This window comes from Macrococcus epidermidis (assembly GCF_003259695.1).
GTDB classification, from domain to species: Bacteria; Bacillota; Bacilli; order Staphylococcales; family Staphylococcaceae; genus Macrococcoides; species Macrococcoides epidermidis.
The window spans coordinates 1-52,037 of the sequence record NZ_PZJH01000010.1; the positions used below are offsets into that span (position 1 = coordinate 1).

At 35.2% G+C, this 52,037-nt stretch carries 60 protein-coding genes; 38 read left to right on the forward strand and 22 right to left on the reverse strand.

The window, feature by feature from the left end; translation table 11 throughout:
- Nucleotides 1-188: 188 nt before the first annotated feature.
- A complete protein-coding gene (locus BHU61_RS12350; RefSeq protein ID WP_111717296.1) occupies nt 189-728 on the reverse strand; it encodes a hypothetical protein in 540 nt (179 codons plus the stop codon).
- Between the two features lie 278 nt (nt 729-1,006).
- Between BHU61_RS12350 and ppdK the strand changes: the two genes are divergently transcribed.
- The 3 genes from ppdK to BHU61_RS12365 all read left to right on the forward strand — a co-directional run bounded on the left by ppdK (nt 1,007) and on the right by BHU61_RS12365 (nt 5,912).
- Nucleotides 1,007-3,625 (forward strand): pyruvate, phosphate dikinase, encoded by a 2,619-nt coding sequence (ppdK, locus tag BHU61_RS12355; RefSeq protein ID WP_111717298.1) that lies wholly within the window; start codon nt 1,007-1,009, stop codon nt 3,623-3,625.
- Nucleotides 3,626-3,638: 13 nt separating this feature from the next.
- Nucleotides 3,639-4,463: a pyruvate, water dikinase regulatory protein gene (locus BHU61_RS12360; protein WP_111717300.1), complete on the forward strand. Its 825-nt coding sequence runs from the start codon at nt 3,639-3,641 to the stop codon at nt 4,461-4,463.
- Nucleotides 4,464-4,601: 138 nt separating this feature from the next.
- Nucleotides 4,602-5,912, forward strand: a complete 1,311-nt coding sequence (locus BHU61_RS12365) for an APC family permease (protein WP_111717302.1) — start codon at nt 4,602-4,604, stop codon at nt 5,910-5,912.
- A 42-nt stretch (nt 5,913-5,954) separates the two neighbouring features.
- Here BHU61_RS12365 and BHU61_RS12370 read toward each other — a convergent pair whose 3' ends face one another.
- On the reverse strand, nt 5,955-7,025 hold the full coding sequence (locus tag BHU61_RS12370; RefSeq protein WP_111717304.1) for an NAD(P)H-dependent flavin oxidoreductase: 1,071 nt from the start codon (nt 7,023-7,025) through the stop codon (nt 5,955-5,957).
- Between the two features lie 128 nt (nt 7,026-7,153).
- On the opposite strand from BHU61_RS12370, the gene BHU61_RS12375 reads away from it, so the two are divergent.
- The 5 genes from BHU61_RS12375 (at nt 7,154) to BHU61_RS13715 (ending at nt 10,780) form a co-directional block, all read left to right on the forward strand.
- Nucleotides 7,154-8,383, forward strand: coding sequence for a YncE family protein (locus BHU61_RS12375; protein WP_199798237.1), 1,230 nt, complete (start codon nt 7,154-7,156; stop codon nt 8,381-8,383).
- Nucleotides 8,384-8,455: 72 nt separating this feature from the next.
- Nucleotides 8,456-8,884, forward strand: coding sequence for a VOC family protein (locus BHU61_RS12380; protein ID WP_111717305.1), 429 nt, complete (start codon nt 8,456-8,458; stop codon nt 8,882-8,884).
- A gap of 86 nt (nt 8,885-8,970) precedes the next feature.
- Nucleotides 8,971-9,924: a magnesium/cobalt transporter CorA gene (corA, locus tag BHU61_RS12385; protein ID WP_111717307.1), complete on the forward strand. Its 954-nt coding sequence runs from the start codon at nt 8,971-8,973 to the stop codon at nt 9,922-9,924.
- Nucleotide 9,925: 1 nt separating this feature from the next.
- Entirely contained in the window at nt 9,926-10,534 is a 609-nt protein-coding gene (locus BHU61_RS12390; protein WP_111717309.1) for a hypothetical protein, read from the forward strand.
- A 111-nt stretch (nt 10,535-10,645) separates the two neighbouring features.
- Entirely contained in the window at nt 10,646-10,780 is a 135-nt protein-coding gene (locus tag BHU61_RS13715) for a hypothetical protein (protein ID WP_275542460.1), read from the forward strand.
- A gap of 75 nt (nt 10,781-10,855) precedes the next feature.
- On the opposite strand, the gene BHU61_RS12400 is transcribed toward BHU61_RS13715, so the two are convergent.
- The 6 genes from BHU61_RS12400 to BHU61_RS12425 all read right to left on the reverse strand — a co-directional run bounded on the left by BHU61_RS12400 (nt 10,856) and on the right by BHU61_RS12425 (nt 14,218).
- A complete protein-coding gene (locus BHU61_RS12400) occupies nt 10,856-11,056 on the reverse strand; it encodes a cold-shock protein (RefSeq protein WP_086041794.1) in 201 nt (66 codons plus the stop codon).
- A gap of 256 nt (nt 11,057-11,312) precedes the next feature.
- Complete coding sequence (locus BHU61_RS12405; RefSeq protein WP_111717313.1) at nt 11,313-11,636, reverse strand: hypothetical protein; 324 nt, start codon at nt 11,634-11,636, stop codon at nt 11,313-11,315.
- Nucleotides 11,637-11,745: 109 nt separating this feature from the next.
- Entirely contained in the window at nt 11,746-11,946 is a 201-nt protein-coding gene (locus BHU61_RS12410; RefSeq protein ID WP_099578802.1) for a cold-shock protein, read from the reverse strand.
- Between the two features lie 354 nt (nt 11,947-12,300).
- On the reverse strand, nt 12,301-12,501 hold the full coding sequence (locus BHU61_RS12415; protein ID WP_096077387.1) for a cold-shock protein: 201 nt from the start codon (nt 12,499-12,501) through the stop codon (nt 12,301-12,303).
- A gap of 271 nt (nt 12,502-12,772) precedes the next feature.
- Entirely contained in the window at nt 12,773-13,171 is a 399-nt protein-coding gene (locus tag BHU61_RS12420) for a hypothetical protein (protein ID WP_111717315.1), read from the reverse strand.
- A gap of 105 nt (nt 13,172-13,276) precedes the next feature.
- Complete coding sequence (locus BHU61_RS12425) at nt 13,277-14,218, reverse strand: DMT family transporter (RefSeq protein WP_111717317.1); 942 nt, start codon at nt 14,216-14,218, stop codon at nt 13,277-13,279.
- A 163-nt stretch (nt 14,219-14,381) separates the two neighbouring features.
- On the opposite strand from BHU61_RS12425, the gene BHU61_RS12430 reads away from it, so the two are divergent.
- Nucleotides 14,382-14,945: a winged helix-turn-helix domain-containing protein gene (locus BHU61_RS12430; protein WP_111717318.1), complete on the forward strand. Its 564-nt coding sequence runs from the start codon at nt 14,382-14,384 to the stop codon at nt 14,943-14,945.
- 117 nt (nt 14,946-15,062) lie between these two features.
- Nucleotides 15,063-16,247, forward strand: a complete 1,185-nt coding sequence (locus BHU61_RS12435; protein WP_111717320.1) for an MFS transporter — start codon at nt 15,063-15,065, stop codon at nt 16,245-16,247.
- A gap of 7 nt (nt 16,248-16,254) precedes the next feature.
- Here the strand turns inward: BHU61_RS12435 and BHU61_RS12440 are convergent, their stop codons facing one another.
- The 5 genes from BHU61_RS12440 to BHU61_RS12460 form a co-directional block, all read right to left on the reverse strand.
- Entirely contained in the window at nt 16,255-17,493 is a 1,239-nt protein-coding gene (locus BHU61_RS12440) for an acetylornithine deacetylase (RefSeq protein ID WP_111717323.1), read from the reverse strand.
- Nucleotides 17,494-17,580: 87 nt separating this feature from the next.
- Nucleotides 17,581-17,847 carry a zinc ribbon domain-containing protein gene (locus tag BHU61_RS12445; RefSeq protein ID WP_111717324.1) on the reverse strand — a complete coding sequence of 89 codons (267 nt, stop codon included), beginning with the start codon at nt 17,845-17,847 and terminating at the stop codon, nt 17,581-17,583.
- 11 nt (nt 17,848-17,858) lie between these two features.
- On the reverse strand, nt 17,859-18,230 hold the full coding sequence (locus BHU61_RS12450) for a VOC family protein (protein WP_111717326.1): 372 nt from the start codon (nt 18,228-18,230) through the stop codon (nt 17,859-17,861).
- A 13-nt stretch (nt 18,231-18,243) separates the two neighbouring features.
- Nucleotides 18,244-18,624, reverse strand: a complete 381-nt coding sequence (locus tag BHU61_RS12455; RefSeq protein ID WP_111717327.1) for a DUF1761 domain-containing protein — start codon at nt 18,622-18,624, stop codon at nt 18,244-18,246.
- Nucleotides 18,624-19,082, reverse strand: a complete 459-nt coding sequence (locus BHU61_RS12460) for an SRPBCC family protein (RefSeq protein ID WP_111717329.1) — start codon at nt 19,080-19,082, stop codon at nt 18,624-18,626. Before BHU61_RS12460 ends, BHU61_RS12455 begins: the two co-directional genes overlap by 1 nt.
- Before the next feature lie 157 nt (nt 19,083-19,239).
- Between BHU61_RS12460 and BHU61_RS12465 the strand changes: the two genes are divergently transcribed.
- From BHU61_RS12465 to BHU61_RS12545, 17 genes are all read left to right on the forward strand, one after another.
- A complete protein-coding gene (locus BHU61_RS12465; protein WP_170122559.1) occupies nt 19,240-19,842 on the forward strand; it encodes a Type 1 glutamine amidotransferase-like domain-containing protein in 603 nt (200 codons plus the stop codon).
- An 82-nt stretch (nt 19,843-19,924) separates the two neighbouring features.
- Nucleotides 19,925-20,362: a glyoxalase/bleomycin resistance/extradiol dioxygenase family protein gene (locus BHU61_RS12470; RefSeq protein WP_338066951.1), complete on the forward strand. Its 438-nt coding sequence runs from the start codon at nt 19,925-19,927 to the stop codon at nt 20,360-20,362.
- A gap of 376 nt (nt 20,363-20,738) precedes the next feature.
- Nucleotides 20,739-21,614: an ABC transporter ATP-binding protein gene (locus tag BHU61_RS12475; RefSeq protein ID WP_111717333.1), complete on the forward strand. Its 876-nt coding sequence runs from the start codon at nt 20,739-20,741 to the stop codon at nt 21,612-21,614.
- Nucleotides 21,601-22,338 carry an ABC transporter permease gene (locus BHU61_RS12480; RefSeq protein WP_111717335.1) on the forward strand — a complete coding sequence of 246 codons (738 nt, stop codon included), beginning with the start codon at nt 21,601-21,603 and terminating at the stop codon, nt 22,336-22,338. The genes BHU61_RS12475 and BHU61_RS12480 overlap by 14 nt, the downstream gene beginning before the upstream one ends.
- The gene (locus tag BHU61_RS12485; protein WP_111717337.1) at nt 22,339-23,409 is read left to right on the forward strand and encodes a sensor histidine kinase; all 1,071 of its coding nucleotides are present in this window, start codon (nt 22,339-22,341) and stop codon (nt 23,407-23,409) included.
- Nucleotides 23,406-24,002 (forward strand): response regulator transcription factor, encoded by a 597-nt coding sequence (locus BHU61_RS12490; protein WP_111717339.1) that lies wholly within the window; start codon nt 23,406-23,408, stop codon nt 24,000-24,002. The genes BHU61_RS12485 and BHU61_RS12490 overlap by 4 nt, the downstream gene beginning before the upstream one ends.
- 114 nt (nt 24,003-24,116) lie before the next feature.
- A complete protein-coding gene (locus BHU61_RS12495) occupies nt 24,117-24,425 on the forward strand; it encodes an ArsR/SmtB family transcription factor (protein ID WP_099578772.1) in 309 nt (102 codons plus the stop codon).
- Nucleotides 24,426-24,427: 2 nt separating this feature from the next.
- Nucleotides 24,428-24,775: an arsenite efflux transporter metallochaperone ArsD gene (gene arsD / locus BHU61_RS12500; RefSeq protein ID WP_111717341.1), complete on the forward strand. Its 348-nt coding sequence runs from the start codon at nt 24,428-24,430 to the stop codon at nt 24,773-24,775.
- 12 nt (nt 24,776-24,787) lie between these two features.
- On the forward strand, nt 24,788-26,506 hold the full coding sequence (gene arsA, locus BHU61_RS12505) for an arsenical pump-driving ATPase (protein ID WP_111717343.1): 1,719 nt from the start codon (nt 24,788-24,790) through the stop codon (nt 26,504-26,506).
- Nucleotides 26,506-27,798 carry an arsenic transporter gene (locus BHU61_RS12510; RefSeq protein ID WP_111717388.1) on the forward strand — a complete coding sequence of 431 codons (1,293 nt, stop codon included), beginning with the start codon at nt 26,506-26,508 and terminating at the stop codon, nt 27,796-27,798. The genes arsA and BHU61_RS12510 overlap by 1 nt, the downstream gene beginning before the upstream one ends.
- 13 nt (nt 27,799-27,811) lie before the next feature.
- Nucleotides 27,812-28,207, forward strand: a complete 396-nt coding sequence (arsC, locus tag BHU61_RS12515) for an arsenate reductase (thioredoxin) (RefSeq protein ID WP_379883834.1) — start codon at nt 27,812-27,814, stop codon at nt 28,205-28,207.
- A gap of 1 nt (nt 28,208) precedes the next feature.
- A complete protein-coding gene (locus BHU61_RS12520) occupies nt 28,209-28,394 on the forward strand; it encodes a helix-hairpin-helix domain-containing protein (RefSeq protein ID WP_199798239.1) in 186 nt (61 codons plus the stop codon).
- 395 nt (nt 28,395-28,789) lie between these two features.
- Nucleotides 28,790-30,145, forward strand: coding sequence for a dihydrolipoyl dehydrogenase (gene lpdA / locus BHU61_RS12525; RefSeq protein WP_111717346.1), 1,356 nt, complete (start codon nt 28,790-28,792; stop codon nt 30,143-30,145).
- Between the two features lie 18 nt (nt 30,146-30,163).
- Nucleotides 30,164-31,114 (forward strand): thiamine pyrophosphate-dependent dehydrogenase E1 component subunit alpha, encoded by a 951-nt coding sequence (locus tag BHU61_RS12530; protein ID WP_111717348.1) that lies wholly within the window; start codon nt 30,164-30,166, stop codon nt 31,112-31,114.
- Nucleotides 31,115-31,126: 12 nt separating this feature from the next.
- Complete coding sequence (locus BHU61_RS12535; protein ID WP_111717350.1) at nt 31,127-32,149, forward strand: alpha-ketoacid dehydrogenase subunit beta; 1,023 nt, start codon at nt 31,127-31,129, stop codon at nt 32,147-32,149.
- A 16-nt stretch (nt 32,150-32,165) separates the two neighbouring features.
- Nucleotides 32,166-33,470: a dihydrolipoamide acetyltransferase family protein gene (locus BHU61_RS12540; RefSeq protein WP_111717352.1), complete on the forward strand. Its 1,305-nt coding sequence runs from the start codon at nt 32,166-32,168 to the stop codon at nt 33,468-33,470.
- 168 nt (nt 33,471-33,638) lie between these two features.
- Nucleotides 33,639-35,081 carry a sucrose-specific PTS transporter subunit IIBC gene (locus BHU61_RS12545; protein ID WP_111717354.1) on the forward strand — a complete coding sequence of 481 codons (1,443 nt, stop codon included), beginning with the start codon at nt 33,639-33,641 and terminating at the stop codon, nt 35,079-35,081.
- A 70-nt stretch (nt 35,082-35,151) separates the two neighbouring features.
- Here the strand turns inward: BHU61_RS12545 and BHU61_RS12550 are convergent, their stop codons facing one another.
- Both BHU61_RS12550 and BHU61_RS12555 read right to left on the reverse strand, forming a co-directional pair.
- Nucleotides 35,152-35,676, reverse strand: coding sequence for a transcription repressor NadR (locus tag BHU61_RS12550; protein ID WP_099578762.1), 525 nt, complete (start codon nt 35,674-35,676; stop codon nt 35,152-35,154).
- 12 nt (nt 35,677-35,688) lie between these two features.
- Nucleotides 35,689-36,771: a cysteine desulfurase family protein gene (locus tag BHU61_RS12555; RefSeq protein WP_111717356.1), complete on the reverse strand. Its 1,083-nt coding sequence runs from the start codon at nt 36,769-36,771 to the stop codon at nt 35,689-35,691.
- 81 nt (nt 36,772-36,852) lie between these two features.
- Between BHU61_RS12555 and BHU61_RS12560 the strand changes: the two genes are divergently transcribed.
- The 4 genes from BHU61_RS12560 (at nt 36,853) to BHU61_RS12575 (ending at nt 40,652) form a co-directional block, all read left to right on the forward strand.
- Nucleotides 36,853-38,292 (forward strand): L-aspartate oxidase, encoded by a 1,440-nt coding sequence (locus BHU61_RS12560; protein ID WP_111717357.1) that lies wholly within the window; start codon nt 36,853-36,855, stop codon nt 38,290-38,292.
- Nucleotides 38,258-39,091, forward strand: coding sequence for a carboxylating nicotinate-nucleotide diphosphorylase (gene nadC, locus BHU61_RS12565; RefSeq protein WP_111717359.1), 834 nt, complete (start codon nt 38,258-38,260; stop codon nt 39,089-39,091). Before BHU61_RS12560 ends, nadC begins: the two co-directional genes overlap by 35 nt.
- Nucleotides 39,084-40,175 carry a quinolinate synthase NadA gene (gene nadA / locus BHU61_RS12570; RefSeq protein ID WP_379883833.1) on the forward strand — a complete coding sequence of 364 codons (1,092 nt, stop codon included), beginning with the start codon at nt 39,084-39,086 and terminating at the stop codon, nt 40,173-40,175. The genes nadC and nadA overlap by 8 nt, the downstream gene beginning before the upstream one ends.
- A 66-nt stretch (nt 40,176-40,241) precedes the next feature.
- Entirely contained in the window at nt 40,242-40,652 is a 411-nt protein-coding gene (locus tag BHU61_RS12575) for a hypothetical protein (RefSeq protein WP_111717361.1), read from the forward strand.
- A 32-nt stretch (nt 40,653-40,684) separates the two neighbouring features.
- Here BHU61_RS12575 and BHU61_RS12580 read toward each other — a convergent pair whose 3' ends face one another.
- Nucleotides 40,685-41,149, reverse strand: coding sequence for a GNAT family N-acetyltransferase (locus BHU61_RS12580; RefSeq protein ID WP_111717362.1), 465 nt, complete (start codon nt 41,147-41,149; stop codon nt 40,685-40,687).
- A gap of 86 nt (nt 41,150-41,235) precedes the next feature.
- On the opposite strand from BHU61_RS12580, the gene BHU61_RS12585 reads away from it, so the two are divergent.
- Nucleotides 41,236-41,955: an AAA family ATPase gene (locus BHU61_RS12585; RefSeq protein ID WP_099578748.1), complete on the forward strand. Its 720-nt coding sequence runs from the start codon at nt 41,236-41,238 to the stop codon at nt 41,953-41,955.
- A 14-nt stretch (nt 41,956-41,969) separates the two neighbouring features.
- On the opposite strand, the gene BHU61_RS12590 is transcribed toward BHU61_RS12585, so the two are convergent.
- Together BHU61_RS12590 and BHU61_RS12595 are read right to left on the reverse strand one after the other, a co-directional pair.
- On the reverse strand, nt 41,970-42,788 hold the full coding sequence (locus tag BHU61_RS12590) for an N-acyl homoserine lactonase family protein (RefSeq protein ID WP_170122560.1): 819 nt from the start codon (nt 42,786-42,788) through the stop codon (nt 41,970-41,972).
- 121 nt (nt 42,789-42,909) lie between these two features.
- Nucleotides 42,910-43,422: a DUF402 domain-containing protein gene (locus BHU61_RS12595; protein ID WP_170122561.1), complete on the reverse strand. Its 513-nt coding sequence runs from the start codon at nt 43,420-43,422 to the stop codon at nt 42,910-42,912.
- Nucleotides 43,423-43,640: 218 nt separating this feature from the next.
- On the opposite strand from BHU61_RS12595, the gene chrA reads away from it, so the two are divergent.
- The 3 genes from chrA (at nt 43,641) to BHU61_RS12610 (ending at nt 46,192) form a co-directional block, all read left to right on the forward strand.
- Complete coding sequence (chrA, locus tag BHU61_RS12600) at nt 43,641-44,795, forward strand: chromate efflux transporter (RefSeq protein WP_111717367.1); 1,155 nt, start codon at nt 43,641-43,643, stop codon at nt 44,793-44,795.
- Nucleotides 44,796-44,891: 96 nt separating this feature from the next.
- Nucleotides 44,892-45,422: a DNA-3-methyladenine glycosylase I gene (locus BHU61_RS12605; RefSeq protein WP_111717368.1), complete on the forward strand. Its 531-nt coding sequence runs from the start codon at nt 44,892-44,894 to the stop codon at nt 45,420-45,422.
- Nucleotides 45,423-45,433: 11 nt separating this feature from the next.
- The gene (locus BHU61_RS12610; protein ID WP_111717370.1) at nt 45,434-46,192 is read left to right on the forward strand and encodes a class I SAM-dependent methyltransferase; all 759 of its coding nucleotides are present in this window, start codon (nt 45,434-45,436) and stop codon (nt 46,190-46,192) included.
- A gap of 94 nt (nt 46,193-46,286) precedes the next feature.
- Here BHU61_RS12610 and BHU61_RS12615 read toward each other — a convergent pair whose 3' ends face one another.
- A complete protein-coding gene (locus tag BHU61_RS12615; protein WP_111717372.1) occupies nt 46,287-47,420 on the reverse strand; it encodes an MFS transporter in 1,134 nt (377 codons plus the stop codon).
- 213 nt (nt 47,421-47,633) lie between these two features.
- On the opposite strand from BHU61_RS12615, the gene BHU61_RS12620 reads away from it, so the two are divergent.
- From BHU61_RS12620 to BHU61_RS12630, 3 genes are all read left to right on the forward strand, one after another.
- Entirely contained in the window at nt 47,634-48,263 is a 630-nt protein-coding gene (locus BHU61_RS12620; RefSeq protein WP_170122562.1) for a tetratricopeptide repeat protein, read from the forward strand.
- Between the two features lie 80 nt (nt 48,264-48,343).
- Complete coding sequence (locus tag BHU61_RS12625; RefSeq protein ID WP_111717376.1) at nt 48,344-48,844, forward strand: GNAT family protein; 501 nt, start codon at nt 48,344-48,346, stop codon at nt 48,842-48,844.
- Nucleotides 48,845-49,002: 158 nt separating this feature from the next.
- Complete coding sequence (locus BHU61_RS12630) at nt 49,003-50,349, forward strand: YjiH family protein (protein ID WP_111717378.1); 1,347 nt, start codon at nt 49,003-49,005, stop codon at nt 50,347-50,349.
- A gap of 45 nt (nt 50,350-50,394) precedes the next feature.
- On the opposite strand, the gene BHU61_RS12635 is transcribed toward BHU61_RS12630, so the two are convergent.
- From BHU61_RS12635 to BHU61_RS12645, 3 genes are read right to left on the reverse strand one after another with little or no spacing between them, the layout of a single operon-like run.
- On the reverse strand, nt 50,395-50,694 hold the full coding sequence (locus BHU61_RS12635) for a hypothetical protein (protein ID WP_111717380.1): 300 nt from the start codon (nt 50,692-50,694) through the stop codon (nt 50,395-50,397).
- Nucleotides 50,691-51,017 (reverse strand): heme oxygenase, encoded by a 327-nt coding sequence (locus tag BHU61_RS12640; RefSeq protein ID WP_111717381.1) that lies wholly within the window; start codon nt 51,015-51,017, stop codon nt 50,691-50,693. Before BHU61_RS12640 ends, BHU61_RS12635 begins: the two co-directional genes overlap by 4 nt.
- Before the next feature lie 12 nt (nt 51,018-51,029).
- Entirely contained in the window at nt 51,030-51,746 is a 717-nt protein-coding gene (locus tag BHU61_RS12645) for an SDR family NAD(P)-dependent oxidoreductase (protein ID WP_111717383.1), read from the reverse strand.
- Between the last annotated feature and the right edge of the window lie 291 nt (nt 51,747-52,037).

Sequence of the window (52,037 nt, forward strand, 5' to 3'; positions counted from 1 at the left end):
CGTGCCAAACAAAGCAAAATGCCCGATTCCAAAGAAGAACCGTGCCAAACAAAGCGAAATGGCCCGATTCCAAGGAAGAACCGTGCCAAACAAAGCGAAATGGCCCGATTCCAAGGAAGAACCGTGCCAAACAAAGCGAAATGGCCCGATTCCACTAAAGAATCGGGCATTTTAACTATCTTAAATTTCTACTCAAACGTCTTCACAAAAGCTTCAATATTTTCAGCTTTTTCCCACGCATCCACGTTCATTGGATCGATATGAATAATCGGCCCACCTTCAGTCGTGATGTATTCACCTTGTTCAGTGCCTAATCCATCAACGAATACTGTCTTACCGTGCAATGTGTAGTAATCTTTCAATTCATCTTTCATCTTGTTACGTACAGCGATGTATTCTTCAACATCACTATTTTCGTACATGTAACCTTCGATTAAAGTGTAGCCTGGAACAATACCTTCATGGTCTTTAATTGTTGCAACGTATGACCAGTCAATAACGATAGTGTGATCACCAGAGAATGAGTGACGCGTTAACGGATAAACACTTCCACGCCATTCGATTTCTGCATAATCCGGAATATTCTTATATTCCATCGTATATTCTTTCTCAGATTCATACGCTGTAATGAATGGTACAACTGCTAACCATTCTTTAATCTCTTCAACTGTGTCGAACATTCCTACGATGTGATGTTTTTTACCATCAATAAACTCTAGTTGATACATATGAATCTCCCCTTAAAAAAGTTTTCTTAAAGATAAACTTTAAGTTACTTCGATTATAATAAAGCGTTTTCATTTCTGCTACTGAATGGTAAAACTTTTTCAACTTTTTTCTGACAAGTTCACAATACCTTCATATTTAAACAGATATTTCTAAAAAAATTTATTAAATTGTCTTTTTATGATTGTCATAAAAGTTTTAATGTGACATACTAATTAACATAATAGTATAACCTAATGGGTTAATTGGTATAACACAAAAAATGATGAGGTGACTAAATTTGAGTAAATTTGTATATGCATTTGAAGAAGGAAGTCAAAATATGAAAGACTTGTTAGGTGGTAAAGGCGCAAACCTTTCAGAAATGATGCGTCTAGGTTTACCTGTTCCTAACGGATTTACAATCACGACTGAAGCTTGTATCGAATATTTAGATCGTGGTGAACAATTATCAGACGAAGTACTTACACAATTAGATGAGAAGTTAAAAGAACTAGAAGATAAAACAAATAAAGCTTTCTCTTCAGATGAAAATTTACTATTAGTATCAGTACGTAGTGGTGCGAAAATCTCTATGCCAGGTATGATGGATACGATTTTAAATTTAGGATTAAATGATGAAAATGTTGAAAAATTAGCTGCAAAGACAGAAGATGCACGTTTTGCGTATGATTGTTATCGTCGTTTGCTACAAATGTTTGGTAGTGTTGTATACAATATTCCGATGCCAGCATTTGAAGAGTACTTTGAAGACTTCAAAAAAGTTAAAGGGCATGCAACTGATGCTGATGTGCCCGCTGAAGATTTGAAAGAGATTGTTGAACAATATAAAGAAATCTATATCGAAGAAGCACATAAACCGTTCCCGCAAGATCCAAAGAAACAGTTAACTGAAGCGATTGAAGCGGTATTTAAATCATGGAACAATGATCGTGCACGTATTTATCGTGATTTAAACGAAATTCCTCATGATATCGGAACAGCTGTAAATGTTCAGGAAATGGTATTTGGTAATAGTGGTGATCGTTCTGGTACAGGTGTTGCATTTACACGTAACCCTGCAACAGGTGAACATAAATTATATGGTGAATACTTATTGAATGCGCAAGGTGAAGACGTTGTAGCAGGTATTCGTACGCCGAAAGCAATCGAAACTTTAAATGAACAAATGCCGCATGCATATGAAGAGTTCGTGAATGTAACGAAGAAATTAGAAAGTCATTACAAAGATATGCAGGATATCGAGTTTACGATTGAAAATGAAAAGTTATTTATCTTACAAACGCGTAACGGGAAACGTACTGCAAAAGCTGCGATCAACATTGCTGTAGATATGGTAAATGAAGGTGTCATTTCGAAAGAAGATGCTGTTGCAATGGTAGATGTTAAATCAATTGATCAATTGTTACATCCTAACTTTAATGAAGAAGCATTAAAATCTGCTGAATTAGTATCAGACAAAGGTTTACCAGCTTCTCCAGGTGCTGCAACAGGTGTTATCGTCTTCTCAGCATTAGATGCAAAAGCGAAAGCTGAAGCAGGTGAAAAGGTTATATTAGTTCGTCCTGAAACTTCTCCAGAGGATATTGAAGGTATGATTGCTGCTGAAGCGATTGTAACGACACATGGTGGTATGACGAGTCATGCTGCGGTAGTAGCACGTGGTATGGGTAAATGTTGTGTGACGGGATGTTCTGATCTTGAAATTAATACGAAAGAAAAGTACGTAAAATATGCCGGTAAAACTTTATCTGAAGGTGATGTTATCTCTGTTAATGGTTCAACAGGTGCAGTATATATTGGTGAAATTGAAACGACGAAAGCGGAAGCAAGTGATGTCTTTGAAGAATTTATGGGCTGGGCAGAAGAAATCGCACGTTTATCTGTACGTATGAATGCGGAAACTGAAGGGGATATTAAATCAGGTTATTCATTTAACGCAAAAGGTATCGGTTTAGTACGTACTGAGCATATGTTCTTTGGTGAAGAACGATTAATTGAAATGAGACGTTTCATCTTAGCATCTACTTACGAAGAACGTGTAGAAGCATTAAATAAAATCAAAGTTTATCAAACAGAAGATTTCGAAGGTATCTTTAATTTATCTCAGGACCGTCCGTCAATCGTACGTTTATTAGATCCGCCATTACATGAATTCTTACCGAAAGGTGGAGAAGAAGTTAAAGCAGTGGCCGACCAGTTAGGCGTTACGACAGATTTCTTAGAAAAGCGTATCAGTGAATTACATGAATTTAACCCGATGCTTGGTCACCGAGGCTGTCGTTTAGCGATTACTTATCCTGAATTATATGAAATGCAGACTGAAGCAATCATTACAGCTGTGTTGAATTTAAAAGAAAAAGGTATTGAAACAAAGCCTGAAATTATGATTCCTTTAGTTTCAACTACACAAGAATTTATCATCTTAAAAGATGTTGTTAAGAAAAAAGCACAGGAAATCATGGATGCAAAAGGTGTACAAGTTGACTACCTAATTGGTACAATGATTGAAACACCACGTGCATGTCTAGTTGCAGGAGAACTTGCTCAGCACTCTGAATTCTTTAGTTTTGGTACAAACGATTTAGCTCAATTAACATATGGTTTCTCTCGTGATGATGCCGGTAAATTCATCAACGAATACATTAACCGTGAAATTCTTAATGTCGATCCGTTCCAAACATTAGACGTTGAAGGTATGGGACAACTTATTAAGATTGCAGTTGAAAGCGCAAAATCAGCAAACCCAGCCATTAAGATTGGTGTTTGCGGTGAGTTAGGTGGAGATCCTAAATCAATTCATTTCTTTAATGATTTAGCAATTGATTATGTCTCATGTTCACCATTCCGTGTACCAGGTGCTATTTTAGCGACTGCGCAAAGCCAGGTGAAAAAATAGTAGGAGGTACATTTTGAGTAAATATGAAACGAAAGATTTATTAATCTATATCATTTCAGATTCAATTGGTGAAACCGCTGATAGAATGCTTCATGCAACGTTATCTCAATTTCCGAAACTAACATCTGTAAGTGTGAAGAAATTTTCATTCATCAAAGATGAAGAAGAGTTTAAGAACATTTTAGAACTGGCAAAACAAAAAGAAGCAGTCGTAGTTACAACGCTTGTAAACCCTGAATTTAATCGTCTGGGGCAAGCATTTGCCAAAGAAACTGGACTTTCATATATCGATTACATGACAGGCTTGATCAGAGTCATACAAAATCATACTGATATGGAACCGGTCGGTGAAAGTGGCGCACTGAGAAAGATGGATGAAGAATACTTTAAGCGTATTGAAGCGATTGAGTACTCAGTGAAATATGACGATGGTAAAAACTTTCATAATTTAGCAGAAGCAGACGCTGTTATTGTTGGTGTTTCAAGAACTTCAAAGACACCGTTAAGTATGTATCTAGCAAATAAAGGGTTTAAAGTTGCGAACATTCCTTTAGTGCCTGAATCACCTATTCCTGAAGAAGTATATCAACAAAAGAACTTAAAGGTATTTGGACTGACTGCAAGTCCGAACTATATTATGAATATACGTACAGAACGTATTAAAGTTTTAGGACTTTCAGGACCAGGACAATATAATGATTTGAAACGTATTAAAGAAGAATTGAGCTATGCTGAAGAAGTATTCAATCGATTAAATGCTACTGTTATTAATACAGAGTATAAGTCGATAGAAGAGTCGGCATTCTATATTGAACAACATTTAAGGAAACGTAAATAATAATATCCAGGATTGAGACGGAATTTGTCTCAATCTTTTTTGTTTTAAAGTAAGATATATTGAAAATTAATTTATCAAAACACCATACGAGAATGACAGTTTTATGATATTATGGTTGAGGATTAAAAGGAGGTAATTATGGAAAAGGGAATGAACAAAGGTATAGGATTTTTTTCAGCTTTAGCACTTGTAATGGGGACTGTTATTGGTTCAGGTGTATTCTTTAAAATATCTAACATAACTGAAGTAACAGGAACACCAGGTATGACGTTGTTTGTATGGCTATTAGGTGGTTTGATCACGATATGTGCCGGACTGACAGTAGCAGAACTTGCAGCAGCAATTCCGAGAAATGGTGGACTGACGACATATATTGAATATACGTATGGTAAGTTTTTTGGATTTTTAGCAGGCTGGGCACAAAGTTTTATTTACTTTCCGGCAATGATTGCAGCACAATCGATTGTATTTTCACAGCAAATTGATAATTTATTTCATATTGGAAAGGGATGGCTATTTCCGGTAGCAGTTATCGCAATGGTTTCAATATTATTGATTAACTGTCTGGGCTCGAAGGCTGGTGGGATATTGCAATCAGTCACTTTAGTTGTAAAGCTTATTCCGATTATCGCTATCGTCGTGTTTGGTTTAATGCAGACTGGCGATGTTCAGGTATCATTAATACCTACGACAGGTGATACAGGCATTAATTTCTTTGTAGCCCTTGGTGCTGGATTGCTTGCGACAATGTTTGCTTATGATGGATGGATTCATGTCGGTAATATTGCCGGGGAAATGAAAAATCCGAAAAGAGATTTACCATTAGCAATCACATTAGGTTTAGGTCTAGTTACAATTATTTATTTACTGGTAAACGCAACATTTTTATTTACATCACCAATTGCTGAACTGAAAGGTAATTTAAACGCAGCAACTGATACAGCAGTAATCTTGTTTGGCCAGTCTGGTGGAAAATTAATTACCATCGGAATAATGGTATCAGTGTATGGTGCATTAAATGGTTATACGATGACAGGAATGCGTGTACCAGAAGCGATGGCGAAACAAAATTTATTACCGTTTAAAAATGTATTCACGAAACTTACAAAAAGTGGTGCGCCATGGATGAGTGGTTTGATTCAGGTCGTTATTGCGATTATTATGGTTTCTCTTGGTGCTTTCGATTCAATCACAAATATGCTTGTATTTGTAATCTGGGCATTTTACTGTATGGCATTTTATGCGGTATTTGTATTACGTAAGAAAGAAAAAGAACTCGTTCGTCCTTATAAAGTACCGTTGTATCCAATCATTCCTATGATTGCTTTACTGGCAGGACTGTTCGTTATGCTTAATACTCTATTTACGCAATTTGGGTTAGCATTAACAGGGACTATCATCACGCTTTTAGGAATACCCATCTATCTTTATCAGATGAAAAAAGAATAATATTAAAAAGCTCTCGAATGAGAGCTTTTTTTGTGCTGTATTTTATATATTATTCATTTTAAAATCCAGTATTAACTGATCGGTATGTGCCACGATTTCTCTAAATAAACCTTGTGCATTGACTTTCTTAGCAAGTGTAGGTGCCTGACCACACCACATATGAAGAATAGCAGTGTCACCGTTCTTAGCTGCGCTTTGACGAATACTCGTCGTTAAATCATTTTGAAGCGGATAAGGCAGTATATTTGTACCACTCGTTTCCAAATCATTAATAAAATTATTTTCTATACCACGCGCACTTTTACCGCTGAATATTTTTGTTACGGTTGTATCCTCAGGTTGTGCATGGATGATTGCTTCTTTATGCACGTTTGGTGCTTTACTTTCGTGCGTTGTTAAGAAAGTAGTCCCCATTTGCACACCGCTCGCGCCTAACATAAGTGATGCAAGCATACCGCGCGCATCCATTATTCCACCTGCTGCGATTACAGGTAGAGACACGCTATCTACAATTTGAGGAATCAATGCCATTGTGCCGATTGAACGCGTTTTTGTAAACGCGCCTTTATGTCCACCTGCTTCAAAGCCTTGTGCAACCACCATATCTAATCCACTTTGTTCAATCATTCTTGCTTCTTCAATTGAACTTGCTGTACCGATTGTTATAATACCTTTCTTTTTTAGCTGATTAATAATTTGTTGTGCCGGGATGCCAAATGTAAAACTTACAACTGGAACTTCCATATCCATTAACAACTGAATTTTATCAAGAAAAGTTTGTTCAGAGTGTATTTTAACATTTGCTGTCTTTAAATCATATTTATCATAATAAGGTTTAAGTTTCTCCTGCATCATTTGAATGGCACTATCATCGTATTGAATATCTTCAGGCACGAACAAATTGACAGCAAAAGGTTTATCGGTAAGCTTGCGTACAGCCTCAATTTCATCGCTTAACACATCAGTGGTCATATATCCAGCACCAATTGTTCCTAACCCCCCCTCATTACTGATTGCTGCAACAAGCTCTGGTGTTGTGCTTCCAGCCATGCCCGCCTGTACAATTGGATATGCAATGCTTAATTGATCTGTCAATCGTGTACTGTTCCACATATCGTTCACCTCTTTGTTATCATACTGTCACTATAACATATTAATAAATTGAAACTAAATTTTTCAATGTGACATTACTTAATTTATGCTATATTTAAATAAAAAATGGAAAAGAAGAGGAGAACATTATGCGTGCGATTCAATATTTAATGTTATCAGCAATGATACTCGTGGCTGGATGTGCAAACGAAGAACAGAAAACAACCGAGAAATCAACAAACACAGAACAAACGACTAAAGAAAACAAAGCAGAAAAAGTGACGACTGAATCAAAAGATTCGTCTGAAGAAGATGTCATCGCAGATCAAATTGATAAAGATAGACCAGCTTCGAATACAACAACGATGAAATTAATCGATACAATAAGTGAAGGACCGATTACTCCAAAATCAGTTGTCGCGAATAATAAAGGTCAGGTTATTGCAAACAATATGATGTACCAACATACAATTACAGTTTATGATGCGAAATCACGTAAACTCATTAAAAAGTTATCGGATACAGTAGACTTTAAAAAGTTCGGTATCGAAGGTTTTGATAAACCTGTAAGTGGTGCACCAGTTGAAGCAGTTTGGACAAAAGATGGGAAGTATGCGTATGTATCTCAATATCAATTAACAGACCATGGTGCAGAAGCAGAAGATATGTGTTCAGCAGGTAAAGCAATCGCAGAATCTGTCGTATATCGTTATAATGCTGAAAAGCAAGACTGGGATCAGGTCATTCAAGTTGGTCGTGTGCCAAAATATGTAGCACTTACGCAAGATAATTCAAAATTACTTGTTTCTAACTGGTGTGATAAATCATTATCAGTAGTAGATACTAAGACAGCTAAACAAACAGAACAAATCCCATTAAATGCAATGCCACGCGGTATTGTATCACTGCCAGATAATAAAACAGCTTACGTTACAGCGATGTTCTCGAATGAAATTTATAAAGTGAATTTAGAAACAGGGAAAAGTGAAATGATTCTGCAGACCGGACAAAGACCACGTCATTTAGTACTCGATAATCAAGGGAAGACAATCTACATTACGGTGGCGGGTGCTAATGAACTATTAAAATATGATGTTGCAACAGATAAAGTTATTGCGCGTGCTACTACAGGAAAAGAACCACGTTCAATGGCAATTTCACCAGACAGTACAGCAGTGTATATCGTTAATTATGATGAGAATACAGTATCAAAATTTGATACGAAGACGTTGAAAGAAATCACGCGTGTTGAAGCAGGATTTCATCCAATCGGTATCACTTATGAAAATACGACAGGTGATGTATGGGTAGCAAACTATGGTGGTACAATCTCTGTTTATGATGATAAAGTAGCAGCATCAACAGCTACATCAAAATAAGTTATCATTATGTAAATTAATTAAGTTGTGATATATTTAATTTGAATTACAATATACATTTGGAGGTCTATCATGACAGAATTAATTCCTTACTTAGCGTTTGAAAGTGCAAAAGAAGCGCTAGCATATTATGAAGAATTATTTGGAGCAACAGACGTTAACAGATTACCAGTAGGAAAAGAACAGGCAGGACAATTTGGTGTAGACCCGGAACAAGCTGAAGAGATGACAATGCATTCTGAATTTAAAGTAGCGGGACATAAATTATATGCAGCAGATAGATTTGGTAAAGCTGGAGATTTCAATAATAGCATGACATTATCTTTAAACTGGGACAAATCAAATGCTGAAGATACTGCAGCAATGACTGAACTATTCAATAAAGTAGCAGCACACAATGAGACGAAAGTGCATATGCCGATTGAAGAGCAATTCTGGGGCGGTGTGATGGGCGCATTAGATGATAAATACGGTGTACATTGGATGTTTAACGGTAACTAGAATAAAAAATTAATCAGGCCAAAGTTAAAATAGCTTTGGTCTTTTTATATGTTATTAAAGTATAATGATGTGTGAGGGGGGAGAGTATGGCATTAAGTATTTTGTATCATGATGATAATAAACTAAAACGTGTTAATACAATAGATGATTTACCAAAAGATGCAACCTTCATTTGGTTTGACTTTGAAGGGGCGAATGAAGAAGAGAGTGAACTTTTTAAACAACATTTTGATATTAATGGATTAACGATAGAAGATGTAATACACAGTAATTCAAGACCAAAATATAAATATTATAATGCATATGAGTATTTAGTATTCCAGAAGTTTGAACGCGATACAAATGAAGCAGAAACGATTAATGTGCTCCTGAAAGATAATGTTTTTATTACCTATCATGATGAAGATATTGAAGCAACAGATGAAATAGATGCTTTAGCGAAAGAATTAGAAGAAGAAGCACCAAGTAATTTGACACCAAAAGTAGCAGCAATGATGTTGCTTGATAAAATAGTAGATTTCTATACGGAAACTGTAGAATCGATAGAAGATAATGTGCTTAGTTTTGAAAAAAGACATTCTAAAGATAAGAAGCAACATTATGTAATGGATGATATCTTTGACTTAAGAGCAAAATTGATTCGTATCAAAGGGATTATCGTACCAATGAGTGAACTGGTAGATGAATTAGAACGTGATCAGCATATGATAGAAACAGAACACGATCATCATTATATTCACCATATTCAGGACCATATGATTAAGCAGAAGAATATTATAAAAAATTCGCAGGAACTCACGGATGAAATAAGAAATAACTATGAATCGTATAACAACTATAGAATGAACCGTGTAATGCAGATGTTAACCCTCGTATCCACTGTATTTCTACCATTGACATTGATTGCAGGAATTTACGGGATGAACTTTGAGTACATGCCGGAACTCAAATGGAAGTATGGATACTTTACAGTACTGATCGTAATGGCGTTATTATTATTTGTAAGTATGGTGTATTTTAAAAAGAAGAAGTGGTATTAACATGTTAGGATTATTTAAAAAGAAAAGACCAAAACCAGAAGTAGATGAATCTAGAATTGATTTAAATATTAGAAAAGAATTAGAGAAGACATTTATAAAAAGACACGTGATGAATGAAAAAGCTGTGAATGCAATCGTAAATATCTTTAGGAAATACCCACAAGAAATAATAATCGTTCATAGTTTTTCGAGTGAACCTAGATATAACAAAGAAAGTTTTAGGATTAAAATTGAAGAGATAATGAATTTGTCTTTTGCGGAGCAAATTGGGTATATAGACACTTTATTATTGATATATGACAGTGAATATCAACCATTAATTTATTGGAACATAATTAGTGGAAACTTATATATTCATCCTAAATTTGAAGATATCACAATTGTTGAAGATACTTTTAATCTTACTGAAAATTATTTATGGGAATCCTTCAATTCAGATGTTAAAGACACAATATATTTTGCTGATACTAAAATTAGAGGATATAAATCCATTGGATGGTCAGCTACATGGGATTCACTTGAGTTCTTTGAACTAGTAGAAGCGTTTAATATCACAGGAGCAATATTAAATGAAGGTTATGAAGAAACGAATGAAATTTTAGAACAATAGAAAGTTGAATATGAAAAATATGAAGGTTTCTTACTTATCAATGGAAATATTCATCCTGAATTTTTAATGAAGTATTATAACATTAATGGAAATCAGGGCACTATATGTGAAATGGCACTTTTTGTTGATATGAAAGAACCAATTTCTAAAGAAATGATTAAAGGGAAATATGTAGATATAAAAGACTATAAGGTTATATTACCTATAGATGATTATGATGATATTCTATGTTTCTTTAATTTTTAGTATTTCCTTAAGGATGTATTATTAATTTTATGCAAAAAATAAGCCCCTTGAGGGCTTATTTTTCAACATTAAATATTATAATTTAACGATGTTAGCAGCTTGAGGTCCACGTTGACCTTCTTCGATATTGAATTCAACTGCTTGACCTTCTTCTAAAGTTTTGTAACCGTCTCCTTCGATAGCACTGAAGTGAGCGAATACGTCGTCTCCACCTTCAACTTCGATGAATCCAAAACCTTTTTCTGCGTTAAACCATTTAACTGTACCTTGTGTCATAATAATGACCTCCAAATAATTATTAAATAATATCTAATGTTTTACATAAGAAAACTTCACATATTTCAAAAAGCAAACCCTTAACACGATTACTTTTTGTAATATGTGAAGTCCTTACGTTTCTTGCATATGTTCGATATATTTGTACTAAGTATATAACGCATATCAAGTTTTGTCAATGTATTTGTAACTTTAGTTTATTTTCACCTGGTAAGTGTGCCATAAATTGTTGAATAGAGTAGCATGAATCTACTTCTTACATAAAGCTTTTATTTTCTTTAATGTAACTATAAAGCAACACGATTAAAGTTGCGCCTAAGTAAACGAGTTCAGGCACGTCCTGAATGATATTTAATGGTTTGGAAGTATCAAGTGTTAATAATTTATAGAATGAAAAGAAGAACAGGATGCCGATAACATAATCGAACGCTTTTGCATAAGCAGAAGTTCCGATCATTCTTTTTTCTTTATCTACTGGGTGTTTTGTTTTAAACATCGTCGTTTGACCATATATTTTATATTTAAATAATTCGAACAAGATGAAAGTTAGAATAACGATACCAGCAAGTAATTCTCTCATGAAGACACTCCTTATGGTTTTTTATACCAATAATGTTAACATATGAATAAAGCGTTCTCAATAAACAAAAAAAATAAGCCCTTGAGGGCTTATTTCTTCACATTAAATATTATAATTTAACGATGTTAGCAGCTTGAGGTCCACGTTGACCTTCTTCGATATCGAATTCAACTGCTTGACCTTCTTCTAAAGATTTGTAACCTTCACCTTGAATAGCGCTGAAATGAGCGAATACGTCGTCTCCGCCTTCAACTTCGATGAATCCAAAACCTTTTTCTGCGTTAAACCATTTAACTGTACCTTGTGTCATAATAATGACCTCCAATAAATTATTAAATAATATCTAATGTTTCTCCTACAAAGAAAAATTCACATATTACAAAAAGTCTCGACTTAACACGATTACTTTTTGTAATATGTGAAGAAGCTTTGTTTGTTGCATATGTCCGATATATTTGACTTAAGTATATAACGGATCGTTTAATAAGTCAAACATGTGTTCTTGTGATTTGGTCTTAATATCTCGATAAAGTGCGTAGGTATCAGTCAAATTGAGTGAAATATTTATTTTTATATTGCCTAATTGGATCAATAATAGCTGTAAAAATGAAATTATAGATAAAAAAAATAAGCCCCTTGAGGGCTTATCTTTCAACATTAAATATTATAATTTAACGATGTTAGCAGCTTGAGGTCCACGTTGACCTTCTTCGATATCGAATTCAACTGCTTGTCCTTCTTCTAAAGTTTTGTAACCTTCACCTTGAATAGCGCTGAAGTGAGCGAATACGTCGTCTCCGCCTTCAACTTCGATGAATCCAAAACCTTTTTCTGCGTTAAACCATTTAACTGTACCTTGTGCCATAATATAATGACCTCCAATAAATTATTAAATAATATCTAATGTTTTACAAAGAAAACACTTCACATATTACAAAAAGTGTTGTCTTACATTATTACTCTTTGTAATGATGTGAAGAGCCTTAATTTCTTGCATATGTACGATAATATTTGAATTTATTATATAATGATTCATCACAATTGTCTAGTATTTATAGTCACTTTAATACAATATGAGTAAAATAAGAATTTATTTTACGTGTATTGAGGCATATATTAGGAGAATTGAAATAGTCTTATTGCACCACGTGGTGCTGTAAATATTCGATAAATTGAATGAAACCATGTTTCTCAACAGTCATATCGTATGCATTATCAGTGCGGTGAGAAGAATCATGATTTTCTAATAAAGCTTTTAAGTGAATCGTAATATCGATAGTCGTTTCATGAATATTCTTGATATCGATATATAATGATGGTTCTACAAAATGATATTTACCTGTGTTCAATGATTGAAGGTGACTGAGTATAATCAGATCTTCTTCATATAATATATGTTTAAATAGTAAGTTACGATGCCCATTAGTAAAAGAAATTTCAAATTTCACTACTTTTGGATCATGTTCAATACTGTATACTTTATAAATCATTGATGTACTATTGTTGATATCCATTAAAGGAAGCGTGTTATTCATCATGATCACCTCGATACAATTATAGCAAAATATGTAATATAAATGAAAATGATAAATAGTAATCACGACGTTAAATGAAATTTCCTAAATACAAAGAAGATATATTTAAAATAACCTGATCATCACTACAGCACATACTAACAATCCTAAGCCTAACATTTGAACACGTGTAATTGGGACTTTTTTGGCACCAATTAAACCGAACATATCAATGATAATGCTGCATAAAATTTGCCCGAATAAACAAATGACGACTACTAATCCAGTACCTATTATAGGGACGAGATATGCCATAAGTAAGACAAAGAAAGCACCGATAATCCCACCGCACCAGATCCATATAGGCTTATCTTTGCCAAATGCCAAATTAAAATTGCTTAAATTCTTATACACAAAAGTTACAACAATAAATAACATCAAAGTTCCTACTAAAAATGAAATAAACGCAGCGTGAACAGCTGAGTGGAGTAAGCTGCCTAAATGCCCATTAATTGCAGATTGACTGGCCATAAGCATCCCTCCAATAACGCCTAACAACTGAAAAGGTAATTTATTGCTGTTGCTACCTTGAATATGGATGGCCTGTCGTTTCTTTCTCAGGTAATCTGGTAATACGATTACACACAATACACCGAGTAATAAAATAACAATTCCGATGAATCGCAGAATGGTGAAACTTTTCTCGGGTGAATAAAATAATCCAAAATGATCAATAAGCATACTCATAATAATTTGCCCCATAATTGGAAGTACCACTGTTTGCACGCCGCCTAGTTTCGGAAAAAGTAAAATGTTTGTCGTAAGACCGATAAGACCGAAAATACCACCTAGCCAGATCCATAACGGATTGTTGAAGAAAATTGATGGTGCGATTAAAACACTATGTTTAGTCGCGAGTGTCATGATGAATAAAAAAATTGTTCCCACTAAAAAAGAAATAAATGATGCTACAAATGGTGATAAAACATATGTGCGTAACCTAGAATTAACTGCAGTTTGCACAGGAATCATCAGCCCAATAACAAAGGCAAGCAATATATATAACATAACAACACTCCTAAAATATAATAAAATAATCATACACGATTTGAGAGTGAATTTCATAAAATAGATACAAATATTTTGGCAATGTAGAATATAAGGTTGTTAAATATTATTTTTTATTTTTATGTTAAAATTATTTTAAACGATAAAAACTGTAGGTGAGGAAATGGGCAATGAATTACTGAAAATATTAATCGATGAAAAAGCAAATCAAATCATTCAGCTGACACGGGATAAAGCGATGACAACGAAAGAAATTGCAAAAGCTTTAGATGTAAAGACATCAAATCTGTATTATCCTATTAAGAAACTGATGGAAGTTGAAGCGTTAAAAATAGTTGAAGAAAGACAAATCAAGAATATGACGGAATATTATTATTCAAGTGAACACTTAAATAAATCACCAATTAATTTTGATTTTCCAGCAATAAAAGAAAACTTCGATACAATAATAGCGTTTTACACATTAGAAGTTCAGAAAGTATTTGACGCACTCAAACGAGATGCTGATAAATATGGTGAATTGTCTGAAGAGGAATTAAAGAAGAGTGAGACACCAAACAGTGCTCAAATGTCTAATTTAGAAGTGCAATTACCGTATGAACAATGGATGGAATTAATGAATGAAATGAGAGCTTTAAGTCAAAAGTATGAAGAAAAGTATAAAGATTTAGAACATAAAAATGTGTATCAAATTCAACTGTCATCATATAAAGATGAAACTGAGTAGAGTAGCAGAAGCTGCTCTATTTTTTTTGTATGGAAAAATTGTCTGATAATTTTTATTGACTTATTTATTTTTATCAGTAAAATATATTTTAACGATAAAAATAATAGGAGTGATAATATGTCGAACAAAAATTACCTTTTAACGGGAAGGCTCATTTCAGCGTTAGGTGATTCAATTTATTCAGTAGCAATTATGTGGTATATCTTTGATGTGACAAAAGATGCTTTTATTACGAGTGTCACTTCAGCAATTATCTTTACACCAGGTATTCTTTCTGCTTTTGCTGGCCCGGTAATTGATCACTTCAATCGCAAGAAGATGATGCTAATCGCACAAATCATGCAACTATTAATTATGATCTTTATTGCAGTGATGTTCTATTTGAATCTTATGCCTATAAGTGTATTATTATTTAGTCTGTTTATCTTAGGATTAATAGAAGTAGTAGAAGGTAATGCGGAAAGTGCATTGTCTCCTTTGGTGATGAAAGAAGATGAACTTATTGGATATAACAGTTTTGTAAGTACAGGTTCAACGATTATAGGTGTCATTGCCAAATTAATAACAGTTTGGCTAGTCATGAAAGCTGGTATAGAAAGTGTTTATTTTCTAAATGCAGCGACCTTCTTCCTAGCTGTGCTATTCTTCTCCAAGATAAAATACAGCCATATTGATAACGGCGTATTTAATACTGAAATTTACAGAACTTCTATAACTGATGGATGGAAATATTTCGTGGGTAATAAGTTGTTTTTATTTACCTTACCTGCTATGATCGCAAACTTTACAGGTAGTATGACCAATGCGATATTGCCGGCATTTACTTATAGTAGAGGTGGAGATTATGCATATGGCTATTATTTAACGGCGAGTGTTGTCTTCGCTTTGATAGGTTCTTTGATTACTCCTAAATTTAAAGATGTAGATATTAACAAGATATTAATGATTTCTCCATTGATATCTGGTGTATGTATGGTACTTACAGCTATCGTTCCAAATTATTATGCTTCAATTTTCTTTTATGGTCTAATAACTTTACCAATTATGGTGCTAAATATCAGTATGTTTACTTATATTCAGAAGATGGTTGATAACAAAGTGTTAGCACGTGTAGGTACTATAATGAGTGCGCTATGTATGGTAGCGATGCCTGTTGGATCATTGCTTGGAGGCGTTGTGGCAAAACAATTTGGTGTAGATGTGCCTATTTATATTTCAGGCATAGGATTTATGAGTTTAACAGCAGTGTTTCTGCTGCTACAGCGTAAAGGTGGAAAGATTGATATACAAAAAACCGTCTAAGTTATACTCAAACGGTCTTTGCTTTTGGTGACTGATACCATTCTTTAAGAAATGCATACAATACTTGAGAGAATTGTTCTAACTCTGTTGCACTGATCCTTTCGTCCACACTATGTGCTTCAGATAATTGTCCTGGTCCATAAAGGATCGTCGGTATACCGAAGTCTGCTAACCATCCACCATCTGTAACAGTTGAGCTCATTTCGTGTTTTAGAGGTGTATTGAATACTGATTGATGAGATGTCGCTAGCAGTTCGAACCCTGGATGGTTTATAGGTACTGTAAAACTTGGGAATATTTCACCTTTATCTTCAATCATTGAAGTGCCGCCCCACTGAAAAGAAAGTGGATTTTCTCTTAACCATATATCAGCATCGGCTACTTTATTTAAATAATCTTCTATTTCTTTCGTAATATCATGATAATTTTCTTCAGGTAAATAATGAACCGTAATCCAGAGTTTACATTCATCTGCAATAAAGGCTGGATGTCTGCCCCCTTCAATGACCGCCGGATTAATCGTATTTGCACCTGCAGGCATTCCAGGACTTGATTTCATTACTGCCCAGTGCTGTTCAAGTTCTCTTAAAGCGGTGATCACTTTCATCATTTTTTCGATTGCACTGGCCCCAAACAAACCACCGCCTGCATGGATGGTATTTCTTCTTGCTCCGTCGTGGATGGTATTATTGCTTTTAACAGTAATCCATCCTGTAATAACGCCACCTTGACCTTGTGCTACACAGTCACTTGTGTCTAATACCAGTGCTAAATCAGCTTTAGGAGAATGTTCGCAGGCAGTTTTTGTCCCGGCTTCTCCAACTTCTTCACCGACGACTGAATGAACAATAATATCTCCTTTAGGCTGAATGTTTTCGTGTGATAGTCTTTCCAATACATAAAATAATGCACTCATGCCACCTTTCATATCACTGACACCTCGCCCATATAACCAGTCATCAACTTGAGTGAGCTGAAATGGCGGATATGTCCATTCATCTTCGCTTACTTCAGCAACATCTACATGTCCGTTTAATATTAATTTTGGAGCATTTGCATCCGTACCTTTTAGTGTCGCTACGATTACAGAATCATTTTTATACAGTGGAATTCTTTCGATTTGAAAGTTAAGATTTTTTAGTAGCTGTTCAATTTCATTTTGTATTGGGTCTGTATTTCTTGCTGGAGGACTTTCAGTATTATAACTGATTAATAAATCGAGTATGTCGTAAAGTCGGTTGTTCAAATCAATCACTCCTTCATCATGTTGATTTAAGTATAACAACGAATAGGATGAATTTGGAAATGAAAAGGGGATGTCCGAAGACATCCCTTATTTCCATCGTTCTAATTTCTTCAATTGCATCGGATAGAAAGCTTTCATCATAAATTTAGCAACTGGATTCCCTTTGCCATTTGAAATACCTTGCTTACCGCGTTCAAGCATTTCTTCCATCGTAATATTAGGATCAATATACTTACCGTCTTTGTAACAATAATTACAATACTTAGAGCTTAAGCTCCCATCAACTTCTGTACCACGAACATCTTCACCGTGCAGATTAAGTGGCATACCACAACTTTGACAAAATTTCTCCATATGAATGCTCCTTATACATGTTGATCAAATAATAATGTATTACCGTCTAAATCTTTTACCATAAAATATCCTGGGCCAGATTCGTTCTCAGCTGTTAACGGTGTGATGAAATCATAACCTGCTGCCTCTAATTTAGCTGCGATTTCACGTACATCTGTACCAGCAATTTCCTGACCTTTCTCATTCCATTTCGGATTAAACGTCATCATAAACTCTTCAAACATTCCTTGAAATAATCCGATACGTGCTGCACCATTACTTAACACAACCCAGTTTTGCGTAATGTCGCCACTGACTTGTTCAAATCCTAATGTTTGATAAAACTTAAGTGATGCATGAATATCCTTTACCGGTAAACTTACTGAAAAATTGCCTAATTCCATCAATCTTCACTCCTTATCCAAAATAGTATGCTGCTAACGTCATGATCATAATACAAATCAGTTTGTAACTTTCATTAATTGCGATTAATTTAAAGGATTTCATTTCAAAGAAATAGTTTTTAAGAGCTGAAAAGATAGAAATAATTGCAATCGTAAATCCAGCACAGAAAATATTTAAATCTGTGTGCGACAATATGAAAAAGATGAGTAGTGATACAAGAATTTCTACTACAAAACCTGTAATCATTTGAGGTGTACCACTACCTGCTGCTTTGATTTGTTCATCTGAAATGCCGACTTCGCGTTGCCATAACTTACCGAATAATACGGTATACCAAAGTGCGCCTACCATAAAGGCTAATGCTCCGGCAATAATTGCTGCTAATATACTCATTAATTTTTCTCCTTCATTGCTTCTACTTTTACGCGCTGCATAAAATCATCAACAACTTTTTGATTTTGTTTTTTTGGCATTAATTTAAGCATCGCTTTTCCAGCAAAGTTGACTCCTTTATTCGAACCGCTGTAAATGAAGCGCGTTTCGTTCTCAGAAATCTTTTCCAATACATAATCAGCTTCAATATCAAACATCTTGGCAAGCTGAAATCCAGACTTATTATGCTTACGAGTAGGTGTATCCTCATGATCTAGATCAGTGACTATATACTTCATCACTTTGTTGCCTTCTTTGTATGATTGCTCATACGTCGAACCAACAACACCAGGTTTCTTTTCTAACACTTTCATTTCGACAACTTGAGGCATAATGCGTTGTATATTCTCTAAATCAAATAAAGACCAGACTTTTTCGATATTCACAGGTAATATCATTTCTTCTTTCCAAGTTAGCATAAGTAACCTCCAAAAGTTTATTCAATTTAATCTTAAACGATATTTTATAAATTAGCTAAAGTAAAGTGAGAAAATACACTGATAGGAATGATTACGGTTAGATTTGAATGGAAAAATTCAGAAGTATAAATTATATTTTAGAAAAGGAGATATGACCATGACTGTTTTAATATCAGGTGGGGGAACGAAAGAAAGTAATATTATTGTTAATCAATATTTTGCTGATTTAATTAATAATGGCTCTGTATTGTATTTCCCAAATGCAGGTGATGAAACAATCAGGACTCATCAAGAAAGCTATAAGTATGTTAAAGATATGTTTGAAAGTGTAGGGATTCACAACATCGATCTATGCGTTGATTTCAATCAAATCACAGAAGAAATATTGGACAAATATGATGCCGTATATATTAGCGGTGGATCCATATCTAAGTTAGTTGGTGAAATGAGAACAGCAGATATCGTAGATTTAATTACTAATTTTGAGAAAGAAAATGTGATTTACGGACAAAGTGCCGGAGGAATATCATTAGGTAAAGATGTATCTTATTTTGAAGAAGCAAAGGAAACTAAACCATTAGGATTAATTGACTATGCGATTACCTGTCATTATAAAGATGAATATTATGAGCGTGTATTTAAAGGAACTAAAATAAATACATATTGCATTCGTGATAATGAAGCAGTACTTTTTGATGGAGATGATGTTAAATTCATCAATGGAATTTCATTATATATAGAAAGAAATAATTTTGAATAAATTTTACTTAAATCATATATCCGATTATACTAAAAGCGTGAATTAAAATTGTACAAAATATAAAACTAAAGGGGATTACAACATGATTAAAGCGGTTCAGTATTTCAATTTCCACAATTCATTAGAAGTGTTAGGTTTTTACGAGAAGCATTTAGGTGCAAAGATTATTAATAAGACGATGGGCGATGATGAAATGTTTAGAGATATGCCTGAAGAGTACAAAATGCCTGAAGAAGTTGCAAAACAGTTTGTAATGAATGCTGAATTTGAGATTTTAGGACAGCGTTTTATGATTAGTGATTCTTGGGGACAACGTGAAGTGAACAATGAAGGTACATCAGTTTGTTTCACATTTGATGTTAACGATGAAGAAGATGTTAAGCAAGCGACAGATTTCTACCATAAAGCGATTGAAGCGGGTTGCAAAGAAGCGATGCCACTTGGTCAAACAGAATGGTCTAAATTATATGGTTACTTTAATGATCCATTCGGTGTAACTTGGATGATTAACGCTTGTTAAACATATGGAATGCTTTCTCCGTTTGGAGGAAGTATTTTTTTGTGAAGATTTATCGGCCAAGAAATCCAGAAAAATGGCCAAATCCCGAAATGATGGCCGATAAATCAAAAATATCGGCCAAGAAATCCAGAAAAATGGCCAAATCCCGAAATGATGGCCGATAAATCAAAAATATCGGCCATGAAATCTGGAAAAATGGCCAAATCCCAAAATGATGGCCGATAAATCGAAAATATCGGTCAAGAAATCCTCAACAATACAACGTTTTACATTCTCTTCATCATCTATATGACAAATGTCATCTCAATTTCATGACGTATGTGAATTATCATAGAATGCTCTTTCCTGTTTAATGTAGATAAGGAGGGAGATAACGATGATTACGATTCACAACCTAAGTAAAGATATCGATAAGAAACATATTTTAAAGCATATCAATCTAACGATTAATAAAGGCGATACAATCGCATTAGTTGGTCCGAATGGTGCGGGTAAATCAACGTTAATTGATTGTTTGTTAGGTAATAAGAAATTAACTTCAGGTGATATTGATGGACAGCACTTAATACTGGATCATACAAAAACAAGTGTTTTATATCAACAAACATACTTTACACCGAATATGAAGGTTTATCAGATCATAGAACTATTTCAGAATCTTTATCCGAATGCTTTGACCAAAGAAGAGATAAAAGCCATTACATTATTTGATGATGCATTATTAAACACGGAAGCAGAGAAAATTTCAGGTGGTCAAAAGCGTATTTTAGATGTGGCACTAACTTTAATCGGACGTCCGGAGTTTATTATTTTAGATGAACCGACTGTCGGAATGGACACTTCAACACGCAGAAGATTTTATGATTTAATCAAAACGTTGAAATCAGAAGGTAAAACGATACTATTTACATCACATTATATAGAAGAAGTTGAAAGTTTATCTGAGCGTATTGTTGTTCTGCACCAAGGTGAAATTGTACGTGACTCTACGCCGCGTGCACTAAGAGAAGAATCTACTCAGAAACAACTCGTATTACCTAGGAAATATGAGAATGTCACGAAACAAATTTCTGATATTGCATTCTCAAAAATTGAGGGTGAATATATAGTGATACATACATCTCTAGTAGACGAAGTGATTAAAGTGTTGATTGATCAACAAATTAGTTTCGAACATGTTGAGATTACAAACGAGTCATTATTAGATAGAGTATTTAAAGCTGTGGAGGAGGAGCGTCATGAAACAGTTTAAAGCGATGTTAAAATATGAAATGATTGATTTAAGTCAACGTAAAAGTGTATTTATTTTATCTACATTATTGCCGGTGATCTTTTTCTTAGTGTTTTCTTCGGTTATGAAAATTCCAGACAAAAATATTCAAGAACATTTTGTTCGTGATTATATGTTATCGATGACGACATTTAGTCTGACGAGCTTTGCGATCATTACCTTTCCTTTAGAGATGATCAATGATAAAGAGAAAGGCTGGAGTAGAGCGCTGTTTCGTACACCGCTCAATCCTTCATATTACTATATATGCAAAGTGATAAAAATATTGATGATGTATATGTTGTCGATTCTGATTGTATTTTTAGTAGGGCATTTTATTAAAGGTGTTAATATGAGTCTGATAGAATGGTTAGTTTGTTACTTTGGACTGCTATTTGGTGGACTTATATTTTTAACATTTGGCATTCTGTTGTCACAATTTAAAGATGCACAGAAAGTAAGTACTTTCGGTAATATTCTATATTTAGGATTAGCAATGCTGGGTGGACTGTGGTTCCCGGTAATGACATTTCCAGAGTGGTTGCAACCGATTGCAAAACTTACTCCAACATATAACTTTAAAAATATTGCTGCCGGACAGTTTGAGAAGCATTATCCATTTGAATCTATTGGTATTTTACTACTCTATGCTGTTATATTTATAATGATGAGTATATGGATCAGAAGGAGAACGGAAGTGATTTAATTGAACTGGCTATTTATTAAAATATTACAGTACGGAACGTCTTTAATATTTCTGATATTTCCTATAACTGAGATGCTTGCTACAGAAGAAATGAGTTGGAAAGTATTCAAATTGTTCTTTATTTTACTGTATATTTTTTCGGCAGTATTTATGATGAATAGCAATACAAGTAAATATATACCTATTGTTATTGGATGTTTACTTACGTCTATTACAGTATTTATTCATTTTTGCAACTTCGGTAACATATTGTTCTATTTATTTCCTATATCTTATGTCCCATATATACTTAGAAAAAGAGTGAATTCTCTGTATGGGAAAATAACGATTGGTAGTTTTGTGCTCAACTATATTGCAATTTGTGTGCAGGACTATGCATATGGCTTGGAACTCATTCCACATTTTTTCTTTGTATTGATGATGGCCGTTTCTATGGATTATTTTGCTGAACATTCTCGTAAAATATATGAACTAAACATTAAGAATGAAAAGCTTGCGTTGCTTTCTACACAAATTGAACGTAATCGTATTTCTCAGGATTTACATGACTCACTCGGGCAGGTATTTAGTACGCTTGCTGTCAAATCTGAACTTGCGGTGAAATTGATCGATAAATATCCTGATATGGCGAAAGAGGAGTTACAGGAAATTCATTCACTATCACAGGAATCATTATATAAAGTAAGGTCAATCATTGAAGATATTAAATCGACTACAATTGAGGATGAAGTAACACAAGTTGAGAAAATATTGAATGATGCAAATATTGAAATTGAGAGAAAGGTTCATTACGAGTCTGTTAATGAAATTCAGCAGCATGAAATTAGTATGCTGATTAAAGAACTGATTAATAATGTTATCAAACATAGTGAGGCAACGAAAGTTCAACTTCTTATTGATCAAGTTGATAACATATTAAATTTATCATTGAGTGATAATGGTAAAGGATTATCAAATGGTATGAGTTTAAAAAGTATCGAAGCGCGAGCGCAGGCAATGGATGGTATCGTGAAAACGAAAAGCTTAAATCCAGGACTTGGCGTATATGTCACAGTAGAGGTGAAGTCATGAAATTACTACATGCAGAAGACCAAAGTATGTTACGTGAAGCAATGAAGAAACTGTTGGTGATTAGTGGTACGTTTGATGAAATTGTAAGTGTGTCGAACGGCGCAGAAGCAATCAATGCTATTGATGACTCATTTGATATTGCATTGCTTGATATTGAAATGCCAGAAAAGAGCGGATTAGAAGTGCTTGCATATATTCGAGAACACAAGTTAGATGTAAAAGTTATTATAGTCACAACATTTAAACGTCCTGGTTATTTTGGACGTGCTGTAAATTTAGATGTGGACGCATATGTATTAAAAGAACGCTCAGTAGATGAACTTACAGAGACGATTCATTCTGTCATGCAAGGGAAAAAAGAGTATAGTCCAGAACTACTGCCTTTAATGCTCACTAAAAATCCATTAACTGATAAGGAGCAGGAGATATTAAAGTTAATAGGAGAAGGATTGACGAGTAAAGAAATCAGTCAAAAGTTATTTTTGAGTGATGGCACCGTCCGTAATTATACGAGCATTATTTTAGAAAAACTCGGAGCAGATAACAGAGTACTTGCATGGAAGATGGCAAAAGAATTGGGATTTATAGACTGAAGACTGTAAAAAATGCAGTCTTCTTTATTTTTAATTTAAATATAGACGTTCATCTATATTCGATGTATACTATAAGTGGAATATAGACAATCATCTATATAAAGAGGTGAAACGATGGATTATGAATATTTGGCTAAGCTGTTGAAAGTTTTATCGGATAAGAATCGTCTGGAAATTGTGGATTTACTGAGCTGTGGTCCGTTATGTGCATGTGATATTTTAGAGCATTTTGAATTCTCGCAACCGACGTTATCGCATCATATGAAACAGTTGAAACAAAGCGGTATCGTAACGAGTTGGAAAGAGGGTACGAACGTGATGTACGCTAACAACTTAGAAGTCATCGAGCAAATCGTCAAATTACAAAATCAAATTTTTGTACCACATCAAAATTGTGTGTGCAAAACAAATGAGGAGTGTTAATTATGGTAGAAATTAAATTATTTGAACCAGCGATGTGTTGTTCTTCAGGTGTATGTGGCCCATCTCCTGATCAGGAACTGATTCGAGTGAATGGTGATATTGAAAAGATGAAACAAAATGGAATTAAAGTATTGCGTTACAACTTAACGAGCGCGCCGAATGCTTTTGTGCGACATGAAGCAATCATGACATTAATCAAAGATAAAGGTGAAGCGATCATGCCGATTACGATGATTAACGACGAAGTTGTCAAAACAGGTAGTTATATGACAACAGATGAAGTATTAGATATTATCGTAGTTCATGATTTACAAAACAACTGTTGTGCCCCTGGGGATAACTGCTGTTAGGAGTGAAGTATCATGCAAAAATTTAATCCAGATGCTATACCTTTAACAAAATATTTATTCTTTACGGGTAAGGGTGGTGTCGGTAAAACATCAATTTCGAGTGCGCTTGCTGTCCATTTAAGTGAGCAAGACAAGCGAGTGGCACTCGTTAGCACAGACCCTGCGAGTAATTTGCAGGATATATTCGAAATGGACTTAACGAGCGAATTAACTCAAGTGCCATCATTACAAAATTTATATGTAGCGAACTTCGAACCTATTGAAGCGGCTGAAAAATACAAACAATCTGTCATCAAACCATATATCGGAGTTCTTCCGGAGTTTGCGATAAAAAACATGGAAGAACAACTAAGTGGTTCATGTACTGTAGAAGTTGCAGCTTTCAATGAGTTTACTGGCTTTCTGGCAAATAGAGATTATGCAGAACAATTTGATCACATTATCTTTGATACAGCTCCGACAGGTCATACGTTAAGGATGCTCGAACTGCCTGATGCATGGTATTCATTTATTGAATCATCAACGCATGAAGCATCGTGTCTTGGTCAACTTTCTGGTTTATCGGACAACAAAAAAATATACTTAGAAGCAGTTAATAAATTGAAAGATGCCAGTTTAACAACGATGATGTTTGTTGCTCGTGGTGATCAGCACAGCATCCAGGAACTAATGCGTGCAATGGATGAACTACGCGATTTAAATATTACGAATGACATGGTTATTATTAATGGTGTCATCGAAAACCCAACGAGTAATCTTGCGCGTCAAAAAGCGAATAGAGAACAAACGGTTCTAAAACAATTTGAAGATTTTTTAACTCAAGTGCCGACCTATTATGTACCTATGAAACAGTTTAATATTTTCGGGATTGAGGCGATGAAACAAATGTTCACTGATGACACTTCAATCAACAATCATGAAAGTGTTGTTTTAGATAAAGGGCATTCAATAGATGAACTCGTTAACAAAATGATCAAGGATAATAAACGTTTCATCTTTACGATGGGTAAAGGTGGTGTAGGTAAGACAACAATTGCTAAAATAATCGCGAAACGCTTAGCTAGGCAGGATAAGTCTGTCTTATTGGCAACTACTGACCCGGCAAATATTTGGTATGATACTGAATCAAACGACCAAATTACAGTGAAATATATTGATGAAGTAGAGGCATTACGTGACTATGAAGCAGAGGTATTAGCTGCTGCAGAACATCTTTCTCAAGATCAAATTGATTATATTAAAGAAGACTTACGTAGTCCTTGTACTCAAGAAATAGCGTTTTTCAGAGCTTTTAGTGATTTTATTGCAGACAAGTCACATGATATTGTTGTAATTGATACAGCGCCAACTGGACATACACTATTACTGCTAGATGCTTCACAAAGCTATCATAAAGAGATAGAACGAAATACAGATGTATTACCAAGTTCAGTATCATCATTATTGCCGAGTATAACGAACAATGATTTAACTGAAATGGTCATTGTGACACTCGCTGAACCTACGCCTATTAAAGAAGCAGAGCGTTTGAAAGTAGATTTAGAACGCGCCGGTATCGATCAGCGTATGTGGGTCGTAAATAATACAATCGCTACACAAGCAGATACGCACGATATGTTTAATAGTAAAATTCAGGAAGAACGTAAACAAATCAATAAACTAATAGCACATCAGCCGTTTGTAGCGATACAACCTTATGATGTCAATATAGATGAGGTAGCAGCATTATGATAACAGCCATTGCGATTGCAATATTCTTAATAACTTTAACATTGGTCATCTGGCAGCCGAAGAATCTTTCAATTGGATATTCTGCTGTAGGTGGCGCCATACTCGCACTTATTTTTGGTGTTGTGGATTTCAACGATGTCATTGATGTAACGAACATCGTTTGGAATGCGACATTTACATTTATCGCAGTGATATTAATCTCGCTCATACTAGATGAAATAGGTTTCTTTGAATGGGCAGCATTACATATGACGCATCTAGCAAAAGGGAATACCTTTAAAATGTTTGTTTACGTATGCATATTAGGTGCCATCGTTGCAGCATTTTTCGCAAATGATGGTGCAGCTTTAATTCTTACACCGATCGTGCTGGCGATGGTGCGTAACTTAAAATTCAACGAAAAGATGGTCTTTCCCTTTATTATTGCGTCAGGATTTATCGCTGATACAACAAGTTTACCGTTAGTTGTAAGTAACCTTGTGAACATCGTGTCAGCTGATTATTTTGATGTATCATTTATGGAATATGCGAAACATATGTTTCTACCGAACATATTCAGTTTAATTGCAAGTATCACAGTGCTCTGGTTATACTTTAAGCGTAATATACCAACAACTTATGATAAGGATACGTTACGTCAACCGAAGTCAGCGATTAAAGATATGAAATTATTTAAGATGTCGTGGATTGTATTAGCGATTCTATTAATAGGATATTTAGTGAGTGACTTTATTAACTTCCCGGTAAGTATTATTGCATCACTCATTGCATTTATATTTATTATATCCGCAAGACAAAGTCCAGCTGTGAACACAGGCAAAGCAATTAAAGGTGCACCGTGGGCAATCGTCTTCTTCTCAATCGGCATGTATGTTGTCGTATATGGATTAAAGAATGTAGGACTGACAAGTTTACTCGCAGGTGTAATCGATAATATTACACAAACGAATTTATTTGGTTCAATTATGGGTATGGGCTTCTTATCAGCAATACTCTCATCTATTATGAACAATATGCCAACCGTATTGATTGATTCAATTGCAATTAAACAAAGTCAGGCATCAGGGATGCTTCAAGATGCTTTAGTATACGCTAACGTTATCGGATGTGATTTAGGACCTAAGATTACGCCGATCGGAAGCCTTGCAACGTTACTCTGGTTACACGTATTAAGTGGTAAAGGTGTTAAGATTTCTTGGGGAACGTATTTTAAAACAGGCATCGTCATTACAATTCCCGTATTGTTTGCGACGCTTGTAGGACTTTATATATCAATGAGAATATTTGGTTAAAAGGAGAATAATTATGACTAAAACAATCTATTTTTTATGTACAGGAAATTCTTGCCGTTCACAGATGGCAGAAGGATTTGGAAAAGAATATTTACCAGAGTGGAATGTATATTCTGCGGGAATTGAATCACACGGAGTAAACCCAAAAGCAATTGAAGCGATGAAAGAAGTAGGTATTGATATTTCAAACCATACATCAGATATAATTGATAAGGATAAATTGAATAATGCAGACTTAGTTGTAACATTATGTGATCATGCAAAAGATGTATGTCCGGTTATACCACCACATGTACGTACTGAGCATTGGGGATTTGAAGATCCTGCTGGACAAGACTGGTCAGTATTTCAGCGAGTACGTGATGAAATTGGAACACGTATCAAACACTTTGCTGAAACAGGTGAATAAAATGGAACTACCAAAGATCAGCAAACCAGCATTGCGTGCACTTGGTAGTATCAATGTGAAGACATTAGAAGACGTTACGAAATATAGTGAAGCAGAGTTATTAGCTTTACATGGATTTGGCCCAAAAGCCATTCGTATCTTAAAAGAAGTAATGGAAGAACAAGGATTGAAATTTAAAGAAGAATAAATATATAGAAATTGCACCGTTCATTATTTGAACGGTGCAATTTTTTTGCCAATAGATATTTTTGTAAGGAATATCACACATTTTAATTATTTGCTTTCCCTCACGTTGGATAATATTAAAAAAACATTTTGGTATAGACACGAAAATTGAAATATAATTTCAAAAATATTTTTATTAATTTATTATTTATATTGAGAAATAATACAAACCAAAATATAAAAATATATAAAGAATTAATTTATTATTTAAATATAGTGAATGGCTACTTAATAAATGTTCTCTTTTTGATATTTTATTTCGTCACAAAATAGTTACAAAATATTCTGATAAATTAATTGTAAACGTTTACAATTAGGTTTAAAATAAAGTTGTGAAATAAGAAAGAGGTGATAAGGTTGAAATATAATTATGATGTCGCCATCATTGGCGGAGGTCCAGGTGGTTATGTAACGGCGATTAGATTAGCTCAATTTAATAAGAAGGTCATTTTGTTTGAAGGAAAAAATTTAGGAGGAACTTGCTTAAATGTGGGATGCATTCCTTCTAAAGCAATGCTGAGGATTTCAGAGGTTATGTCCACAATTAAAGAAGCGGAAAAGTTTGGGATTATAACTAATGAAGTGAAAGTGGATTACTCCAAAGTAAAGAGTTATAAAGAGGATGTAGTGAAACAATTAGTAAATGGAGTTGGATATTTGCTTAAGAAGAATGGTGTTAAAGTGATAAATGAATTCGTAACAGAAATCAAAGATCATGATATTAAATACGCTGAAAATAAAGTTTCGGCAGAAAATATTATTTTGGCAACAGGATCTCAGCCTTTTATCCCTCCAATCGAAGGATTAAATAGTATTCAATATGATACGACAGACACTATTTTTACGTGGAAAACTTTACCTAAGTCACTCGTTATCATTGGTGGAGGTGTAATTGGAGTAGAAATGGCACAAGCGTTCGCACCACTTGGAGCAAAGGTAACACTTGTTGAGGTTGCTGATGATATTTTGATGACGGAAGATCAATCAGCACGTAAATTAGTAGAAAAACATTTAAAACAAGAAGGTATTACCATAATTACTAAAGCAAAAATCTCCAAAATAGAAAAAGACGAAATTACAGTTGGTAATGAAACAATACCGTTTGAAAAAATACTTATAGCCACTGGACGCAAAACAAATTTAGAACTTGCAGAGCAATTGGGTTTAGAGCTTAGTGAAAATAAAAAATTTATTGAAGTAAATGACTATATGCAAACTTCACAAAAACACATTTATGCCATTGGTGACATTATTCCAGGTTATCAACTTGCACATGCTGCAAGTCACGAAGGATTAATTGCCGCTGATTATATAGCTAATAATAACCATCACAAGTTAGACCAGACTAAAGTGCCACGTTGTGTGTATACAACACCTGAAATCGCTTCATTTGGCTTAAGTGAAGAACAGGCAAAAAAAGATTATGATGTAAAAGTTTCAACTTATAACCTCGCTGGCAACGGTAAAGCAATTTCATATGGAGATTCAACGGGATTTGTAAAAGTAATCAGTGAAAAGAAATACGGTGAAATTCTCGGTGCAGTTATTTGTGGTGCACATGCAACAGAACTAATAAGTACTATCTTAGCTGTAAAAAATGCCGAAGGTACAATGGACGAATTAGCACATCAAATTTTTGCACATCCAACAGTTTCAGAATCAATAGGAGAAAGTGCTGAAGATTTCTTTGGATTAAGTATTCATCAGCCATAAAAAAGGGAGGAATAAACAATGGAAAAGGAAAAAGCACTATGGATTTATCGAAAAATGAATGAAATTCGTGAGTTTGAGGATGAAGTGCATAGAATATTCTTGACTGGTACGATTCCAGGTTTTGTACATTTATATGCAGGAGAAGAAGCAATAGCAGTAGGAGCTTGTGCAGAACTAAATGATGCTGACTATATCACAAGTACACACCGCGGACATGGACATGCTATTGCTAAAGATTGTGATATTTTAGGTATGATGGCTGAGATTTATGGACGTAAAGATGGCTTAAATAAAGGGAAAGGCGGTTCAATGCATATTGCTGAAGTTGAAAAAGGTATACTAGGTGCCAACGGAATCGTAGGTGCTGGATTCCCACTTGCAAATGGTGCAGGTCTTTCTATTAAAACATTAAAACAGGATGCAGTTGCCGTATGTTTCTTCGGTGATGGTGCTTCAAACGAGGGTACTTTCCATGAAGGTTTAAACTTTGCTTCGATATTAAATTTACCCGTAATTTTTATCTGTGAAAACAATGGTTTTGGTGAAGCGACACCCCATAGTTATGCATCAGCTTCAGAAACTGTGGCTGAACGTGCATCATCTTATAATATGCCAGGGCATCATGTAGATGGTAAAGATGTTGTAGAAGTTAATGAAGTAATGATTGAGGCAGTGAAACGTGCAAAAGCTGGAGAGGGGCCAACTTTAATTGAATGTAAAACATATCGTAACTATGGTCACTTTGAAGGAGATGCTCAAAGTTATAAATCAGATAAGGATGAATTACGTGACTTAGATCCAATTGTTATTTTTAAAGAACGTGCTTTAAAAGAGGGTTGGATGACTGAAGATGAAGCGAAGAAAATTGAAGATGAGGCAAAAGCATTAATTGAAGAAGCGGTTAAATTCGCAGAAAATAGTCCATTACCAGATGACTCTTCACTACTTGAAGATGTCTATGCAGATTAAGGAGGAATAATCATGACAAGAGAACTCACATTTATGCAAGCGGTTACTGAAGGAATCGACCAGGCAATGGAGAAAGATGAAACTGTTATTTTAATGGGAGAAGACGTTGCTGGTGGTAATACAATTGAGCATTTAGATGGAGATGAAGCGTGGGGCGGCGTGTTCGGCTTAACGAAAGGTATCGTAGGTAAATATGGTCGTGAACGTGTTATTGATACACCAATCGCCGAACAAAACTATGTTGGTGCGGGTGTAGGTGCCGCTGCAACCGGACTTAGACCGATTGTTGAATTAATGTTCAACGATTTCATTGGATATGCACTAGACGCATTACTTAACCAAGGTTCAAAAATGCGTTACATGTTTGGTGGTAAAGCAAAAATTCCTATGACGATGCGTACAGTGCATGGCGCAGGTGCTTCAGCGGCCGCTCAGCACAGTCAATCATTATATGGTATGTTCGGAGCAATTCCAGGTATAAAAGTAGTTGTACCATCCAACCCATATGATGCAAAAGGATTATTACTTGCCGCAGTTGAAGATGATAACTTAGTTGTATTTTCTGAAGATAAAACATTATATGGTATGAAAGGTGAAGTACCAGAAGAGTATTATACTGTTGAAATAGGCAAAGCAAAAATTGTAAGAGAAGGTACAGACCTTTCAATCGTTGCGATTGGTAAAATGGTACATGTAGCACTTGAAGTAGCGGATGAATTAGAAGGCCAAGATGTTTCAGTTGAGGTTATTGATTTAGTAACAGTAGCACCGTGGGATCAGGAGACAATATTGAATTCTGTAGAGAAAACAAATCGATTAATTGTAATAGACGAAGCAAATCCACAAAGTTCTACAGGTCATTCAATTGCAGCTGTTGTTGGTGACAAAGCATTTGATTATTTAGATGGACCTGTTAAAGTTATTACGGCACCACATACACCTGTTCCTTTTGCTGAGAACCTTGAGAAACTATACATTCCAAATAAAGATAGAGTGCTTAAAGAAGCAGCAGAAATTATTGATGATTTAAAATAATGCGAGGTGAAGTTAAATGAGTAAAAGAGTTGATATGCCGAAGTTAGGAATGACCATGACAGAAGGTACAATAGATGAATGGTACAAATCTGTAGGTGATGCTGTTAAGAAAGGCGAAGCATTATGTATGATTGCTTCTGAGAAATTAACGATGGATGTTGAATCTCCGGATGATGGACAACTACTTGAAATCACTGTTGAAGCAGGAGGTGTTGCGAAAGTTGGTGAGCAAATAGGACTTGTTGGTGCAGAAGGTGAAGAGAGCGATAACAAGCTGTCAGGAGACGATGAAGCACTAAGTGAATCTGGTGAACCCACTGATGAACGTCAAGCAATTAAAGATGCTGCAGAGAAATCAGATAGCTTTGAGCGTACTCACGATAAGGAAATTAATGAAAATGCAATTGAAGAAGAGGGTCATCCAACTGAGCAACCTCAACAATCTGATAAGAGAATATTTATCACACCGCTTGCTAAGAAAATAGCACAAGAAAAAGGTATAGATTATTCACAAATTAAAGGTACGGGTGGTAACGGACGTATCACAAAGCGTGATGTTGAAAATGCACCAGCTAAAGCGCAGACTGAGCAAGCAGCTCCAGCTGAAGTTCATGCCGTTGCCGAGAAATCTATTACACCGAAAAACTTAAGCCCAATGCGTAGTGCGATAGCTGCGAACATGATGAACAGCTTACAAACGACAGCACAATTAACATTACATCAAAAAGCAAATGCAGATAAACTATTTAAATTTAATAAAAAACTTAAAGCTGAAGTTAGTAATAGCGAACTAGATATTAAAGTAACTGTTACGGCATTGATTACTAAAGCTGTTGCATTGGCATTAAAAGAAGATGAAAAAATGAACAGTACTTATGATGAAGGCATTTTAACGAAACATGATGATGTGAATATCGGAATAGCAACTTCGCTTGACGATGGATTGATGGTACCGGTAATTCATGATGCAGGTAGTAAATCTATCGGTGACATTGCAGTGCAAATCTTAGAACTATCTGACGCAGCAAGAAACGGTAGTTTAGAGAATGAGAAGATGAGTGGCGGTACGTTTACGATTACAAATATCGGGACATCTGGTATTGAATATTTCACACCAGTGCTAAATGCACCTGAAGTAGGTATTTTAGGTGTAGGATCAGTGCAAAATGAATTAAAATTAGTTGATGGTGAAGTGAAAGAAACGAAAATCATACCGCTCAGCTTAACAATCGACCATCAAATTATTGATGGTGCAGACGGTGCAAACTTCTTAGCTACTTTAATCAAATATATTGAAAATCCATTTTTATTAGTACTATAAATGATGAGAAGCTTGAGACAGGTGGTCTCAAGCTTTTTTTATAAAAATATTAAATGTAAGCGTTGACAGACGATAATTAAGAGAGTATTATGAAGTTAAATTCATAGTAAAAGTCACGGACATATTTTTTTATACCAAAATGGAACCGGTTCCAAAGGAGGAAATGGAATGGATTACAATCAAGTTTCAAAAGATATTCTAGCTGCTATCGGTGGCAAAGAAAATATCGATGCAATGGCACACTGTTCAACGCGTTTACGTTTAGCTTTAAAAGATGAGAGTATCGTAGACCAGAAAGCATTAGACAATATGGATGCGGTAAAAGGTACTTTCTCAACAGGTGGTCAGTACCAAATTATTATCGGAGCAGGTACAGTCAATACTGTATTTAACGAAATGAGCAAGATGACCGGTATGGATGCTGCAACGAAATCAGAAGTAGCGTCTAAATCTACGAAGAAGATGAACCCATTACAACAATTTGTTAAGATGCTTTCAGATATTTTTGTGCCAATTATTCCAGCAATCGTAGCTGGTGGTTTATTGATGGGGATTAATAATTTATTTACAGCAGAAGGACTATTTTATGAAGGTAAGACAACGGTTATTCAAGCTAACCCAGGATTAGCTGGTCTGGCAGATTTTATTAATTTACTTGCTAATGCACCATTCGTCTTCTTACCAATCTTAATTGGTTTTAGTGCCGCGAAACGTTTCGGTGGTAATCCGTATCTAGGTGCAGCACTTGGTATGATCTTAGTGCATCCAGCATTATTAAATGGTTATGATTTCCCGAAATATGTTGCAGCTGGTAAAGATATTCCGGCTTGGGATTTACTTGGATTGAAAGTTCAAAGTGTTGGTTATCAAGGTCAAGTGTTACCGATTTTAGTAGCGAGTTGGATATTAGCGACAATCGAAAAGAACTTACGTAAAGTCACGCCATCTTGGTTAGATAACTTAACAACACCATTAATTTCTTTATTTGTTACTGGATTCTTAACGTTCTTATTCGTTGGGCCGTTAACACGTACAGCAGGTACTTATTTAACAGACGGTTTAACTTGGTTATATGAAACAGGTGGATTTGTTGGAGCGATGATTTTCGGATTCTTCTATGCACCAATCGTTATTACAGGTATGCACCACTCATTTATTGCGGTTGAAACGCAGTTAATTGCAGATGCTGCGAAAACAGGTGGATCATTTATCTTCCCGATTGCTGCAATGAGTAACGTTTCTCAAGGTGCAGCAACATTAGCGGTATTATTCATTACAAAAAATGAAAAATTAAAAGGTATCGCATCAGCTGCTGGTATCTCAGCGTTATTAGGCATTACTGAACCTGCAATGTTCGGGGTTAACTTAAAATTACGCTATCCATTCATCGGCGCGATTATTGGTTCAGCTGTTGGTTCAGCATATATCGGTTTAATGCAGGTTAAAGCGACAGCTTTAGGTGCTGCTGGTTTACCGGGTGTTATCTCGATTGCACCAGGAAGTTACATGAATTATGTTATCGCAATGGCGATTGCAATCGTTACTGCATTTGTGGCAACATTCATCTTATCAAAACGTCCAAAAAACAAAGCGATTGAAGAAGAAGCATAATTTATATCATTAATTCAATATAAAATATTAATAAGGCCAGGACAACGCGTCCTGGCCTTATTTGTGCTGTTTACTCATAATCATAAATAAATCCATGTGCTAATAAATCACGTTCTGCATTATCGAGTATCTTTTCGGATTTAGCTGAGATTACATGTTCATGTATACCGTATGTGAGTTCTGCTAGCATTCTGCCGTTATCTTCGGTCATATCATTTGAGAATTCATAACAATCTTCTACAGAATTGAGCATCAGGTTCGCTGTAATTTTACCGTACACTGGATGATTGACAGATACATTATCAATCATTGCGCCATTTTCAACGATAATCGTTAATTCTTCTAACATTCTGCTATTGTCATGTTTTACGGTAATCGTACGTTTATATTTCTCACCTGTTTGAGGTGTCGCTTCAAAGATATATCCTTTCTTTGTCGCTTTAATGCCGATTTCTTCTTCACGCAATTTTGCAATATCCGAAACAATGATTTGCCTTGAAACATTAAATTGTTTCGCTAATGCAGCGCCTGGTATAGCAGCTGTACTTTCTTTAATCAGTTGTGCAATTTGTCGTCTTCTTTCCTCTGTTTGCATAGACTTTCACCTTTATGTTATTTGATTGATGACTTCTAAAAAAGTATTGATTTCTTCTTCTGTTGTTAATGTACTAAGTGATACCCGAATATATTGATGTACCGAGTAACTTTGCTTTGTAATCAATGTTTCTAAGCCTCTTGAATGCATTGTACCATGCCCACATGCAGTTCCGGTAGAGATTAAGATATTGTGTTGTGACAGTTGCTGCATGATATATTGTCCGTCTGTTTTATTGATAAGGATCGGAATAATATTTTTAAGCTGTGGTTCGAATTTCATCGGCACGTATAATGCTGGGTCGAGCGTAGTAATAATTTTGTGATTGAACTGCTGTATCGTGTCTGATTGTTTATAGTCTATCAATGCTTGTGTCATCGCAACAAGTGACGGTACATCCACCGTGCCGTTTCTCATATGATGTTCGTGATGATAGAACGGATTGGTTATGCGCAATGCTTCTTCCCTAATAAGAAGTGCACCGATTCCTTTTGGACCGAAAAATTTATGTCCACTGATTGAAAGTGACGTTACATATTGCGTTGGAATCCTTAACTTACCAGCTGATTGCACTGCATCAATGTGAAATGGAATATTAAATTGATTTGTTAATTGTCCTATTTGCTCAATTGGAAAGATATAACCTGTTTCAGAACTGACATGAACACAGCTTACACATGCTATTGTTTCATGATATTGCTGTATAAATTGTTCTGTCAGAGTTAGATCAATCATGCCAGTTTCGTCTTCTGGGAAGTAGTGTATGTCGTAACGAGCATGTTCGTGTAACGCTGCATAGACAGATGGATGTTCAAATTTAGACGTAAGTACGATTGTTTTATTTGATTCATGATAGAGATAATTGTTTAAAGCCATTTCGTTTGCATGAGAGCCACTGGTCGATGTTACAAGTGTAAAGTTATCTGTAAAGTATTCGTTCAGTGCATTCTCGCAGTTGTGTACGATATCTTTAACCATATCGCCACCACTATGCAAACTCTCAGAATTATAATAAAATTTTTGATTTGTATCAAAGTAACGTTGCATTGCACTCGCTGACATAGGTGATGTTGCAGCATAATCTAAATTTATCATCGAATTACCTCTTGTAATTTTATTGTTTATGTGACAATATAATTGTAAAACTAATGTAAATATATTGTAAAGGTGTTTTTTATGTATGATGTAATTATTGTCGGTGGTGGTATTAGCGCACTCAGCCTGTTAAGATATCTTCCGAAACACTATAAAGTTGCTGTCGTGATGGAGAACAATGCTTCTTCGAGTGTTATGGCACAAGGTGGCATTGCGTCATCTTTATTTGAAAGTTCGATTGAAAGTCATGTGCAGGACACATATACCGCTGGATGCAATTACGGAGATATTGATGTTATTCGTAAGATGATTGAAACGGGAAATCATGTTGTTCGGGATTTAATAAATAGAGGTATCGAGTTCGATCAAAAATCAGGATTGTTTGATTTAGGTATGGAGGGCGCGCATGCTGTACCTCGCATCTTTCATATGAATCATGATCGGACAGGACAATCTCTTTGTGCTTTTATGCGTTTGCAACTTCAACCACAAGTTGAAATGATTTATGGGCGTTTAACGGCACTACATAAAGATGTATATGGAAAGGTTTGCGGTATTTCAGTAGATGACAAAATATTACCGGGGCAATTTGTTGTACTTGCCACCGGTGGATATAGTGGTATGTTTCAACCTGCCTCGAACCCGAGTGTATCTGGTGTGTATGCACAAATGCTCGCACTACTTTCAGGGTGTACATTACGTGACCTTGAAATGATACAGTTTCATCCGACGATGCTTACGATTGATAATAAAGCAATCTGTCTCGTCTCTGAAGCAGTAAGAGGTGCTGGTGGCGTATTGGTGAATGAACATGGTGAACCAATTATGGCAAAGTATTTGCAGCGTGATCTGTCACCACGGCATATTACGAGTTACGAAATATTCAGTCGCATACAAAATGGAGAACGCATTTATTTAGACATTTCAAACATACGCAATTTTGCACAGCAGTTTCCATTCATTCATGCACAGTGTGAGCAATTTGGTTTATCGGAACGCATTCCTGTTGCACCGGGTGCACATTACACGATGGGTGGTATAGCAGCAGATGTAAATGGTGCGACAGCAGTAGATAACTTATTTGTAATTGGTGAAGCAGCATGTACTGGTTTCCATGGTGCGAATCGACTTGCAAGTAACTCACTGCTGGAAGGGCTTGCGATGGGGAAACTACTTGCTGAAACATTGATTAATAAATCGTTAATGTCACCCGGAAAAATATTTTCTACTGTGTCTATTCAATATAATAGTCATTTTAATCATACATCTTTTATGAAACATGTAGGTATCGTTAGAGATACTGAAAACTTAAATAATTACTTGAATACCCTTAATTCAAATGATACTTTAACAGCATTTGCACGCCTTATTGCAGAGTGTGCGATAAATCGTACTTCAACACTTGGTGCACATGTGATAAAGGATAAAGATGTATCAAACAGCGATAAAACAAATATCGTAAAACATTTAAATGGAGGAACAACTGTTGAATTTAATTCGCTTAGAACAAAAGTTACGTGATTTTATGGATGAAGATTTATCATATGGAGATCTATCATCAGCTATCTTTGATAACAATACAACTGGCACGATGCAACTGATTGCTAAAGAAGATGGCTATTTTTGTGGTGAAGATGTTATCTTACGAGGGTTTAATATTTTAGATAAGTGTGATGTCGTTTGTTTCAAACATGATGGGGATACGTTACATAAGGGTGAGGTTATTGCTAAAATCTCTGGAAAAGTAAAGCATCTATTACAGGCAGAGCGTACTGTATTAAATATGATTCAGCGTATGAGCGGAATTACGACAGAAACGAAAAGGTATATAGAGAAAATAGCACATACGTCAGCTCAAGTGACAGATACACGTAAAACAACGCCGGGACTTGGCATGTTTGAAAAATATGCAGTACGTATTGCAGGTGCCAGCAATCACCGTAGAAATCTTAATGACGGAATCATGTTAAAGGATAATCACATTGCATTTATGGGGTCGATTGAAGCAGCAATGCAAAGTGCAAATGCATTGCGTGGTCATATGGATAAGGTTGAAATTGAGATAGAAGATGAAGAAATGCTTAAAGCAGCAATTAAAGCTCAGGCCGATATCATTATGTTTGATAATTGTACGCCGGAATTTATTAAAGCGCATATTCATCTTGTGCCAGATCATATTATTACAGAAGCATCTGGTGGCATTAATATCGACACGATCAAAGCGTATGCCGAAGCAGGTGTCGATTATATTTCAGTTGGTAAGTTATTTCATGGTGCCAATGCACTCGATATTTCAGGAAAGGTGGATATCGATGATTGATTTATTAAAGTCAGGACAAATCCCTGAACAGTATTTACAAATGTCGAAAGAGGCGCTTGAAGCAAGGGTGAAAGAAGTAAAAAGTTTGCTTGGTGATGATTTATTTATTCCTTGTCATCATTATCAAAAAGATGAAGTCGTACAATTTGCTGATGCAGTAGGTGATTCGTTAGAACTTGCAAATATTTGTAAGACGAATACAGCGAAGTTTATCGCATTTTGTGGTGTACACTTTATGGCAGAAACTGCTGATATGCTGACAAATGATGATCAGATTGTATTGTTACCAGATTTAAGAGCAGGTTGTTCGATGGCAGATATGGCGAATATCCATCAGGTGGAACGTTGTGACGCATATTTAAGAGCTGAATTTAATATCGACTGTCTACCACTGACTTATGTCAATTCTACAGCAGCAATTAAAGCGTTTGTCGGTAGGAAAGATGGAGCATGTTTAACAAGCGGTAACGCACATAAAGTAGTGAGTTGGGCACTTGCGCAGGATGAAATCATACTCTTCTTACCAGACCAGCATTTAGGACGCAACACAGCATATGATTTAGGTGTTCCGTTAGAACAGATGGCAATCTATGATCCGATTCAAAATAAACTTGAATATGATGGTGAAATGAGTGACTTACGTATCATCTTATGGAAAGGGCATTGCTCAGTGCATGAGAAATTTACGGTGCAAAATATTGGCCAAGTAAGAAAGCAGCATCCGGATATGCGTATTATCGTTCATCCTGAATGTACTTTTGAAGTGGTTCAGCAAAGTGATGATGCAGGATCTACACGAAAAATCCTGGAAGAAATTACGAACGCAGCACCTGGCTCTAAGTGGGCAATCGGTACAGAAATGAACTTAGTTAATCGCATTATAAAGCAAAATCCAGATAAAGAAATCATCTCACTTAATCCATTTATGTGTGCATGTCTGACGATGAATCGTATCGACTTACCACATCTTGTATGGTGTCTCGATAAGATAATAGAACATAACTTCGAAAACCAGATTACAGTAGATCATGAAACGACGACCTATGCTTTAAAAGCATTAGATAAAATGTTATCTCTGCAGTAATCGTTATAAATGTAATAAATCTATAAATGCATTATAATAAACATAATGTTGAATGGAGGAATTACAATGAATAAATGGGTTAAAAGAGGTTTAGTAGTCGGCGCATTAACAGTTGGTGCCGTACAAGGCGTTAAATATTTAGAGAAAAACGAGATGGTTAAAAAACGTCTTAATGATTTAAAGAACGTTAAAGAATATAACGACTTACGTAAAGCGATTATGGAAGTTGTTCATGCATTTAACAACAACAACGCACCACGTCTAGAACAACAATTCCAGAACAATGATTTTGTTACTGATCAGACTGAACCGACAAATAATGTGCAGGAAGAAACGATTGGTGAAGCGGTAAAACGCGTGTTAGATACACCAGTTGTAACGAATTTAATCGGCGATAAAGCAGATATCGATATGATGAAAGATTTAATCGATGAAACAGCTGAAGTTGAAAAGCTAATCAGAAGCTGGTTTAACTAAAAAGATTGAGACAAAATTTTGTCTCAATCTTTTTATATTTCCAGTCTATAAATATATTGTTCACCTAAAGCGCCCTCAATGCGACGACCTGTATCTTCGAAGTCAACACGTTCATATAGTTTTTGTGCTGGGATATTGGCATGGTTTACACCAAGAACAATAGATTTGACATGTGTAAAATGTTTCCTAATGTAAAACGGTAATTGCAGCATTGCATGTTTACCATGCCCTTTTCCGCTATATGAATGATCCATAATCAGACTAGTAAGCAGTAAAGATTGTTTTTCATCTGTATACTGAAATCTTCTATCAGTACGATGCAATAAGAAGAAACCAATCGGCTGATTTCGATTAATAATCACGACACCATGTACATTATCGTTTATTTCTTCGATACTATATTCAGGTAATTGTGTATACTTTAAAGCTTCAGCTGGTTGATAGAATTGCCTTAATCTCTCTTTGTACTGCTCATCATATGGAACCAATTGAACCATCTTTGCACCTCGAATGACAATAAATTTTTATTATTACTTTTTTTACTATATTATTAATATAACAGAATTTTTTATGAGGTGAAAAGATGTTTATCAAAAGTATTGCATCAAATTTTAAGCCACATGAAGCAACACCTTACTATATGAAAATCCCTGCGATAAAAAAATTAGAACGGATTGATTTAACCAATCCAGTAACTATCATCGTCGGAGAAAATGGAACAGGGAAATCAACTTTAATAGAAGCGATTGCAGTGAATTATGGGTTAAATCCAGAAGGCGGAGGCAAGAACTTTAACTTTGCAACGAAACATTCACATGCAGGACTATATGAAGAAATAAGACTTGGAAAGATGGGTGTACCGAGCGATACATTCTTTTTACGTGCAGAAGGATTTTATAATGTGGCAACTGAAATTGAGCGGCTTAATGCGATTGACGGTAGACTGCTCAACAGTTATGGTGGTAAAAGTTTGCATGATCAATCCCACGGTGAATCATTTCTAGCGTTACTTAAATATCGATTTCGAGCGAAAGGTTTATATATTTTAGACGAGCCTGAAAGTGCTTTATCACCGATGCGTCAAATGTCGATGATTGTTAGGATCAATGATTTAGTAAAGCGTGGTGCGCAGTTTATTATCGCAACGCATTCTCCAATTATTATGGCGTATCCAGGTGCTGATATTATACAGTTAAATGATGATGGATATGAACGAATTGATTACAGAGAAACAGAACATTATATCGTTACAAAGGCATTTATCGATAAACCAGAAAAGATGATTGAGACTTTATTAGAATAGTCTCAATCATCTTTTTATAATGTGATGATTTCTTCTTTTAAACTGAGGTCATGACTTGTTAATATTTTCTTACATAGAGAATCTTTACTTACGTTATTAATCCAGAGTAACGCCTTCTTTAAATCATAGTGATTCATCACATGAGCTGGAATAATAATATCTTCATAAGATGCATTGACCAGTGCAGCATCACTCGTGATTAAAATATATTCTCCGGCACTATTCATTACTTTCACCATAAATAAACCAACGCTGTGACCTGGAGCATGGATGAGCTGTACTGTCTTATCTCCGAATAGATCATATGATTGGCCACTTGGGCCAATGCCCGTTTGGTCAAACTCAAAGCATGTTAAATCTATATCATTCCATAACTTTTGAAGATAACGCATTACACGTTTATTGGATTCTAATATTTCTTCACGACTTGCAAATATATATTTGGCATCTTTAACCTGACGAACACCGCTTACGTGATCGCTATGCAAATGTGTAAGTAACACATAATCTAAGTCGCCTGGTAGTATTCCTCTTTTACTGAGTTGCTCGTCTATCGATTGTCCTTCAGGTAATGTAGCGCGATGAATGAGTCGCTGTAATCCCAACTCTTTATGTTCTTCTGTGCGCACGCGTTTATGCCAGCCTGTATCAACAAGTATTAAACCTTTCGGGTGTTCAATCAGGAAACATGCGATAGGATATTGTTTGCGGTTTTTCTTACATGAAATAAATCCAAGCTTTGTAAGTGGATTTAGGGATTTAGTCTGTGTCGTAACGGTGCGATCGACAGTAATAAACCCTGTCTGAATAACATGTATACTAATTTTTGACACGTAAATCCCTCCGTTCCAGTTAATGTTACAACTAGCGTATCATATTATTTATAAAATAGTATTCCTTTATTGTTACAAGTTGTTAAAGATGTATAAAAAAAGATACTCTAAAAAGAGCATCTTATTTTATCGGACCATCGACATCTTTAAAATTATCGATGCCGAATGGAAATACATTATTTTTTATATTTGTTTTAAGTTCCTGCAGTGAAACGAGTGCGAAATTGGTTAACTGCAATGGATAGTTATATCGCTTCGTACTATCTAAGAACATGTCATTATTTCTTAAAAACCATTGTCCTGTATTCGATTTGACATAATCCATATCCAGGTCGATATATGTAATGTTGCCTTCATCATCCATTTGGCAAGGTGTTGAGATATTACAAAAAATCTTAACAGGTTTATATTGTTCATCGATTGAAATTGATACCGTATATCCATGATATTTAGAAAGAAAATGAAGCGTATCGTAATCAAGTAAATATGCTTCGTCTTTAATGAAATGTTTTAATAGAGAATTTTTTTCACATACTACAAAAAAGTAATGTGGTGTTTCAGAAAGTAATTTCCCTTCTACTTCTACGTGAGGTCTATCTGGATATTTATGTGATTTTATCTTTACTGTATTCACTATCTGGACCTCCTAATTTAATGTGTAGGTTTATTATAATATGAAATCGTTTTCCATGCATTGATTTCAACAGTTCTCTTTAATAATGTCATAAATTCGAGAAATTTTAAACCGTAACTCTATATATTCTCTTAAACCTTACATAATCTTTAAAATGTTGTAACATAACTGTACTGAATATTCGTTATGATAAGTTTAACAAATCAATGGGGTGGGTTATGGGACGTTTATTAGAAATATTTTTAGTAGCACTAAAACTTGGCGTGACGAGTTTTGGAGGACCGGTTGCGCATCTTGGTTATTTCCGAGTTGAATATGTCGAGAAAAGAAAATGGCTAAGTGATAAAGTATATCAGGATCTTGTCAGTCTATGTCAGTTCCTGCCTGGGCCAGCATCGAGTCAGGTCGGTATCGGTATTGGTTTAATGCGTGGAGGGATACTCGGCGCAATATTAGCCTTTTTAGGCTTTACATTACCGTCAGTCTTTGTCCTGATTGCGTCAGTGTACTTTATGAAGGCACTCGATATGGATCTGGATTTTATAAAAGGGTTACTCATCGTTGCAATTGCCGTCGTTTTGCATGCATTAGTTGGTATGGGTAAGACCACTTTAAATAATTTAACAGCAATCATGATCTTTTTACTCAGTTTAGTCACTGCACTTGTATTTCCAACAGCATTTACGCAAATCTTAATTATTATCACTTCAGGATTAATTGGTATGTTATTGTATAAAGTTGAAACGAAAAAAGATGCGCCCATCTCTATTCAAGTTTCGAAATCAATGAGTATTGCTGCATTAATACTACTTGTTATTTTAATGATTGGACTACCGATTATTGCCCAGGTCATTAATAATGAATGGCTACATATGTTTGATAGATTATTTCGCGGAGGATTACTGGTATTTGGTGGAGGTCATGTCGTATTACCACTGTTACAAAGTGCCTTCGTACCGGATATGATGGATATCGATACATTCCTTGCTGGATATGGCTTAACACAGGCGATGCCTGGTCCATTGTTTACCTTTGGTTCATTTGTTGGCGCAAGTTTATTTGGTGTAATAGGTGGACTCGTCGCAATGGTAGCAATTTTCTTACCCGCCTTTTTATTAGTGATCGGAACTTTGCCATTCTGGGCTGTTATTCGTGAGCATCGAGTGATGAAACAGGCATTAAAAGGAATTAATGCGGGTGTTATCGGTATTTTAGGAGCTGCATGGATAAATCCTATTATCATGCATACTGTAACACATTGGATGGATGTTGTATTTAGTTTAATACTTTTTGTTTTATTATATTTTGTAAAATTGCCGCCGTGGGTTATCGTAGTGCTCGGTATTATTATTGGATTTGTATTTTATAGATAAGTGCACAATTTATATTGTGTGCTTTTTTTGTGGTAGTAGAGTGGTTGCTTAAATGATACAATAAGTAAGTAATTTACAAAGAAAAAAGGTGATAGCATGAGATTTACCTGGGCAGATAGTCATCCATTGATGGCCGAATATTATGAGAATGAATGGGGTATTGCATCGCATGATGATGCGTATCTCTTTGAAATGCTTGTTCTTGAAGGTATGCAGGCAGGTCTTTCATGGCTGACAATATTGAAACGCAGGGAAGGCATACGTGCTGCACTCGATCAATTTGATTATCATAAAATCGCAAATTATAATGCAGATGATTTTAATCGGCTGATGAAGTCAGATGCGATGATTAAAAATAAATTAAAGATTGGTAGTATCATTAATAATGCGCAGAAATTTATTGAGATTCAGCAGGAGTTTGGTAGTTTTGATCGATACATATGGTCATTTACAGACTTTAAACCAGTGGTTACATATTTTGAAGAAGAAAGTTTAGTGCCTGCAGATAACGCTTTATCTCAACAAATTAGTAAAGATTTGAAGCAACGTGGTTTTAAATTTGTCGGACCGGTAATAATTTATGGATTTTTAGGTGCAATAGGTATCATTCAAGATCGATTACGTTAAAGAGGTGTTATATGGATAGTAAAGAACTTTTTAGTGAAAAAGTAGAACAGTATCGGAATTCCAGACCTAAATATGCTTGTGCGTTAATGGATTATATGAAAGAAACTTTTTCAATTGATGAGACGACAACGATTGCTGATATCGGCGCGGGGACTGGTATATTCACTGAACTATTACTGGATTTAGGCGCAAAAGTTATTGCGATTGAACCGAATAGTGCGATGGCAGCACAACTCCGTCTGGCACTAAAGTGTAAAGAACTTGAAATACATGAACGACCAGCAGAAAGTACAGAAATTGAATCTCATACCGTTGATATGATTACTGCAGCACAAAGTTTTCACTGGTTTGATCACGCTGCGTTTAAATCAGAATGCAGAAGAATATTAAAAGGGAATGGCCCGGTTTGTCTTGTCTGGAATACGCGTATAGAAGAAGCACCGATTAATGTAAAGACCGCAGAAATTTATTCAGCGTTCTGTCCAAACTTTAAAGGATTTATCGGTTATGGTGGTGGGGTACAGTATTCTGAAGAAAGTATCTCAGATTTTTTTGAAGGTCAATATGATAAGCAGTCATATCAATTTCCATTAACATATGACAAACAAGGATTTATCGATCGTTCGTTATCCGCATCGTATGCTTTAGTGGAAGGCGATAGACAATATGATACGTTTGTAGAAAAGTTAGCGAACCTGTTCGATGCGTTCGCTGAAGATGGCAAAGTAATCGTGCCAAATGAATCAGTACTTTATTACGGAACAATATAAATTTACATCTAATATTTATAATAAAAAATAAACACACTTTATCAGTTCAATAGATAAAGTGTGTTCTTTTTTAGTTATTTTGTTCAGACTAAAATTAATCTCTCTTTATGGACACAGCTAATCCTAAACAAATAATCGCAAATAAGATTGATAAATAAGGTGCAACAGACAAAGAGAATGTTTCTACAATAATACCACCAATTAACGCACCAAATCCGATACCCGCATTTAATGCTGACATATTCCATGCCATGATAGTACTTGAATCACCTTCTACTTGCTTTATGATACCGATTTGAATGGCTGGGTTTGTTCCCCATTCAAAGATATTCCAGACAAGCATCACGAATAGTAATACGAAGTAAAATGGTAAAGCGATATTAAAGAAAAATAATGATAGCGTAAATACAGATAAGGCGATAATCAACCATTGCTTACTACCAATTTTATCTGCCATCATCCCACCTAAACTTGTTCCCGCAATACTACCTAAACCACAAACAAATAATAGAATAGAGACGTGTTGCAGCGTATACCCATGACTGATCATTAACGGGCTAATATAAGTAAACACGATATAGTTTGAAGCTAATATAAAGAATGTGATACCAATATATTTTGCAGCTTCTTTAGGATACAGTAGTTTTGAATGTTTGTTTTCATCTTCCGCTTGTGCATTAATTTTATTTGGTAACTGAAGCATTAAGAGGAGGGTTGCAATAATACTTACTATAACAATCATCCAGAATGTCGCACGCCAACCGAACATTTCTCCGATTTTTGTGCCGAGAGGTACGCCAAATACATTAGCGCCACTAAATCCGATGTATACAAGACCTAACATTTTCCCGCGTTCTTCAGGTCTGCTTAATACTACGGTTAAAGCTAATAATTTCACGACAATGATACTCGATGCCGCAGAAGCGATAATCCGTCCGATGACGATGACAGTAAATGTATCCCCAACCGCATTAATCGTATTTCCGATAATAAAGATAATCATGCTAATGAGCAATATCCATTTCGGATTATATCTTTCGGTAAGTTTCACGAGGATTGGACCACAAATAGCAACCGTAAAAGCGTAGATAGTGACTAATTGACCGGTCAGTGATTGATTAATATTTAAATCATCACTGATAAGCGTTAAGATTCCTGCAACTACGAGTTCCACCATTCCAACAACAAAGATGCTAAGTATAAAAGTAAATAATTTAAGGCGTGTCATAATAGATCCTTTCAATATAGCGTGCATTAGAAATTATATCAGTAAAAATAAAAAAGTACATCCTTATGTTATCAGATGAATAATTATGATAAACACTATACAATAAAAGAGAGGTGAGCATCATGGGAGCAATACTTTCATTTATTGGCGATATATTTGCAGCAATAGCAACAAGTCTATTACAACAAACAAAACAAAGCGAGGAGCATGACAATGAATTATAATGAACAAATCGATTTAGTATTTGAACAGTTTGAGAATGGGGATATTGAAGAGGCGACAAAATTATTACAGGAAATTGGCAATCATATCAATCCAGGTGATGAAGATTACGCGGACTATCAATTAAATGCGGCATATATTTATGCAGCAGATAATCACTTTGATAAAGCACGCGAATCATTAAATAACTTATTAAATTCTGAAGATGCAGAAGAACAACAAATGGCATATCATCAATTAGGATTAGTAGAAAGAATGGATGCAGAGTTTGATCAGTCGATTGCATACTTTAAGAAAGAAGCTGAATTAATCGATGCTAACTTTAGTGATGATACGATTAAACGATCTGTAAATTTATACGAGTTAGGATATGTACAATTATTAAATAATCAATATGATGAAGGGAAAGCGTCACTTGAAGCATCTTTAAAATTAGCTGAACAGTCAGAAGATGATTTAAGTATTGCGATTTCTAACCGTGCATTAGGTGAATTATATGCTGCACAGGAAGAGATGGATAAAGCTAAATCTTACTTCACAGAAGCGAAACGCTATTTCCGTAAAGATGGCGATGATATGGGTGTTGCTGAAATTGAAGCTTTAGAAGCGGCAATTTTCTAAAAATTCATTGTCAAAAGCGTTATAAAAGGTCATAATGATAATGAAAAGGTTTTCATAATGGTTGACGAGGAGTGATTGGCATGATTCAGGAACTAACAAAAGAACAACTTCAAGATGCTGTGGATCGAATTGCTGAGATTTATTTAACAAATTTCGAAGATGCGAGAAGCCATAAAGAAATGGTTGCAAATATTTTAAAATACAGTGAAACACCAGGATTTAAAGCATTGATTAGTCATCAGTTTGGTAATATCAATGGTTATTTGTATGGCTATCCGAGTGAAAGTAAACAATTTTATCGTGAATTAATCGATCGATATTTAACAGCTGATGAGAAAGAGAAATTAAATGGTGCATTTGAGATTCTTTCAATCGCTGTTGATAAGAGTAGCAAGCATAGCGGTATAGGAACGAAGTTACTTGCAGCACTTCCTGCAGGTAAATATTATTTAACAAGTGATGTACATGATATCGTTGCGAATACATTCTACTATAAGAATGATTGGCAACTGTTAAAAGGTAATATGCATTTACATCCAAGTATCCCTGATAAAAATTTATATTACAAAGAAGTAAAATAAAACTGTATACCCAATCGAAATTATCGATTGGGTATTATTATGGTCTTTATTATTCGAATATTCAAAAAAATGAATGTTTTGAAATGGTATTTACACAGTAATTTTAGTGTGTTAATGTATAAATATTAATTTTTGTGAATAAAAAATGGAGGAACGTAATGGAACAATATGATAAGAAGACCTGGAAGATAGGTCAGCTGAAATTTATTATTTTAAGTATTATCGGTATATTTTTATTTTTAACACCACTACAAGTTGATGGTAAGACGAGTTTGCCTGTGGCTGTACTTGCCAAGTGGTTTTTAAATGTACTGGGTAATACAACACCAACATTGATTTATAGTGTAATTATGATTTCGATATTATTTACATTTTATTTTAGTTTTATTAGTAAACCTAAATCATCTTATATTAATACTTTATTTAATGTGAATTGGATATGGTGCATTGTTAGGTTAATAGGTGCAGTATTTGCAACGATTGTTTATTTTAAAATGAATGTTCCTTTTGTTGATACAGAAGCCACAGGACAATTAATTTATTCTGGGTTATTGCCAACTTTAATTGCAGTCTTTTTCTTTGCAGGTCTGTTTTTACCATTTTTAATGGATTATGGTTTACTTGAATTTTTAGGACCGATGTTCTCAAAAGTAATGCGTCCGTTATTTACATTACCGGGACGTTCTGCAGTAGATAATTTAGCTTCATTTATCGGAGATGGTACAGTAGGTGTAATGATTACGTCGAAACAATATGAAGGGAATTTCTTTACACGTCGAGAGGCGACTGTTATTGCAACATCATTCTCAGTTGTATCGATTACGTTTGCGATAGTAGTGTGTGATCAAGTAGGGTTAATGAATCATTTCTTTGCCTTTTACGGGACAGTTATCGTATCATGCTTAATTGCAGCGATGATTATGCCACGTATCTGGCCATTATCAAAAGTGCCAGATCAATATGCAGATGGCAGTACAGAAATTATTGATGAGACGACACCTGAAGGACATACGATTGTAAGTTATGGTTATCACAATGCGACAGTTAAAGCGATTAAAGCACCAGGATGGAAGCTGTTCTGGTTATCAGGGGTGAAGACTGTTGGGGATATGTGGTTTGCCGTATTACCTGTTGTAATGGCAATCGGAACATTAGCAACGATTGTCGCAGAACATACGAAGTTCTTTACATATATAGGGCTGCCGTTTGTACCTTTACTTAATTTATTGCAAATACCAGACGCAGTTGCTGCATCTGAAACGATATTAATTGGATTTGCAGATATGTTCCTGCCTTCAATTTTAATCTCAGATGTAAAGTCAGATTTAACACGTTTTATCATTGGTGCACTCAGTATTTCTCAATTAATCTACTTATCTGAAGTAGGTGGGGTAATTTTAGGTTCTAAAATACCGGTCAGCTTACCGAAGCTATTTGTTATCTTTTTGATGAGAACGATTATATGTCTTCCAATTATTACGCTTATGGCACATTTAATCTTCTAAGGTATAAAATCAAGCCCGAACTGTTTAAGCAGTTCGGGCTTCTTTTTATAAACATTCATATATTTCTACCGACTCAAGTGTATGTTTAGTATCAACTGCAAACCAAATGGCATTCCAATCCTCTTGACTACGTTCAAACGCTGTGCGTGCTTCGTAATCAGCTATTGAATTGTAGAAAATATCTAGTACGATTGTCGTAGTTGTATCATTTGTTTGTCTATACATTTTAATATCAGTACTCGATGGCGTTGAATTAAATTTAGGATCCGCAGATACTTGAAACTTATGCATCAGTTCAGGTAGATATTCATTTTGAGTTGTGTAGGTGAATACAACTTTAATCATTTACTAACCTCTGTTTCAAGCTTTGCAATTACTATTTCTGAACCTAACATCGGTGATTCCTGTTTCTCAGATTCTGACTTATTACCACGTTGTGCGTGTGCTTTTTTAAATGCATCACTTGTTTTCCATGCTTCGAAATCTTCTAAAGTTTCCCACCATGTGTTTACATGTAGTTCGTCATATTCATCTAAATTCTGAATTGACCAAGTTTCGATTTTAGTAAATCCTTTTAGCTCTGTAATGTCGCCGCCTTTAGTAAACATTGGTGCCATTTTTTCAGCAAAACCTTTTTTCATTTTAATTCTATTTGTTACGATATACATTATTTTACCTCCTTATTTTTTAATTGGGTTTGTCGCCCAGATTTGAGTGTGTTTAACAAATGTACGTCGATTTAATTTTAATTGGCTCACAATAACTTCAGCAACATCTTCAGGGTGTGTCATTGATTCAGGTTCAAGTGACGGTTCACCGATTAAGTCTGTTAGCACTGCTGAAGGGTGAATAAGAAATGTACGGATATTATGCGGACGCATTTCTCGCATAAAGCTATCAGACATACCAGAAAGTGCAAATTTTGTAGCTGAATAAGCACTTGAATTGGCATTAGCATTCACTGCTGACATAGAGCTCATATTAACGATATCGCCTTGACCTTGTTTAATCATGACTGGTGCTACTTCCTGCATAAAGCGGAATGGACCGTATACATTTGTCTGGATGAGCTCATCTAATAACGCTTCTGATGTTTCTAAGAAAGGTGCATTTTTCATTACACCTGCGTTATTTACTAATATATCAATTCGCTCAAATGTTTCAAGAACATGTGCGACACATGATTTTATATCTTCTGCATTTTTATTATCACAAACAATTGCTGTCGTATCGATGTCGTATTGATCGAGTGTTGTGATAGCTGATTCTAACTTATCAAAGTTACGTCCGGTAATTGCGATATTTACGCCTTCCTGTGCTAAAGCTTTCGCAATTTCAAGACCGATACCACTAGAACCACCTGTAATTAAAGCAACTTTTCCTTTTAATTGTTCCATTGTATTGCCTCCTTTATCTTCACGTTTATAGTAACAAAACTTGGTGGAAAGAGGATAGTAATATGAATGATGATGCTTATTAAAGAAGGCGAGTGGTGGAATAGGTGCTAGTGTATGTCATCTTTTCCGAATACGCGTACTATCCGGCAAAGACGGGCGGAAAATAGGTGAGAGATGTGTCATCTTTTCCGGATACGCGTACTATCCGGCAAAGACGGGCGGAAAATAGGTGAGAGATGTGTCATCTTTTCCGGATACGCGTACTATCCGGCAAAGACGGGCGGAAAATAG

Coding starts and splice junctions, on each gene's coding strand:
- BHU61_RS12540 (WP_111717352.1), top strand. CDS start 32,166: ATGAGTAAAAGAGTTGATATGCCGAAGTTAGGAATGACCATGACAGAA.
- BHU61_RS12625 (WP_111717376.1), top strand. CDS start 48,344: ATGATTCAGGAACTAACAAAAGAACAACTTCAAGATGCTGTGGATCGA.
- BHU61_RS12455 (WP_111717327.1), bottom strand. CDS start 18,624: ATGAGTATATTAGCAGCAATTATTGCCGGAGCATTAGCCTTTATGGTA.
- corA (WP_111717307.1), top strand. CDS start 8,971: ATGGCATTAAGTATTTTGTATCATGATGATAATAAACTAAAACGTGTT.
- BHU61_RS12420 (WP_111717315.1), bottom strand. CDS start 13,171: ATGAATAACACGCTTCCTTTAATGGATATCAACAATAGTACATCAATG.
- BHU61_RS12450 (WP_111717326.1), bottom strand. CDS start 18,230: ATGGAATTAGGCAATTTTTCAGTAAGTTTACCGGTAAAGGATATTCAT.
- BHU61_RS12640 (WP_111717381.1), bottom strand. CDS start 51,017: ATGTATATCGTAACAAATAGAATTAAAATGAAAAAAGGTTTTGCTGAA.
- BHU61_RS12400 (WP_086041794.1), bottom strand. CDS start 11,056: ATGACACAAGGTACAGTTAAATGGTTTAACGCAGAAAAAGGTTTTGGA.
- BHU61_RS12585 (WP_099578748.1), top strand. CDS start 41,236: ATGTTTATCAAAAGTATTGCATCAAATTTTAAGCCACATGAAGCAACA.
- BHU61_RS12475 (WP_111717333.1), top strand. CDS start 20,739: ATGATTACGATTCACAACCTAAGTAAAGATATCGATAAGAAACATATT.
- BHU61_RS12380 (WP_111717305.1), top strand. CDS start 8,456: ATGACAGAATTAATTCCTTACTTAGCGTTTGAAAGTGCAAAAGAAGCG.
- BHU61_RS12560 (WP_111717357.1), top strand. CDS start 36,853: ATGTATGATGTAATTATTGTCGGTGGTGGTATTAGCGCACTCAGCCTG.
- BHU61_RS12535 (WP_111717350.1), top strand. CDS start 31,127: ATGACAAGAGAACTCACATTTATGCAAGCGGTTACTGAAGGAATCGAC.
- BHU61_RS12490 (WP_111717339.1), top strand. CDS start 23,406: ATGAAATTACTACATGCAGAAGACCAAAGTATGTTACGTGAAGCAATG.
- BHU61_RS12465 (WP_170122559.1), top strand. CDS start 19,240: ATGACTGTTTTAATATCAGGTGGGGGAACGAAAGAAAGTAATATTATT.
- BHU61_RS12435 (WP_111717320.1), top strand. CDS start 15,063: ATGTCGAACAAAAATTACCTTTTAACGGGAAGGCTCATTTCAGCGTTA.
- BHU61_RS12375 (WP_199798237.1), top strand. CDS start 7,154: ATGCGTGCGATTCAATATTTAATGTTATCAGCAATGATACTCGTGGCT.
- BHU61_RS12550 (WP_099578762.1), bottom strand. CDS start 35,676: ATGCAAACAGAGGAAAGAAGACGACAAATTGCACAACTGATTAAAGAA.
- chrA (WP_111717367.1), top strand. CDS start 43,641: ATGGGACGTTTATTAGAAATATTTTTAGTAGCACTAAAACTTGGCGTG.
- BHU61_RS13715 (WP_275542460.1), top strand. CDS start 10,646: ATGGCACTTTTTGTTGATATGAAAGAACCAATTTCTAAAGAAATGATT.
- BHU61_RS12495 (WP_099578772.1), top strand. CDS start 24,117: ATGGATTATGAATATTTGGCTAAGCTGTTGAAAGTTTTATCGGATAAG.
- BHU61_RS12615 (WP_111717372.1), bottom strand. CDS start 47,420: ATGACACGCCTTAAATTATTTACTTTTATACTTAGCATCTTTGTTGTT.
- BHU61_RS12520 (WP_199798239.1), top strand. CDS start 28,209: ATGGAACTACCAAAGATCAGCAAACCAGCATTGCGTGCACTTGGTAGT.
- arsC (WP_379883834.1), top strand. CDS start 27,812: ATGACTAAAACAATCTATTTTTTATGTACAGGAAATTCTTGCCGTTCA.
- BHU61_RS12530 (WP_111717348.1), top strand. CDS start 30,164: ATGGAAAAGGAAAAAGCACTATGGATTTATCGAAAAATGAATGAAATT.
- BHU61_RS12630 (WP_111717378.1), top strand. CDS start 49,003: ATGGAACAATATGATAAGAAGACCTGGAAGATAGGTCAGCTGAAATTT.
- BHU61_RS12610 (WP_111717370.1), top strand. CDS start 45,434: ATGGATAGTAAAGAACTTTTTAGTGAAAAAGTAGAACAGTATCGGAAT.
- BHU61_RS12605 (WP_111717368.1), top strand. CDS start 44,892: ATGAGATTTACCTGGGCAGATAGTCATCCATTGATGGCCGAATATTAT.
- BHU61_RS12365 (WP_111717302.1), top strand. CDS start 4,602: ATGGAAAAGGGAATGAACAAAGGTATAGGATTTTTTTCAGCTTTAGCA.
- BHU61_RS12545 (WP_111717354.1), top strand. CDS start 33,639: ATGGATTACAATCAAGTTTCAAAAGATATTCTAGCTGCTATCGGTGGC.
- BHU61_RS12390 (WP_111717309.1), top strand. CDS start 9,926: ATGTTAGGATTATTTAAAAAGAAAAGACCAAAACCAGAAGTAGATGAA.
- arsA (WP_111717343.1), top strand. CDS start 24,788: ATGCAAAAATTTAATCCAGATGCTATACCTTTAACAAAATATTTATTC.
- BHU61_RS12350 (WP_111717296.1), bottom strand. CDS start 728: ATGTATCAACTAGAGTTTATTGATGGTAAAAAACATCACATCGTAGGA.
- BHU61_RS12580 (WP_111717362.1), bottom strand. CDS start 41,149: ATGGTTCAATTGGTTCCATATGATGAGCAGTACAAAGAGAGATTAAGG.
- BHU61_RS12470 (WP_338066951.1), top strand. CDS start 19,925: ATGATTAAAGCGGTTCAGTATTTCAATTTCCACAATTCATTAGAAGTG.
- BHU61_RS12620 (WP_170122562.1), top strand. CDS start 47,634: ATGAATTATAATGAACAAATCGATTTAGTATTTGAACAGTTTGAGAAT.
- BHU61_RS12415 (WP_096077387.1), bottom strand. CDS start 12,501: ATGGCACAAGGTACAGTTAAATGGTTTAACGCAGAAAAAGGTTTTGGA.
- BHU61_RS12430 (WP_111717318.1), top strand. CDS start 14,382: ATGGGCAATGAATTACTGAAAATATTAATCGATGAAAAAGCAAATCAA.
- BHU61_RS12425 (WP_111717317.1), bottom strand. CDS start 14,218: ATGTTATATATATTGCTTGCCTTTGTTATTGGGCTGATGATTCCTGTG.
- BHU61_RS12445 (WP_111717324.1), bottom strand. CDS start 17,847: ATGGAGAAATTTTGTCAAAGTTGTGGTATGCCACTTAATCTGCACGGT.
- BHU61_RS12460 (WP_111717329.1), bottom strand. CDS start 19,082: ATGCTAACTTGGAAAGAAGAAATGATATTACCTGTGAATATCGAAAAA.
- BHU61_RS12635 (WP_111717380.1), bottom strand. CDS start 50,694: ATGATTAAAGTTGTATTCACCTACACAACTCAAAATGAATATCTACCT.
- BHU61_RS12575 (WP_111717361.1), top strand. CDS start 40,242: ATGAATAAATGGGTTAAAAGAGGTTTAGTAGTCGGCGCATTAACAGTT.
- BHU61_RS12370 (WP_111717304.1), bottom strand. CDS start 7,025: ATGTGGAACAGTACACGATTGACAGATCAATTAAGCATTGCATATCCA.
- BHU61_RS12405 (WP_111717313.1), bottom strand. CDS start 11,636: ATGAGAGAATTACTTGCTGGTATCGTTATTCTAACTTTCATCTTGTTC.
- BHU61_RS12555 (WP_111717356.1), bottom strand. CDS start 36,771: ATGATAAATTTAGATTATGCTGCAACATCACCTATGTCAGCGAGTGCA.
- arsD (WP_111717341.1), top strand. CDS start 24,428: ATGGTAGAAATTAAATTATTTGAACCAGCGATGTGTTGTTCTTCAGGT.
- BHU61_RS12480 (WP_111717335.1), top strand. CDS start 21,601: ATGAAACAGTTTAAAGCGATGTTAAAATATGAAATGATTGATTTAAGT.
- BHU61_RS12645 (WP_111717383.1), bottom strand. CDS start 51,746: ATGGAACAATTAAAAGGAAAAGTTGCTTTAATTACAGGTGGTTCTAGT.
- BHU61_RS12410 (WP_099578802.1), bottom strand. CDS start 11,946: ATGACACAAGGTACAGTTAAATGGTTTAACGCAGAAAAAGGTTTTGGA.
- nadA (WP_379883833.1), top strand. CDS start 39,084: ATGATTGATTTATTAAAGTCAGGACAAATCCCTGAACAGTATTTACAA.